The organism is Xanthomonas bonasiae (assembly GCF_017163705.1).
In the GTDB taxonomy this organism is placed as follows: Bacteria; Pseudomonadota; Gammaproteobacteria; order Xanthomonadales; family Xanthomonadaceae; genus Xanthomonas_A; species Xanthomonas_A bonasiae.
Genome location: NZ_JAFIWB010000014.1, coordinates 1 through 56,152, shown reverse-complemented (window position 1 = coordinate 56,152; position 56,152 = coordinate 1). Strand labels below are relative to the sequence as shown.

The 56,152-nt window shown below is 69.3% G+C and carries 53 protein-coding genes (1 of these 53 cut by a window edge); 33 read left to right on the top strand and 20 right to left on the bottom strand.

The genetic code is table 11. The features are described 5' to 3' along the window. The 15 genes from rpsB to JR064_RS13195 all read left to right on the top strand — a co-directional run. On the top strand, window positions 1-782 hold the 3' portion of the coding sequence (gene rpsB / locus JR064_RS13265; protein ID WP_179565872.1) for a 30S ribosomal protein S2. The gene continues 16 nt to the left of window position 1, outside the view; only the last 782 of its 798 coding nucleotides appear in the window; its start codon lies beyond the left edge, outside the window; the stop codon is at window positions 780-782. A 148-nt stretch (window positions 783-930) separates the two neighbouring features. Continuing rightward, window positions 931-1,809 (top strand): translation elongation factor Ts, encoded by an 879-nt coding sequence (gene tsf, locus JR064_RS13260; RefSeq protein ID WP_179565874.1) that lies wholly within the window; start codon window positions 931-933, stop codon window positions 1,807-1,809. Window positions 1,810-1,922: 113 nt separating this feature from the next. Continuing rightward, window positions 1,923-3,428: a sensor domain-containing diguanylate cyclase gene (locus JR064_RS13255; protein WP_206230010.1), complete on the top strand. Its 1,506-nt coding sequence runs from the start codon at window positions 1,923-1,925 to the stop codon at window positions 3,426-3,428. 93 nt (window positions 3,429-3,521) lie between these two features. After that, window positions 3,522-4,244 (top strand): UMP kinase, encoded by a 723-nt coding sequence (pyrH, locus tag JR064_RS13250; protein WP_104558608.1) that lies wholly within the window; start codon window positions 3,522-3,524, stop codon window positions 4,242-4,244. A gap of 173 nt (window positions 4,245-4,417) precedes the next feature. Next, window positions 4,418-4,975 carry a ribosome recycling factor gene (gene frr, locus JR064_RS13245; RefSeq protein ID WP_179565877.1) on the top strand — a complete coding sequence of 186 codons (558 nt, stop codon included), beginning with the start codon at window positions 4,418-4,420 and terminating at the stop codon, window positions 4,973-4,975. A gap of 38 nt (window positions 4,976-5,013) precedes the next feature. Next, complete coding sequence (gene uppS / locus JR064_RS13240) at window positions 5,014-5,751, top strand: polyprenyl diphosphate synthase (RefSeq protein WP_206230009.1); 738 nt, start codon at window positions 5,014-5,016, stop codon at window positions 5,749-5,751. Continuing rightward, window positions 5,748-6,572: a phosphatidate cytidylyltransferase gene (locus JR064_RS13235; protein ID WP_206230008.1), complete on the top strand. Its 825-nt coding sequence runs from the start codon at window positions 5,748-5,750 to the stop codon at window positions 6,570-6,572. The genes uppS and JR064_RS13235 overlap by 4 nt, the downstream gene beginning before the upstream one ends. Window positions 6,573-6,574: 2 nt before the next feature. Continuing rightward, window positions 6,575-7,762 (top strand): 1-deoxy-D-xylulose-5-phosphate reductoisomerase, encoded by a 1,188-nt coding sequence (gene dxr / locus JR064_RS13230; protein WP_179565880.1) that lies wholly within the window; start codon window positions 6,575-6,577, stop codon window positions 7,760-7,762. A gap of 26 nt (window positions 7,763-7,788) precedes the next feature. Continuing rightward, window positions 7,789-9,153: an RIP metalloprotease RseP gene (gene rseP / locus JR064_RS13225; protein ID WP_179565881.1), complete on the top strand. Its 1,365-nt coding sequence runs from the start codon at window positions 7,789-7,791 to the stop codon at window positions 9,151-9,153. An 86-nt stretch (window positions 9,154-9,239) separates the two neighbouring features. Further along, on the top strand, window positions 9,240-11,606 hold the full coding sequence (gene bamA, locus JR064_RS13220) for an outer membrane protein assembly factor BamA (RefSeq protein ID WP_179565882.1): 2,367 nt from the start codon (window positions 9,240-9,242) through the stop codon (window positions 11,604-11,606). Between the two features lie 411 nt (window positions 11,607-12,017). Next, a complete protein-coding gene (gene lpxD, locus JR064_RS13215) occupies window positions 12,018-13,040 on the top strand; it encodes a UDP-3-O-(3-hydroxymyristoyl)glucosamine N-acyltransferase (RefSeq protein ID WP_206230007.1) in 1,023 nt (340 codons plus the stop codon). After that, complete coding sequence (fabZ, locus tag JR064_RS13210) at window positions 13,037-13,492, top strand: 3-hydroxyacyl-ACP dehydratase FabZ (protein ID WP_179565886.1); 456 nt, start codon at window positions 13,037-13,039, stop codon at window positions 13,490-13,492. The genes lpxD and fabZ overlap by 4 nt, the downstream gene beginning before the upstream one ends. Before the next feature lie 19 nt (window positions 13,493-13,511). After that, the gene (lpxA, locus tag JR064_RS13205) at window positions 13,512-14,303 is read left to right on the top strand and encodes an acyl-ACP--UDP-N-acetylglucosamine O-acyltransferase (RefSeq protein ID WP_179565888.1); all 792 of its coding nucleotides are present in this window, start codon (window positions 13,512-13,514) and stop codon (window positions 14,301-14,303) included. After that, window positions 14,300-15,610: a lipid-A-disaccharide synthase gene (gene lpxB / locus JR064_RS13200; RefSeq protein ID WP_241093042.1), complete on the top strand. Its 1,311-nt coding sequence runs from the start codon at window positions 14,300-14,302 to the stop codon at window positions 15,608-15,610. The genes lpxA and lpxB overlap by 4 nt, the downstream gene beginning before the upstream one ends. Continuing rightward, on the top strand, window positions 15,607-16,326 hold the full coding sequence (locus tag JR064_RS13195; RefSeq protein WP_206230006.1) for a ribonuclease HII: 720 nt from the start codon (window positions 15,607-15,609) through the stop codon (window positions 16,324-16,326). The genes lpxB and JR064_RS13195 overlap by 4 nt, the downstream gene beginning before the upstream one ends. Window positions 16,327-16,609: 283 nt before the next feature. On the opposite strand, the gene JR064_RS13190 is transcribed toward JR064_RS13195, so the two are convergent. Beyond that, window positions 16,610-16,792 carry a hypothetical protein gene (locus tag JR064_RS13190; protein ID WP_191825615.1) on the bottom strand — a complete coding sequence of 61 codons (183 nt, stop codon included), beginning with the start codon at window positions 16,790-16,792 and terminating at the stop codon, window positions 16,610-16,612. Between the two features lie 577 nt (window positions 16,793-17,369). Between JR064_RS13190 and dnaE the strand changes: the two genes are divergently transcribed. The 3 genes from dnaE to JR064_RS13175 all read left to right on the top strand — a co-directional run bounded on the left by dnaE (window position 17,370) and on the right by JR064_RS13175 (window position 22,897). Continuing rightward, window positions 17,370-20,960, top strand: a complete 3,591-nt coding sequence (gene dnaE, locus JR064_RS13185; RefSeq protein ID WP_179565894.1) for a DNA polymerase III subunit alpha — start codon at window positions 17,370-17,372, stop codon at window positions 20,958-20,960. 194 nt (window positions 20,961-21,154) lie between these two features. Then, window positions 21,155-22,114 (top strand): acetyl-CoA carboxylase carboxyltransferase subunit alpha, encoded by a 960-nt coding sequence (locus tag JR064_RS13180; RefSeq protein WP_185815907.1) that lies wholly within the window; start codon window positions 21,155-21,157, stop codon window positions 22,112-22,114. A gap of 24 nt (window positions 22,115-22,138) precedes the next feature. Continuing rightward, on the top strand, window positions 22,139-22,897 hold the full coding sequence (locus JR064_RS13175; protein WP_206230005.1) for a tetratricopeptide repeat protein: 759 nt from the start codon (window positions 22,139-22,141) through the stop codon (window positions 22,895-22,897). Between the two features lie 73 nt (window positions 22,898-22,970). Here the strand turns inward: JR064_RS13175 and JR064_RS13170 are convergent, their stop codons facing one another. Next, the gene (locus tag JR064_RS13170; protein ID WP_179565900.1) at window positions 22,971-23,426 is read right to left on the bottom strand and encodes a CopD family protein; all 456 of its coding nucleotides are present in this window, start codon (window positions 23,424-23,426) and stop codon (window positions 22,971-22,973) included. An 81-nt stretch (window positions 23,427-23,507) separates the two neighbouring features. Here JR064_RS13170 and JR064_RS13165 point away from each other — a divergent pair, with 81 nt between their 5' ends. Continuing rightward, window positions 23,508-24,113, top strand: a complete 606-nt coding sequence (locus tag JR064_RS13165) for a class I SAM-dependent DNA methyltransferase (RefSeq protein WP_206230004.1) — start codon at window positions 23,508-23,510, stop codon at window positions 24,111-24,113. A gap of 63 nt (window positions 24,114-24,176) precedes the next feature. Continuing rightward, a complete protein-coding gene (locus JR064_RS13160; RefSeq protein ID WP_191825619.1) occupies window positions 24,177-25,487 on the top strand; it encodes a polyhydroxyalkanoate depolymerase in 1,311 nt (436 codons plus the stop codon). 46 nt (window positions 25,488-25,533) lie between these two features. On the opposite strand, the gene JR064_RS13155 is transcribed toward JR064_RS13160, so the two are convergent. Both JR064_RS13155 and JR064_RS13150 read right to left on the bottom strand, forming a co-directional pair. Then, a complete protein-coding gene (locus JR064_RS13155) occupies window positions 25,534-26,454 on the bottom strand; it encodes a sensor domain-containing protein (protein WP_206230003.1) in 921 nt (306 codons plus the stop codon). After that, on the bottom strand, window positions 26,451-26,816 hold the full coding sequence (locus tag JR064_RS13150) for a PadR family transcriptional regulator (RefSeq protein ID WP_191825621.1): 366 nt from the start codon (window positions 26,814-26,816) through the stop codon (window positions 26,451-26,453). The genes JR064_RS13155 and JR064_RS13150 overlap by 4 nt, the downstream gene beginning before the upstream one ends. A 160-nt stretch (window positions 26,817-26,976) precedes the next feature. Between JR064_RS13150 and JR064_RS13145 the strand changes: the two genes are divergently transcribed. The 3 genes from JR064_RS13145 to JR064_RS13135 all read left to right on the top strand — a co-directional run bounded on the left by JR064_RS13145 (window position 26,977) and on the right by JR064_RS13135 (window position 30,079). Next, window positions 26,977-28,746 (top strand): XVIPCD domain-containing protein, encoded by a 1,770-nt coding sequence (locus tag JR064_RS13145; protein WP_206230002.1) that lies wholly within the window; start codon window positions 26,977-26,979, stop codon window positions 28,744-28,746. A gap of 85 nt (window positions 28,747-28,831) precedes the next feature. Then, window positions 28,832-29,746 carry a peptidylprolyl isomerase gene (locus JR064_RS13140; RefSeq protein ID WP_206230001.1) on the top strand — a complete coding sequence of 305 codons (915 nt, stop codon included), beginning with the start codon at window positions 28,832-28,834 and terminating at the stop codon, window positions 29,744-29,746. A 126-nt stretch (window positions 29,747-29,872) separates the two neighbouring features. Next, window positions 29,873-30,079, top strand: a complete 207-nt coding sequence (locus JR064_RS13135) for a hypothetical protein (RefSeq protein WP_206230000.1) — start codon at window positions 29,873-29,875, stop codon at window positions 30,077-30,079. A 75-nt stretch (window positions 30,080-30,154) separates the two neighbouring features. Here JR064_RS13135 and JR064_RS13130 read toward each other — a convergent pair whose 3' ends face one another. Both JR064_RS13130 and JR064_RS13125 read right to left on the bottom strand, forming a co-directional pair. Further along, window positions 30,155-30,667, bottom strand: a complete 513-nt coding sequence (locus JR064_RS13130) for a DinB family protein (RefSeq protein ID WP_206229999.1) — start codon at window positions 30,665-30,667, stop codon at window positions 30,155-30,157. Window positions 30,668-30,678: 11 nt separating this feature from the next. Continuing rightward, complete coding sequence (locus tag JR064_RS13125) at window positions 30,679-31,587, bottom strand: DMT family transporter (protein WP_179565914.1); 909 nt, start codon at window positions 31,585-31,587, stop codon at window positions 30,679-30,681. Window positions 31,588-31,823: 236 nt separating this feature from the next. Between JR064_RS13125 and JR064_RS13120 the strand changes: the two genes are divergently transcribed. The 4 genes from JR064_RS13120 to JR064_RS13105 all read left to right on the top strand — a co-directional run bounded on the left by JR064_RS13120 (window position 31,824) and on the right by JR064_RS13105 (window position 35,113). After that, window positions 31,824-32,765, top strand: a complete 942-nt coding sequence (locus tag JR064_RS13120) for a LysR substrate-binding domain-containing protein (protein WP_179565916.1) — start codon at window positions 31,824-31,826, stop codon at window positions 32,763-32,765. A gap of 189 nt (window positions 32,766-32,954) precedes the next feature. Beyond that, the gene (locus JR064_RS13115) at window positions 32,955-33,269 is read left to right on the top strand and encodes a metalloregulator ArsR/SmtB family transcription factor (protein ID WP_179565917.1); all 315 of its coding nucleotides are present in this window, start codon (window positions 32,955-32,957) and stop codon (window positions 33,267-33,269) included. Between the two features lie 32 nt (window positions 33,270-33,301). Next, the gene (locus JR064_RS13110; RefSeq protein ID WP_206229998.1) at window positions 33,302-34,753 is read left to right on the top strand and encodes a DUF2867 domain-containing protein; all 1,452 of its coding nucleotides are present in this window, start codon (window positions 33,302-33,304) and stop codon (window positions 34,751-34,753) included. A gap of 66 nt (window positions 34,754-34,819) precedes the next feature. Continuing rightward, window positions 34,820-35,113, top strand: a complete 294-nt coding sequence (locus tag JR064_RS13105) for a hypothetical protein (RefSeq protein WP_179565921.1) — start codon at window positions 34,820-34,822, stop codon at window positions 35,111-35,113. A gap of 126 nt (window positions 35,114-35,239) precedes the next feature. Here the strand turns inward: JR064_RS13105 and JR064_RS13100 are convergent, their stop codons facing one another. Beyond that, window positions 35,240-35,998, bottom strand: coding sequence for a DUF4349 domain-containing protein (locus tag JR064_RS13100; protein ID WP_206229997.1), 759 nt, complete (start codon window positions 35,996-35,998; stop codon window positions 35,240-35,242). A 161-nt stretch (window positions 35,999-36,159) separates the two neighbouring features. Continuing rightward, window positions 36,160-36,516, bottom strand: coding sequence for a GFA family protein (locus tag JR064_RS13095; RefSeq protein WP_179565925.1), 357 nt, complete (start codon window positions 36,514-36,516; stop codon window positions 36,160-36,162). A gap of 103 nt (window positions 36,517-36,619) precedes the next feature. Here JR064_RS13095 and JR064_RS13090 point away from each other — a divergent pair, with 103 nt between their 5' ends. Then, window positions 36,620-38,437, top strand: a complete 1,818-nt coding sequence (locus JR064_RS13090) for a DUF885 domain-containing protein (protein ID WP_206229996.1) — start codon at window positions 36,620-36,622, stop codon at window positions 38,435-38,437. Between the two features lie 210 nt (window positions 38,438-38,647). On the opposite strand, the gene JR064_RS13085 is transcribed toward JR064_RS13090, so the two are convergent. Both JR064_RS13085 and JR064_RS13080 read right to left on the bottom strand, forming a co-directional pair. Then, window positions 38,648-40,477 (bottom strand): ABC transporter ATP-binding protein, encoded by a 1,830-nt coding sequence (locus JR064_RS13085; RefSeq protein ID WP_206229995.1) that lies wholly within the window; start codon window positions 40,475-40,477, stop codon window positions 38,648-38,650. Between the two features lie 100 nt (window positions 40,478-40,577). Next, window positions 40,578-41,540, bottom strand: coding sequence for a helix-turn-helix domain-containing protein (locus tag JR064_RS13080; protein ID WP_179565931.1), 963 nt, complete (start codon window positions 41,538-41,540; stop codon window positions 40,578-40,580). A 91-nt stretch (window positions 41,541-41,631) separates the two neighbouring features. Here JR064_RS13080 and JR064_RS13075 point away from each other — a divergent pair, with 91 nt between their 5' ends. Further along, window positions 41,632-42,048 (top strand): rhodanese-like domain-containing protein, encoded by a 417-nt coding sequence (locus JR064_RS13075; RefSeq protein ID WP_206229993.1) that lies wholly within the window; start codon window positions 41,632-41,634, stop codon window positions 42,046-42,048. Between the two features lie 613 nt (window positions 42,049-42,661). On the opposite strand, the gene JR064_RS13070 is transcribed toward JR064_RS13075, so the two are convergent. The 6 genes from JR064_RS13070 to JR064_RS13045 form a co-directional block, all read right to left on the bottom strand. After that, window positions 42,662-43,072: a VOC family protein gene (locus JR064_RS13070; RefSeq protein ID WP_206229992.1), complete on the bottom strand. Its 411-nt coding sequence runs from the start codon at window positions 43,070-43,072 to the stop codon at window positions 42,662-42,664. Continuing rightward, the gene (locus tag JR064_RS13065) at window positions 43,069-44,661 is read right to left on the bottom strand and encodes a serine hydrolase (RefSeq protein WP_484607060.1); all 1,593 of its coding nucleotides are present in this window, start codon (window positions 44,659-44,661) and stop codon (window positions 43,069-43,071) included. The genes JR064_RS13070 and JR064_RS13065 overlap by 4 nt, the downstream gene beginning before the upstream one ends. Before the next feature lie 273 nt (window positions 44,662-44,934). Then, entirely contained in the window at window positions 44,935-46,188 is a 1,254-nt protein-coding gene (locus JR064_RS13060) for an RNA polymerase sigma factor (protein WP_206229990.1), read from the bottom strand. Between the two features lie 55 nt (window positions 46,189-46,243). Continuing rightward, window positions 46,244-46,651 (bottom strand): VOC family protein, encoded by a 408-nt coding sequence (locus JR064_RS13055; protein WP_241093040.1) that lies wholly within the window; start codon window positions 46,649-46,651, stop codon window positions 46,244-46,246. 42 nt (window positions 46,652-46,693) lie between these two features. Next, on the bottom strand, window positions 46,694-47,116 hold the full coding sequence (locus JR064_RS13050; protein WP_206229989.1) for a VOC family protein: 423 nt from the start codon (window positions 47,114-47,116) through the stop codon (window positions 46,694-46,696). Window positions 47,117-47,155: 39 nt separating this feature from the next. Next, the gene (locus JR064_RS13045; RefSeq protein ID WP_206229988.1) at window positions 47,156-47,572 is read right to left on the bottom strand and encodes a YciI family protein; all 417 of its coding nucleotides are present in this window, start codon (window positions 47,570-47,572) and stop codon (window positions 47,156-47,158) included. Between the two features lie 178 nt (window positions 47,573-47,750). Between JR064_RS13045 and JR064_RS13040 the strand changes: the two genes are divergently transcribed. Next, entirely contained in the window at window positions 47,751-48,152 is a 402-nt protein-coding gene (locus tag JR064_RS13040) for a YciI family protein (protein WP_206229987.1), read from the top strand. 111 nt (window positions 48,153-48,263) lie between these two features. Here the strand turns inward: JR064_RS13040 and rraA are convergent, their stop codons facing one another. Continuing rightward, window positions 48,264-48,746: a ribonuclease E activity regulator RraA gene (rraA, locus tag JR064_RS13035; RefSeq protein ID WP_206229986.1), complete on the bottom strand. Its 483-nt coding sequence runs from the start codon at window positions 48,744-48,746 to the stop codon at window positions 48,264-48,266. 165 nt (window positions 48,747-48,911) lie between these two features. On the opposite strand from rraA, the gene JR064_RS13030 reads away from it, so the two are divergent. From JR064_RS13030 to JR064_RS13020, 3 genes are all read left to right on the top strand, one after another. Next, window positions 48,912-49,742, top strand: a complete 831-nt coding sequence (locus JR064_RS13030) for a DUF72 domain-containing protein (protein WP_206229985.1) — start codon at window positions 48,912-48,914, stop codon at window positions 49,740-49,742. 215 nt (window positions 49,743-49,957) lie between these two features. Continuing rightward, window positions 49,958-50,923 carry a 2-keto-3-deoxygluconate transporter gene (gene kdgT / locus JR064_RS13025; RefSeq protein WP_179565951.1) on the top strand — a complete coding sequence of 322 codons (966 nt, stop codon included), beginning with the start codon at window positions 49,958-49,960 and terminating at the stop codon, window positions 50,921-50,923. Between the two features lie 81 nt (window positions 50,924-51,004). Continuing rightward, window positions 51,005-51,952, top strand: a complete 948-nt coding sequence (locus JR064_RS13020; RefSeq protein WP_179565953.1) for a DMT family transporter — start codon at window positions 51,005-51,007, stop codon at window positions 51,950-51,952. An 18-nt stretch (window positions 51,953-51,970) separates the two neighbouring features. On the opposite strand, the gene JR064_RS13015 is transcribed toward JR064_RS13020, so the two are convergent. From JR064_RS13015 to JR064_RS13005, 3 genes are all read right to left on the bottom strand, one after another. Beyond that, a complete protein-coding gene (locus JR064_RS13015; RefSeq protein ID WP_206229984.1) occupies window positions 51,971-53,038 on the bottom strand; it encodes a diguanylate cyclase in 1,068 nt (355 codons plus the stop codon). A gap of 88 nt (window positions 53,039-53,126) precedes the next feature. Beyond that, entirely contained in the window at window positions 53,127-53,846 is a 720-nt protein-coding gene (locus JR064_RS13010; protein WP_206229983.1) for a pseudouridine synthase, read from the bottom strand. Between the two features lie 131 nt (window positions 53,847-53,977). Continuing rightward, window positions 53,978-55,984, bottom strand: coding sequence for a DEAD/DEAH box helicase (locus tag JR064_RS13005; protein ID WP_206229982.1), 2,007 nt, complete (start codon window positions 55,982-55,984; stop codon window positions 53,978-53,980). Window positions 55,985-56,152 lie beyond the last annotated feature (168 nt).

The following is a 56,152-nucleotide window of genomic DNA, read 5'->3' as shown; positions in this document are numbered from 1 at the left end:
TGCGTCAGATGCTGGAAGCCGGCGTCCACTTCGGCCACCAGACCCGCTACTGGAACCCCAAGATGGCGCCGTACATCTTCGGCGCACGCGGCAAGATCCACATCATCAACCTCGAGAAGACGGTTCCGCTGTTCAACGACGCGATGAACTTCATCTCCAGCGTCGCGCAGAAGCGCGGCACCATCCTGTTCCTGGGCACCAAGCGCAGCGCCCGCGACTCGGTGAAGGAAGAAGCCGAGCGTTGCGGCCAGCCGTTCATGACCCAGCGCTGGCTGGGCGGCACGCTGACCAACTTCCGCACCGTCAAGCAGTCGGTGGCGCGCCTGAAGGAACTGGAATCGGCCGAAACCGACGGCACCTTCGACAAGCTGGTCAAGCACGAAGTGCTGACCCTGCGCCGCGAGCGCGAGAAGCTGCTGGCCTCGCTGGGCGGCATCAAGGAAATGAACCGCCTGCCCGACGCGCTGTTCGTCATCGACATCGGCCATGAAGACATCGCCATCAAGGAAGCCAAGAAGCTCGGCATCCCGGTGATCGCGGTGGTCGACACCAACTACAACCCGGAACTGGTGGACTACGCCATCCCGGGCAACGACGACGCCATCCGCGCCGTGCAGCTGTACGCCCGCGCCGCCGCCGACGCCGTGCTGGAAGGCAAGGCCGCCGCGCCGAACGCCGCCAGCGTGCGCGAGGAAGAGTTCAGCGAAGCCGGCGACGACAAGGGCCGCGGCCCGCGCAAGAACGGCAAGAAGGCCGAAGAAGCCGCTCCCGCCGCCGAGTAACCGGCGCGCCATGCGATTGCGCGAGCATGCGCAGTCGCCACCCGGCGCGCGCTGCGCGCCCGGGTCCGCGGGCGCCGCAAGCGCCCGTTTCCCAGAATTCCCGGCCGGCCGCAAACCGGCCCTTTCCCACCTTTTGTGAGGTCACCCCGTGGAAATCACCGCTTCCCTGGTCAAGGAACTGCGCGAGCGCACCGGCGCCGGCATGATGGAATGCAAGAAGGCGCTCACCGAGAACGCCGGCCATATCGACAACGCCGCCGAGTGGCTGCGCAAGTCGGGCCTGGCCAAGGCCGACAAGAAGGCCGACCGCGTCGCCGCCGAAGGCCGCATCGCGATGGCCCAGGACGGCGGCAAGGCCGTGCTGGTCGAGATCAACTCCGAGACCGACTTCGTCGCCAAGGACAACAACTTCCTGGCCTTCACCGAAGCCGTGGCCCAGGCCGCGCTGAGCTCCGGCGCCGCCGACGCCGAGGCGCTGAAGAGCGCCAAGCTGCCCGGCGGCGAGACCGTCGAGGAAGCCCGCGCCGCGGTCATCGCCAAGGTCGGCGAGAACGTGCAGGTGCGCCGCCTGGCGCGCATCGACAGCGCCAACAACGTCGCCGCCTACGTGCACGGCGGCCGCATCGGCGTGCTGGTCGAGGTCAAGGGCGGCGACATCGAGCTGGCCCGCGGCATCGCCATGCACATCGCGGCGATGAACCCGCCGCACGTGAAGGCGTCCGACGTCCCGGCCGACTTCGTCGCCAAGGAAAAGGAAATCGAGCTGGCCAAGATGTCGGAAAAGGACAAGGCCAAGCCGGCCGACATCCTGGAGAAGATCATCAGCGGCAAGATCGCCAAGATCGTCAACGAAGTCACCCTGTACGGCCAGCCCTACGTGCTGAACACCGACCAGAGCGTGGAGCAGGCGGTCAAGGCCGCCGGCGCCGACGTGGTCGGTTTCCAGCGCCTGGCCGTGGGCGAAGGCATCGAGAAGGTGGTGGAAGACTACGCCGCCGAAGTGATGAAGCAGGCCGGCCTGGCCTGAGTCCGGCCCGTCCGCAGAAAAAAGCCGCGCTTGTCGCGGCTTTTTTTTTGCCGGTGGTACGCTCTGCGGGCAGGGACACATCGCTGTCCCGATCACACTTCTCGCGGAACCGCATGCGCCCTGAACTCGAAGCCATCCTGGCTCACTCCCGAAACCTGCCCTCGCCGCCCGGGATTGCGCTGCGCATCATCGACCTGGCCCAGGATCCGGACGTCGATCTGGCCACCACCGCCGACACCATCGCGATGGACATGGCGCTGAGCGCGCGCATGCTGCGCATCGCCAATTCGCCGCTGTACGCCAGCCGGCGCCGCATCGACAACCTCGGCCAGGCGCTGACCATGCTCGGGCTCAACGCCGCGCTGAGCCTGGCGCTGGGCTTCTCGATGGTGCAGAGCCTGCGCGACGGCGCCGGGGCCGGCGACCTGCAGGAACGGATCTGGCGGCGCAGCGTGCTGTCGGCGCTGGCCAGCCGCCTGCTCGGCCAGGCCATGGGCCTGCGCAAGCAGGAGGAACTAATGCTGGCCGGCCTGCTGCAGGACATGGGCGCGCTGGCCCTGCTGCACATCTGCCACGACGACTACGCGCCGCTGTTGCGCGAAGCCGGCGGCAGCGGCAGCGAGACGCTGGTCGCCATGGAGCGCGAGCGGCTCGGCTGCGACCACGCCGAGGTCGGCGCCTGGCTGGCGCAGAAGTGGAAGCTGCCCGGCTACCTGCAGCGCAGCATCGGCCACAGCGCCGGGACCGAACTGGCGCCGGACACGTTCGGCAAGTGCGTGCTGCTGTCCGGCAGCGTCGCCGACATCTGGCTGAGCAGCGACGTCGACACCGCGCGCGGCCTGGCGATGGAGCGCGCCTATCGCGAACTGCAGCTGGACAGCCGCCGCTTCGACGAGGTGATCGCCGGCATGGCCGAATCCCTGCCGGTCATCGGCCCGATCTTCGACGTGCGCATCGCGCAGCCGGAGCGGATCGACGCGATCATCAGCCATGCCCGCGAACTGATGGTGCTGCGCAACCTGCGCCAGATCCAGGAAGCCACCCTGGCCCGGCACCAGGCCGACGAATCGGAGCACCGCGCGCGGCGCCTGGCCGAGCAGGCCAGCCGCGACGCGCTGACCGGGGTGTACAACCGGCACCAGCTGGACGTCCTGCTCAACCAGCAGTTCGACCTGGCCAGCCGCCACGACTGGCCGCTGTCGGTCGCCTTCATCGACCTGGACGACTTCAAGAAGATCAACGACGCCCATGGCCACCTGATCGGCGACCAGGTGCTGCGCGCGTTCGCGCAGGCGCTGCAGCCGCTGTTGCGCAGCAGCGACACCGTGGCGCGCTTCGGCGGCGAGGAGTTCCTGGTGCTGCTGCCCAACACCAGCGAGGAGGCCGCGCTGAGCGTGATCCAGCGCATCCTCCTCGACATCGCGCAGCGGCCGATGGTCGAATTGCAGAGCGGGCCGCTGCACATCAGCTTCTCCGCCGGCGTCGCCACCCAGGGCGGGCGCGAGCGCTTCGGCACCGCGCAGGAGCTGCTGCAGGCCGCCGACGACATGCTCTACAGCTCCAAGCACGGCGGCCGCAACCGCGTCACCGCGCGCTCGTTCCGCGACACCCTGGCCTGAACCGGGCCACTGCACGCACGCGTGCGCGCGGCAGATTCCGCGCCGCGCTTCGGCTAGAATCGCGTGGTTTGCCCGTCCCCCCACGAGGTCACCATGTCCCAGCTCGCCTATCGCCGTATCCTGTTGAAACTTTCCGGCGAAGCGCTGATGGGGGATGGGGATTACGGCATCGACCCCAAGGTCATCAACCGCCTCGCCCATGAAGTGATCGAGGCGCAGCAGGCCGGCGCGGAAGTGGCGCTGGTGATCGGCGGCGGCAACATCTTCCGCGGCGCCGGCCTGGCCGCCGGCGGCATGGACCGGGTCACCGGCGACCACATGGGCATGCTGGCCACCGTCATCAACGCGCTGGCGATGCAGGACGCGCTGGAGAAGCTCGGCGCCAAGGTGCGGGTGATGAGCGCGATCAAGATCAACGACGTGTGCGAGGACTTCATCCGCCGCCGCGCGATCCGCCACCTGGAGAAGGGCCGCATCGCGATCTTCGCCGCCGGTACCGGCAACCCGTTCTTCACCACCGACTCCGGCGCGGCGCTGCGCGCGATCGAGATCGGCGCCGACCTGCTGCTGAAGGCGACCAAGGTCGATGGCGTGTACGACAAGGACCCGAAGAAGCACGCCGACGCGGTGCGCTTCGACAGCCTGACCTACGACGAAGTGATCGCGCGCAACCTGGAAGTGATGGACACCGCCGCCTTCGCGCTGGCCCGCGACAGCGACCTGCCGCTGCGCATCTTCAACATGGGCCAGCCCGGCGAGCTGCTGAAGATCCTGCACGGCGCGGAGATCGGCACGCTGGTCAAAGGCCGTAGCTGAGAGGCCGGGATTGGGGATTGGGGAATCGCAAGCGCGTTGCGCGCCGCAACATCGCCGCGAGGCCACCTCCCCGCGGCGCGCCGTTGCGTCAATCGTGCCGGGATCTGCCTTTGCCATTCCCCATTCCCAGCAGGCTATAATTGTCCGATTCAGATTCAGCACGGACACCGGCGATGCTCAACGAAATCAAACAAGACGCACAGACCCGCATGGCCAAGAGCATCGATGCGCTGCGCCATACGCTCATCAAGGTGCGTACCGGCCGCGCCTCGACTGCCCTGGTCGAACACCTGAAAGTCAATTACTACGGCTCGGAAATGCCGCTGAGCCAGGTCGCCAGCGTGGCCGTGGCCGATGCCCGCTCGCTGACCATCAGCCCGTGGGAAAAGCAGATGGTCAGCGCGGTCGAGAAGGCGATCCTGGCCTCGGACCTGGGCCTGACCCCGAACACCTCCGGCACCACCATCCGCCTCAACCTGCCCGCGCTGACCGAAGAGCGCCGCCGCGAGCTGTCCAAGGTCGTGCATAGCGAAGGCGAGGACAGCAAGGTCGCGATCCGCAACATCCGCCGCGACGCCAACCAGCAGATCAAGGATCTGCTGAAGGACAAGCAGGTCACCGAGGACGAGGCCCGCGCCGCCGAGGACGACATCCAGAAGCTGACCGACAAGGCGATCAAGGACGTCGACGACGTGGTCAAGGGCAAGGAACAGGAACTGATGGCGGTCTGAGCCTGCGCCTCGCGGCCATGCCTTCCGACCCCCGCCCCATGTCCCTGCCCCGCCACATCGCCATCATCATGGATGGCAACGGCCGCTGGGCGCAGCGCCGCCGCCGGCCGCGCGTGATCGGCCACCGCGCCGGCGCGCGCGCGGTCAACCGCACCATCGACTTCTGCCTGGAACGCGGCATCCCCGCGCTGACCCTGTTCGCCTTCTCCAGCGAGAACTGGGGCCGGCCGCAGGAAGAAGTGGACGCGCTGATGAAGCTGTTCCTGCATGCGCTGGACCGCGAGGTCGAGGAACTGCAGCGGCGCGGCGTGCGCGTGCGCTTCATCGGCGACCGCTCGCGCTTCGCGCCGTCGCTGCGCGAGCGCATGGCCCAGGCCGAAGCCGGCACCCAGCACAACCAGGCCCTGCACCTGTCGATCGCGGCCAGCTACGGCGGCCGCCAGGACATCGCCCAGGCCGCGCGGGCGCTGGCCGAAGAGGTCGCGGCCGGACGCCTGCGCCCCGAGCAGATCGACGAGACCCTGCTGTCGGCGCACATGGCGCTGGCCGACCTGCCGCCGCCGGACCTGTTCATCCGCACCGGCGGCGACGTGCGCATCAGCAATTTCCTGCTGTGGCAGCTGGCCTACACCGAACTGTGGTTCACCGAGACCCTGTGGCCCGAGTTCGGCCCCGAGGTGCTGCAACAAGCCCTGGACGACTACGCCAGCCGCGAGCGGCGTTTCGGCCTGACCAGCGCGCAAGTCGCCCCGGCGACGGAGAACACATCCGCATGACCCGCACCCGTGTCATCGCCGCGCTGATCATGGCCCCACTGGCCATTTGCGCCATCCTGCTGCTGCCCACGCAATGGCTGGCGGCCCTGGCCGCGCTGATCTTCCTGATCGGCCTGTGGGAGTGGCTGAAGCTGGCGGAGGTCGACGACACCTTGCCGCGCACCATCCTGCTGGTGCTGAACCTGCTGCTGATGGTGCTGCTGGTGTGGGCCTCGGCCGGCTCGCTGGTGCTGTTCCAGCTGACCACCCTGGTCGGCGTCGGCTGGTGGTGCGTGGCGCTGCTGTGGCTGCGCTTCTTCCAGTTCGGCTCCGACCACGCCACCTACGCGCGGGTGTTCAAGCTCGCCGCCGGCACCCTGGCGATCGTTCCGGCCTGGGCCGCGCTGGGCCTGATCCATGCCAGCGAGCCGAACGGGCACCGCTGGCTGCTGACCGCGCTGGTCACGGTGTGGGCCGCCGATTCCGGCGCCTATTTCGCCGGGCGCCAGTTCGGCAAGCACAAGCTGGCGCCGCGGATCAGTCCCAACAAGACCGTCGAAGGCCTGCTCGGCGGGCTGCTGGCCGGCCTGGTCTGCGCCGCCGGCTTCGGCTGGCTGGCCGGGGTCACCCTGCCGCAGTTGCCCGGCCTGCTGATCGTGGCCGCGGTCAGCGTGCTGGCCTCGGTGGTCGGCGACCTGTTCGAGAGCCTGCTCAAGCGCCACGTCGGCGCCAAGGACTCGGGCAACGTGATCCCCGGCCATGGCGGCGTGCTGGACCGCGTCGACGGCGTGCTGGCGGCGCTGCCGATCTTCGCGCTGGGCAAAGAGATCTTCGGATTCTGAACATGGCCGATGCCGTCCGCTCCATCGCCGTGCTCGGCGCCACCGGCTCGATCGGCGCCTCCGCGCTGGACGTGATCGCGCGTCACCCGCAGCGGCTGCGCGCCAGCGTGCTGGCCGCAGGCGGCAACGTCGCCGGGCTGCTGGCGCTGTGCGCCGTGCACCGGCCGGCGCACGCGGTGATCGCCGACCCGGCCCTGTACCCGGCGCTGCGCGACGGGCTGCGCGATGCCGGGCTGCGCACCCAGGCGCATGCCGGCGCCGCCGCGCTGGAGCAGTTGGTGGCCAGCGACGCCTGCGACAGCGTGGTCGCCGCCATCGTCGGCGCCGCCGGCCTGGCCTCGACCCTGGCCGCGGCCCGCGCCGGCAAGCGCCTGCTGCTGGCCAACAAGGAATCGCTGGTGCTGGCTGGCGAGCTGGTCACCGCCACGGCCGCCGCGGCGGGCGCCGAGATCATCCCGATCGACAGCGAACACAGCGCGATCTTCCAGTGCCTGCGCTCGCGCCAGACCGGCGCCGAGGTGCGGCGGGTGCTGCTGACCGCGTCCGGCGGCCCGTTCCGCGGCTGGGACCGCAGCCGGCTGCAGGGCGTGACCCCGGCGCAGGCAGTGGCGCATCCGAAGTGGTCGATGGGCCCGAAGATCTCGGTCGACTCGGCCACCCTGATGAACAAGGGCCTGGAAGTGATCGAGGCGCACCACCTGTTCGCGCTGCCGCCGTCGCGCATCGAGGTGCTGGTGCACCCGCAGAGCCTGGTGCACTCGCTGGTGGAGTTCATCGACGGTTCCACCTTGGCGCAGATGGGTTTGCCGGACATGCGCACCACCCTGGCGGTGGGCCTGGGCTGGCCGGAGCGGATCGAATCCGGAGTCGCCGGACTGGACCTGCTGGCCCATGGCCGCCTGGACTTCGAACCCGCGGACCTGGACGCCTTCCCCTGCCTGGGCCTGGCCTGGCGCGCGATGCAGGTCGGCGGCAGCGCGCCGGCGATCCTGAACGCGGCCAACGAAGTGGCTGTTTCAGCTTTTCTTCAGGGCCGTATCGGTTTCCTATCGATTCCTGCGCTGGTCGAGAACGCCCTGACCGTGCTGCCCGCGGGCGCGGCCGACTCCCTGGACGCGCTGCTGGCGGCGGACGCGCAATCGCGCAAGATCACCGAACTCGCCATTGCCCGCCAGCCTGCCCATGTCTGACACGCACGCCCCTATGAGCCACGCGCATGGGTGACTTCATCGGGTCCGTCTGGTGGATGATCGTCAGCCTGGGCGTGCTGGTGACCTTCCACGAGTTCGGCCACTTCTGGGTGGCCCGCCGCTGCGGGGTCAAGGTGCTGCGCTTCTCGGTGGGCTTCGGCAAGCCGCTGTGGTCGTACTACGACCGCCACGGCACGGAGTTCGCGATCGCCGCGATTCCGCTGGGCGGCTACGTGAAGATGCTCGACGAACGCGAGGGCGAGGTCGCCCCGGCCGAGCGCGACCAGGCCTTCAACACCAAGAGCGTGTGGCAGCGCATCGCCATCGTCGCCGCCGGCCCGATCGCCAATCTGGTGCTGTGCGTGGCGCTGCTGTGGGCGATGTTCGTGATCGGCAAGCAGGATTACGCGGCGGTGGTCGGCCGCGCCGAGGGCCTGGCGCTGCAGGCCGGGCTGCAGCCGGGCGAGCGCATCGTGCGCATCGGCGAGCGCGAGGTCTCCAGCTGGAGCGATGCCAGCATGCAGCTGACCGTGGCGGCGATGGATGCCGCGGACGTGCGCATCCAGACCGAGGACACGCGCGACGGCGCCAGCCGCGTGCATACGCTGCGCCTGTCGCAGCTGCCTGCCGGCTTCGACGAACAGCAGGTGCCGCGCCTCGCCGGCCTCACCTGGCGCTTCAGCCTGCAGCCGGCGATCGTCTCCAAGGTCACTCCGGGTTCGGCCGCCGACGGCGTGCTGCGCCCCGGCGACCTGATCCTGGCGGTGGATGGCGCCTCGGTCGCCGGCGCCGACCAGGTCGCACCGCAGGTCCAGGCCCTGGCCAGGAACGGCGGCAGCGGCCTGGTCGAGGTCGAGCGCAACGGCGAACGGCTGGCGCTGGAGGTACGTCTCACCCCCAGCAAGGACCCGCGCCTGAAGGGCCTGTCGCTGGGCGTGGGCCTCGGCCAGGAAGACCGCCCGCCGCCGGCCTTCGACGCCAAGCTGCAGTACGGCCCGCTGGCGGCGATCCCGGTCGCGTTCCGCGAAACCGGCAAGCTGGCCGGGGATACCCTGGGGCTGATCCGGCGCATGCTGACCGGCCAGGCCTCGATCAAGAACGTGTCCGGGCCGATCACCATCGCCAAGGTGGCCAACGTCTCGGCCCAGCAGGGGCCGGACTGGTTCCTGTATTTCCTGGCGCTGCTGTCGCTGAGCCTGGCGATCATGAACCTGCTGCCGATTCCAATCTTGGACGGCGGGCACTTGCTGTATTACCTTATTGAGTTGGTCAAGGGCAGCCCGCTGAGCGAGCGTGCCATGGCTGCGGGGCAGTTCGTCGGTCTGACGATGCTGGCCGGGCTGATGGGGTTGGCGTTCTACAACGACATCTTCGGCCAGGTCCTGCGATGAACCCGATGCTGATCCACTCGACCCCGCTGTCGTCGTCTTACGCCGGCGCCCATGCAACAACGATATCGACCTCTACCGGACGTGACATGACGCGATTTCCCACTCGCCGCCTGCTAGCCCTCGCCCTCGCCGCCAGCCTCAGCTTGCCGGTTCTGGCCCAGGCGACGGAGCCCTTCACCGCCAGCGACATCCGCGTCGACGGGCTGCAACGCATCTCCTCCGGCACCGTGTTCACCTATCTTCCGGTGGAACGCGGCGACACGGTCGACGATGCCAAGGTCGGCGAAGCGATCCGCGCGCTGTACCGCACCGGCTTTTTCGAGGACGTGCAGGTCGATCGCCAGGGCAACATCCTGGTGGTCACGGTCAAGGAACGTCCGGCGATCAACAAGTTGACCGTCACCGGCAACAAGGACATCAAGAGCGAAGAGCTGCTCAAGGGCCTGTCCGACATCGGCCTGACCGAGGGCGGCACCTTCGACCGGCTGAGCCTGGACCGGGTGACCCAGGAACTGACCCGCCAGTACAACAACCGCGGCAAGTACAACGTCGAGATCACTCCGACGGTGAGCCCGCTGGACCGCAACCGGGTCGACGTGGCGATCGCGATCAAGGAAGGCAAGGCCGCCAAGATCCAGCACGTCAACCTGATCGGCACCGAGAAGTTCGCCACCGAGGACATCCTGGAGAACTGGGAGTCGCGCGAGCACAACTGGCTGTCGTGGTACCGCCGCGACGACCAGTACTCCAAGGAAAAGCTGTCCGGCGACCTGGAGAAGCTCAACTCCTGGTACCTGGACCGCGGCTACGTCGATTTCAGCGTCGATTCCACCCAGGTGGCGATCAGCCCCGACAAGCGCGACATGTACCTGACCGCCGGCATCACCGAGGGCGAGCAGTACAAGATCTCCGACATCAAGGTCACCGGCGACACCGTGCTGCCGCAGGAAGAGGTCGAGAAGCTGGTGATCCCGAAGCCGGGCGACACCTTCTCGCGCGCGCTGCTGGAATTCAGCTCCGACGCGATCACCAACACCCTCAGCAACATCGGCTACGCCTTTGCCAAGGTCAACCCGATCCCCACCACCGACCGCGAGAAGCGCACCGTCGCGATCAATCTGCAGGTGGTGCCGGGTCCGCGCGTGTCGGTCCGCCGCATCGTGTTCAAGGGCAACACCCGCACTTCCGACGAAGTGCTGCGCCGCGAGATGCGCCAGTTCGAGAACAGCTGGTACTCGCAGGCCGCGATCGACCGTTCCAAGGTCCGCCTGCAGCGCCTGGGCTATTTCGAGTCGGTGGACGTGGAAACGCCGCCGGTCCCGGGCAGCAACGACAAGGTCGACGTGGTCTACAGCGTCAAGGAAACCACCTCGGGCAGCTTCACCTTCGGCCTGGGCTATTCGCAGACCTACGGCGTGACCACCTCGATCCAGCTGTCGCAGAACAACTTCCTGGGCGGCGGCAACCGCGTCTCGGTGGACGCCTCGCGCAGCAGCTACCAGGAGCGCTACGCGTTCTCCTACACCAACCCGTTCTTCACCGACGACGGCGTGTCGCTGGGCTACAACATCTCCTACCGCAAGCTGGACTACTCCGACTTCGGTACCGCCCAGTACAACAGCAAGAACGGCGCGGCGCAGATGATCTTCGGCGTGCCGATCACCGAGAACGACACCGTCTCGCTGATGTTCGGCATCGACAGCAACCAGATCACCACCTACGCCGGCTACACCCCGCAGGCGATCATCAACTACATCGATGCGATCGGCCAGCGCACCTTCCACGCCTGGCGCAGCGAACTGGGCTGGGCGCGCGACACCCGCAACGACTACTTCATGCCGACCCGCGGCATGTACCAGCGCGTCGGCCTGGAAGCCACCCTGCCCGGCTCCACCGTCGAGTACTGGAAGCTGAACTACCAGATCTCCAAGTACTGGCCGATCATCCCCTCGATCGTGCTCAACACCCGCGCCGAATTCGGCTACGGCGACAGCTACGGCAGCGACGTCAGCCGCACCATCACCAACGCCGACGGCACCACCCGCACGGTCACCGCCTCGGGCCTGCCGTTCTACGAGAACTTCTACGCCGGCGGCACCAACTCGGTGCGCGGCTTCGAGGACAACACCCTCGGTCCGCGTTCGGAAGCCACCGCTTCGTACAGCCGCGGGCAGCCGCTGGGTGGCTCGTTCAAGACCGTGGGCTCGGCGGAACTGTACTTCCCGAAGCTGTTCGACAGCCCCTCGGCGCGCGTCTCCGCGTTCGTCGACGTCGGCAACGTGTTCAACGGCGTGGACAACTACAAGACCAACGAACTGCGCGCCTCCACCGGCGTGGCGTTGCTGTGGCGCGCACCGGTCGGTCCGATCTCGATCAGCTACGCGCTCCCGCTGAAGAAGGAAGACAACGACGAGATCGAGCGTCTGCAGTTCACCTTTGGTGGGCAGTTCTGACGAACTGCCCGCTCCGGGCTCCCGCTTCGCGGGAGCCCGGAGCTCGGGGCTTGGCAACCAAATCCCCGCGCCTTCGGCGCGCCCCCTTTACTAAAGGGGTGAGCGCGTCATCGCGTTCGCGCTGACGCCCCACGATTCGCTGCGCGAACCGCGGGCCCCGGCTTGTCTTCTCCCAAATCCCCGCGCCTGTCGGCGCGCCCCCTTTACTAAAGGGGGCTTTTGTCAGAATTGGATGACCGCGATCTGACCGAAGCAGAAGGTTTTCTGCTTGGTTGATCGTGGCATGGCCCTCAAGCGGGGGCTTTTCTGGCGTTGGTTGATGGCGGCCTTGAGCATTGGCCGATCCTGGCCTGTGCGGCCTGCGCGCAGGGGCAGCATGACCGTGCCGATGGCACACGGTAGAATCCCGGCGTGAATACTCCTTCCCATACCGCACACGAGATCGCCGAGCGCTTCGGCCTGCAGCTGCATGGCGACGGCGCCGTCGCCGTGCATGGCGTCGCCACGCTGGCGCATGCCGGTCCCGGCCAGCTCAGTTTCCTCGCCAATCCGCGCTATCGCGCGCAGCTCGCCGACAGCGCCGCGGCGGTGGTAGTGCTACGTGCCGACGATGCCGACGCGGCGCCCGGTACCGCGCTGATCGCGCGCGATCCGTATGTCGCCTTCGCCAAGATCGCCGCGCTGTTCGACGTGGCGCCGGCGCGTCCGCCCGGCATCCATCCCAGCGCCAGCATCGACCCCAGCGCGCAGATCGCCGCCGGTGCGCACATCGGCGCCTTCGTCAGCATCGGCGCGCGCAGCGTGGTCGGCGACGGCTGCGTGATCGGCCCGGGCAGCGTGATCGGCGACGATTGCCAGGTCGGCGACGGCTGCGAACTGATCGCCCGCGTCACCCTGGTCACCCGCGTGCGCCTGGGCAAGCGCGTGCGCATCCATCCCGGCGCGGTGCTCGGCGCCGATGGCTTCGGCCTGGCGATGGACGCCGGCCACTGGATCAAGGTGCCGCAGCTCGGCGGCGTGACGATCGGCGACGATTGCGAGATCGGCGCCAACGCCTGCGTCGACCGCGGCGCACTGGAAGACACCACGCTCGAGGAAGACGTGCGCCTGGACAACCTGGTGCAGGTCGCGCACAACGTGCACATCGGCGCGCACAGCGCGATCGCCGGCTGCACCGGCATCGCCGGCAGCGCCAAGATCGGCCGCTACTGCATGCTCGGCGGCGCGGTCGGCGTGGTCGGCCACCTGGAAATCTGCGACAAGGTGGTGATCACCGGCAAGTCGGTGGTGCGCAACTCCATCCATGAGCCGGGCGAGTATTCCTCCGGCACCCCGTTGACCGACAACCGCACGTGGCGCAAGAACGCCGCGCGCTTCAAGCAGCTCGATGCCCTGGCCCGTCGCATCCTGTCTGTAAGCAAGGAGAAGCAATGAGCCACGACCAGACCCTGCCGGACATCCAGCAGATCCAGAAGTTGATCCCGCACCGCTACCCGTTCCTGCTGGTGGACAAGGTGGTGTCGCTCGACTTCGAGAATCGCAAGATCGTCGCGCACAAGAACGTCAGCGTGAACGAGCCGTTCTTCCAGGGCCATTTCCCCGGCCAGCCGATCATGCCCGGCGTGCTGATCATCGAGGCGCTGGCCCAGGCCGGCGGCGTGCTGACCCAGCTCGCGCTGGGCCGCGATGCGCAGTCCAAGCTGTTCTACATGGTCAAGGTCGACAAGGCCCGCTTCAGCAGCCAGGTCGTGCCCGGCGACGTGCTGGAGCTGCATGTGGAAATCAAGCGGGTGATCCGCAACATGGCCGTGTACTACGGCGAAGCCAAGGTGGACGGCAAGGTCGTCGCCTGCGCCGAGGTGCTGTGCGCCGGCACCCGCGAATGAGCCAGGCAGGAGACCTGCAATGAGCGACAACGCCCCTCTCATCCATCCCACCGCGGTGATCGATCCGTCGGCGACGCTGGCGGCGGACGTGCGCGTCGGCGCCTTCACCCTGATCGGCGCCGAAGTCGAGATCGGCGAAGGCAGCGTGATCGGCCCGCATTGCAGCATCGTCGGCCCGACCCGCATCGGCCGCGGCAACCACCTGGTCGGCCACGTCGCGCTCGGCGGCGATCCGCAGGACAAGAAGTTCGCCGGCGAACGCACCGAACTGGTGGTCGGCGACCGCAACGTGATCCGCGAGTTCGTGACCGTCAGCCGCGGCACCGGCAACGGCGGCGGCATCACCCGGGTCGGCAGCGACAACTGGTTCCTGGCCTACACCCACGTCGCCCACGACTGCGTGGTCGGCGACCATTGCGTGTTTTCCAACAACACCACCCTGGCCGGGCATGTCGAAGTCGGCGACCACGTGATCATCAGCGGCTTCGCCGGCGCGCACCAGTTCTGCCGCATCGGCGATCACGCCTTCCTCGGCATGGGCGCGCTGATCAATGGCGACGTGCCGCCGTTCACCATGGTCGGCGGCAATTCGCTGGGACGCCCGCGCGGCATCAACAGCGAAGGCCTCAAGCGCCGCGGTTTCGATACCGAGCGCCTGGCCGCGATCAAGCGCGCCTACCGTGCGCTGTACGTGGCCGGCCTGCCGCTGGCCGAGGCCAAGCAGCAGCTGGCGGTGCTGGCCGAAAGCAGCGAGGACGTGCGCGCGATGCTGGAATTCATCGAAGCCAGCGAGCGGCCGTTGTTGCGATGAAAGCCGGGAGTCGGGAATCGGGATTGGGGATTGGCAACGGCGGCACCACGGCCGCCGGCGACCTCGCTCCTGCCTCGACGAATCCCCAATCCCCAATCCCCAATCCCGGCGCAGCAACGCTGCGCATCGCCCTCGTCGCCGGCGAAGCCTCCGGCGACCAGCTTGGCGCCGGGTTGATCGAGGCGCTGCGCGCGCGCCATCCGGATGCCGAATTCGCCGGCATCGGCGGCGATGCGATGCGCAACGCCGGTTGCCAGACCTGGTTCGATGCCAGCGAACTGGCGGTGATGGGCCTGATGGAGGTGCTGCGGCACCTGCCGCGGCTGCTGAAACTGCGCCGCGAGCTGCGCCAGCGCCTGCTGGACTGGCGCCCGGATGTGTTCGTCGGCATCGATGCGCCCGACTTCAACCTCGGCGTGGAGCGCTGGCTCAAGCAGCGCGGCATCCGCACCGTGCATTACGTGAGCCCGTCGGTATGGGCCTGGCGCGAGCGGCGCGCGGCCAAGATCGGCGCCAGCGCCGACCGGGTGCTGTGCCTGTTCCCGATGGAACCGCCGATCTACGCCAGGCACGGCGTGGATGCGCGCTTCGTCGGCCACCCGATGGCCGACGCGATCGCACTGCACGAAGACCGCGATGCGGCGCGCGCCGAACTCGGCCTGCCGACCGGCGCGACCGTGCTGGCGGTGCTGCCGGGCAGCCGCCTGGGCGAGATCGGCCGGCTCGGCGATACCTTCTTCGCCGCCGCCTGGCAGGTGCTGCAGCAGACGCCCGGCGCGCACGTGGTGGTGCCGGCCGCCAATCCCGCGTGCAGGGCCTTGCTGGCCGAGCAACTGTCGCGCTCGGCGTTGCCGGTGGTGTATTCGCACCTGCTCGACGGCCAGGCTCGCACCGCCCTGCTCGCCGCCGACGTGGTGCTGCTTGCGTCCGGGACGGCGACGCTGGAGGCGATGCTGGTGAAGCGGCCGATGGTGGTCGGCTACAAGGTCGCGCCGCTGACCTACCGCATCGTCAAGGCGCTGGGCCTGCTGAAGGTCGACCGTTACGCACTGCCCAACATCCTTGCCGGGCGCGACCTGGCGCCGGAACTGATGCAGGACGCCTGCACCCCGGACGCGCTCGCCGCCGCGCTGCTGCACTGGCTGCGCGACCCGCAGGCGGTGGCCGCGCTGCAGCCCGAGTACGCGCGCCTGCACCAGTTGCTGCGCCAGGACGCCTCCGCGCGTGCGGCCGATGCGGTGCTCGAATTGCTGGAAGGCCGGGATTCGGGAGTGGGGATTCGGGATTCGGGAAAAGCAACGGCATGAAGCGCTCCGATCCCACAGCGCCGCAGCGGGAACTGCTCTGCGAATCCCCAATCCCGAATGCCGAATCCCGGCGGCTTTACGCCGGCGTCGACGAAGCCGGGCGCGGGCCGCTGGCCGGGCCGGTCGCGGTGGCCGCGGTGGTGTTCGATCCGGCGCGCCCCCGCATCAACGGCCTGGACGACTCCAAGCAGCTGACCGCCGCGCGCCGCGAGACGCTGTACGCGCGCATCGTCGAGCGCGCGCTGGCCTGGCAGGTGGTGCTGATCGAGGCCGAGGAGATCGACCGGCTGAACATCTACCAGGCCACCATGCTGGGCATGCGCCGCGCGGTCGAGGGCGTGGCGCACGTGGCCGGTTTCGCGCGCATCGACGGCAACCGCGTGCCCAAGGGCCTGCCCTGCGCCGCCGAGGCGCTGGTCGGCGGCGACGGCCTGGACCGCGCGATCATGGCCGCCTCGATCGTGGCCAAGGTCACCCGCGACCGCTTCATGCAGCGCCTGCACGAACACCATCCGCACTACGGCTTCGACCTGCACAAGGGCTACGCCACCCCGGCGCACCTGGCCGCGCTGGCCGCGCATGGCCCGTGCCCGCAGCACCGGCGCAGCTTCGCGCCGGTACGGCGCGCGCTGGGCCTGGCCGAGGCCCCGAGCGCCTGGGACGTGCCCTGTACCGCGGACGCGGACCGGCTGGCGGCGGATCCGCAGCCGGCCTGAGCGCCGCCGCGGCCATGGCCGCGCCGCGCGCCGCCCCCCATCGCCAGGTGCGGCCCGCTGCCGGCGCAGGATCCATGGCCGGAAACGAACGCGCAGGAGCCGGCCTCGCACAGGGCAGCCGCGCCGCCGGCACTCCCGAAGATAATCGAATGAATATCGCGCAATGCGACCCGGAACTTTCCGGGATAATATAAAAATACAGAATCGAACATATTTCAGCCGCGGCCGCGCATTCCGGTCGCGCGGGCAAAGCGGCGACCCGAAACGGGTCGCCGCGGCTCGCTCAGTTGAAGTAGTCGGAGATGACGTCGGACCAGGTGTCCAGGTAGCACTGCACGGAATCGCCGCCGCTCAGCTGCTGGCACGGCGCGAAGCGGTCGCTCACGTCGCTCAGGCTCTGCGCGGATGCGCTGGACACGGCGCCGAACAGCATCAGCGCACCCATCACCGGAATCAACTTCTTCATGGAGTTTCTCCTGATCACGCCGTGGGGGTTCACGGCGAGCGAGACGCTATCACCTGATATTCGAATGCGTGGCCAGGTCGAGCGCGTTGACCGCCGAAGATAATAATTTTTCAGAATGGATTCATTTCCGCAGCGCGGCCCCATTTCGCCCCCGACCCACGTAACGCATTGAAAGCAGAACGCATCCGCGCACCCTACGCAGCGGTACTGATAACTGTACCGACATGTACTGTTTAGGCAGGCGCAGTCAACTTGCGTTCAGAAATTCAACCCGCCCTAACGGCCCGCGCTCCGGTTTTGCGCAGCTTTGGCGCATCGACCGGTGGCGAGGCACGCGGCGGCCGCGCGCTCCGGTAATCGACCGCTGGCGGAGGACGGCACATCGGCCACCCCTGCCTCTTCGCCCGCGCAGACCCACGCCGTTCAGCCGCGGCCTGCGCCCGCAGCTGAACGGGCGCCCCGCCCAATCGCCTCGCCAGGCCCGTCGCATCGGACTCCGGACCCGGCAACGGCCCTGTCAAGCCTTGCCCGTCCCCGCCCCCGCCGCTAACCTGCCCGGGCATCGTTCTGGTTCCGCATGTCCACTTCCCGCTTCGCTCATCTGCACGTCCACACCGAGTTCTCGCTGGCGGATTCGACCATCCGTGTGCCCGAGAAACCGGATCAGGCCGACCCGAAGAAAGCCAAGCAGGCCAACCTGCTCAGCCGTGCGGTCGAACTGGAGTTGCCCGCGCTCGCGGTCACCGACCTCAACAACCTGTTCGCGCTGGTCAAGTTCTACAAGGCGGCCGAAGGCGTGGGCATCAAGCCGATCGCCGGTGCCGACCTGCTGATCGCCGACAGCGCCGGCGAGACGCCGTGGCGGCTCACCGTGCTGTGCCGCAACCGCGACGGCTACCTGAGCCTGTCGCGCCTGCTGACCCGGGCCTGGCTGGAAGGCCACCGCAACGAAGGCGGCGTGGCGATCCGCCCGGAGTGGCTGCAGACCGGCAGCGACAATCTGTTCGCGCTGGCCGGGCGCGACAGCCTGGCCGGACGCCTGGCCAGCGAAGGCCGCCACGATCTGGCCGAGCAGCAACTGGCCGACTGGCAACGCATCTTCGGCGACGGCCTGCACCTGGAACTGACCCGTACCGGCCGCGACGGCGAGGAAGCGTTCAACCAGTTCGCGCTGCATGCCGCCGGCACCCGCGGCTTGCCGGTAGTGGCCAGCAACGACGTGCGCTTCCTGTACGCCAGCGATTTCGCCGCGCACGAGGCGCGCGTGTGCATTTCCTCCGGCCGCGTGCTCGACGACCCCAAGCGCCCGCGCGACTACAGCGACCAGCAATACCTGAAATCGTCGGAGGAGATGGCCGCGCTGTTCGCCGACATTCCCGACGCGCTGGACAACACGCTGGCGCTGGCGCAGCGCTGCAACATCGAGATGCAGTTGGGCACCTACTTCCTGCCCGCGTATCCGGTGCCCGACAACGAGACGCTGGACAGCTGGATCCGCAGCCAGTCGCGCGACGGCCTGGCCGCGCGCCTGGAGAAGAATCCGCTGGCGCCGGGCAAGACTCGCCAGGACTACGTCGACCGGCTCGAGTTCGAGCTGGACACGATCATCAAGATGGGCTTCCCCGGCTACTTCCTGATCGTGGCCGACTTCATCCAGTGGGGCAAGAACCAGGGCATCCCGATCGGCCCGGGCCGCGGCTCCGGCGCCGGCTCGCTGGTGGCGTGGGCGCTGCAGATCACCGACCTGGATCCGCTGCCCTACAACCTGCTGTTCGAGCGCTTCCTCAATCCCGAACGCGTGTCGATGCCCGACTTCGACATCGACTTCTGCATGGACCGCCGCGACGAGGTCATCGACTACGTCGCGCGCAAGTACGGGCGCGACCGGGTCAGCCAGATCATCACCTACGGCACCATGGCGGCCAAGGCGGTGGTGCGCGACTGCGGCCGCGTGCTCGGCTTCCCGTACGGCCTGGTCGACGGCGTGGCCAAGCTGATCCCCAACATCCTCGGCATCACGCTGAAGGACGCGATGGGCGAAGGCAAGGACAGCGAGATGGCCTCGCCGGAGCTGATCCAGCGCTACCAGAGCGAGGACGACGTCCGCGACCTGATGGACCTGGCGCGGCAGCTGGAGGACCTGACCCGCAACGCCGGCAAGCACGCCGGCGGCGTGGTCATCGCGCCGACGCCGCTGTCCGACTTCTGCCCGCTGTTCGCCGAACACGACGTCGACAACCTGGGCAAGAACCCGGTCACCCAGTTCGACAAGGACGACGTCGAGCAGGTCGGCCTGGTCAAGTTCGACTTCCTCGGCCTGCGCACGCTGACCATCATCGACTGGGCGGTGAAGGCGATCAACGTGCGCCACGCGCGCGCCGGCATCCCGCCGGTGGACATCACCGCGATCCCGCTCGACGACGCGCCCACCTACAAGGGCATCTTCGCCTCGGGCAACACCGGCGCGGTGTTCCAGTTCGAATCCTCGGGCATGCGCCGGCTGCTGAAGGACGCCAAGCCCGACCGCTTCGAAGACCTGATCGCGCTGGTGTCGCTGTACCGCCCCGGCCCGATGGACCTGATCCCGGACTTCAACGCGCGCAAGCACGGCCAGCAGGAGATCATCTACCCCGATCCGCGCACCGAAGCGATCCTGAAGGACACCTACGGCATCATGGTGTACCAGGAGCAGGTGATGCAGATGGCGCAGATCGTCGGCGCCTACTCGCTGGGCGGCGCCGACCTGTTGCGCCGCGCGATGGGCAAGAAGGTGCCGGCCGAGATGGCCAAGCACCGCGAGATCTTCCGCGAGGGCGCGGCCAAGGGCGGCGTCGGCGAGGCCAAGGCCGACGAAATCTTCGACCTGATGGAGAAGTTCGCCGGCTACGGCTTCAACAAGTCGCACGCCGCCGCCTACGCGCTGGTCAGCTACCAGACCGCATGGCTGAAACGGCACTACCCGGCCGAGTTCATGGCCGCGACGCTGTCCTCGGACATGGACAACACCGACAAGGTGGTCGGCTTCCTCGACGAGGTGCGCAACCTCGGCCTGACCGTGCTGCCGCCGCGGCTCAACGCCTCGGCCTACATGTTCGAAGCGGCCACCCCGGACACCATCCAGTACGGCCTGGGCGCGATCAAGGGCGTGGGCCGCGGCGCCTGCGAGGCGATCGTGGCCGAGCGCGAGCGCGGCGGCGAATACGCCTCGCTGCTGGATTTCTGCACCCGCGTGGAATCGGCCAAGCTCAACAAGCGCACCCTGGAAGCGCTGATCAACGCCGGCGCGATGGACGGGCTGGGCAGCAACCGCGCCACCCTGATGCTGCAGCTGCCGGAGGTGATGAAGGCCACCGAGCAGATGGCGCGCGAGCGCGCCTCCGGGCAGAACTCGCTGTTCGGCGGCGCCGACACCAGCGCCCCGGCGCTGCGCCTGGACCTGCCGGAAAGCAAGGAATGGCCGCTGGGCCAGCTGCTGACCGGCGAGCGCGAGACGCTGGGCTTCTACCTCAGCGGCCACCCGTTCGATCCCTACCGCGAGGAAGTGCGCGAGCTGGTCGGTTGCGACCTGAGCGCGCTGGAAAAGATCTGCGCGCAATCCGGCGGCGGACGCGGCGGCGGCGGCGACGGCGAGAAACGCGCCTGGCGCCCGGAAACCAGCGCGATCCTCGCCGGCCAGGTGGTCGGCGTGCGGCGCAAGGGCGACAGCCAGGTGTTCGTGCAACTCGAGGACGGCCGCGGCCGGGTCGAATGCAGCGCGTTCACCGACGCCATCGCCGAGTTCGGCCACCTGCTCACCCGCGACCGCATCCTGATCGTCAAGGGCGGCGTGCGCGAGGACGAATTCAACGGCGGCTATGCGATGCGCATCCGCCAGTGCTGGGACTACGAACAGATCTGCACCCACCACGCGCAGCGCCTGTCGCTGCGCCTGGACCTGCGCCAGCGCAGCACCTGGCCGCGCATCGACGCCTTGCTGGCGCGCCACCGCCCCGGCAAGACGCCGCTGCGCCTGGACCTGCTGCTGCAGTCCGAACAGGGCGCGGTGGCCGGCATGCTCGACCTCAACGGCAGCCACGCGGTGCGCGTGGATCCGCAACTGCTGGACACCCTGCGCGCCGATCCGGGCGTGCGCGCGGTGAAGGTGAAGTACAGCCCGCCGTGGGCGTGAGAAGCCGGGATTCGGGATTGGGGATTGGGGATTCGTAGGAGCGGGATCCGCGCTGTCCGCAGCGGCAGGAGCGCCGGCTTTTTCGAATCCCGAATCCCCAATCCCGAATCCCGGCCCCCAAACCGCACGGCCCCGTACGGGTGACCGACATCGGTTCGGCTAAACTGCATCCCTTACGTTCACGACGGCCTCCAATGAATCCGAACTACCTCGACTTCGAGCAACCCATCGCCGATCTGGAAGCCAAGATCCAGGAACTGCGCAACGCCAGCACCGGCCCGGCGGTCAACGTCGAGACCGAGGTGCGCGCGCTGCAGGACAAGCTGCGGGTGCGCACCGCGCAGATCTTCCGCGACCTGTCGTCGTGGCAGATCTCGCAGCTGGCGCGGCATCCGCAGCGTCCGTACACGCTGGACTACATCAACGTGTTCTGCGACGAATTCCAGGAACTGGCCGGCGACCGCGCGTTCGCCGACGACAAGGCGATCGTCGGCGGCCTGGGCCGCATCGACGGGCGCCCGGTGGTCATCATCGGCCACCAGAAGGGCCGCGACACCAAGACCAAGGTCGCGCGCAACTTCGGCATGCCGCGTCCGGAGGGCTACCGCAAGGCGCTGCGGCTGATGAAGCTGGCCGAGCGCTTCAAGCTGCCGCTGCTGACCTTCATCGACACCCCCGGCGCCTATCCGGGCATCGGCGCGGAAGAACGCGGGCAGAGCGAGGCGATCGCGCGCAATCTGCTGGAGATGGCCGAACTGAAAGTGCCGGTGATCTGCACCGTGATCGGCGAAGGCGGCTCCGGCGGCGCGCTGGCGATCGGCGTCGGCGACCGCACGCTGATGCTGGAGTACGGCACCTATTCGGTGATCTCGCCGGAAGGCTGCGCCTCGATTCTGTGGAAGGACGCCGGCAAGGCCAAGGACGCCGCCGAGCAACTGGGCCTGACCGCCAAGCGCCTGTCCGCGCTGGGCCTGGTCGACAAGGTCGTGCGCGAGCCGATCGGCGGCGCGCACCGCAACCCCACGCAGATGGCCAAGCGCCTGAAGGCGGTGCTGCTCAACGAACTGGACGCGCTGGAAAAGCTGCCGGTCGAGCAGTTGCTGCAGAAGCGCTACGAGCGCCTGCGCGGCTACGGGGCGTACGAAGCGGCCTGATCGCGACACAAGGAAGCGTTGTCCATGAATCCCATCGTCCTGCTGTCGCTGGCCTTGCAGCTGGCCTGCTGCGTGCACGTGGTGCGCAGCGGCCGCCCGCTGTACTGGATCTTCATCCTGCTGATCTTTTCGTATCTGGGGATCCTGATCTACGTGATCGCCGAACTGCTGCCGGAATGGCGCAACGATCCGCGCGCGCGCCGCCACCTGCGCAAGGTCGGCGCCACGCTCGATCCGAACCGCGACAAGCGCACCGCCGGCAATCGCCTGGAACTGGCCGACACCGTGGACAACCGCCGGCAACTGGCCGAGGTGCACCTGGACAACGGCGAATACACGCAGGCGGCCGAGGTGTTCGAGAGCGGCTTGCGCGGCATCCACCGCGACGACCCCGGGCTGCTGCTGGGACTGGCCAAGGCGCAGTTCGGCCTGGACCAGCCGGCCGCGGTGAAAGCCACGCTGGACCGGCTGATCGCCGCCAACCCGCAGTTCCGCTCGCACGACGGCCACCTGCTCTACGCGCGCGCCACCGAGGCGCTGGGCCAGACCGACGCGGCGCTGGAAGAATACGCCGCGCTCGCCGACGGCTACCCCGGCGAAGAAGCGCGCGTGCGCTACGCGCAACTGCTGCAACGCGCGGGCCAGCCGCAGCGCGCGCGCGAAGTGTTCAACGAAGTGCTGAAGCGCTCCAGCCTGGCCCCGCGCTACTATCAGCGCGACCAACGCCAGTGGATCGACCTGGCCCGCAGTGAACTGAAGCAACTCGACAACGGCAGCACTTAGCTGCTGACGCAAACCCGGAAAGGGTCGGAAACGGGGACGTTCGAATCCCCAATCCCAAATCCCCAATCCCGGCTCAAAACGGCTTCGCCAACACCAACCAGATCACCACCAGCAGCGCCAGCACCGGCAGTTCGTTGAACAGCCGCAGCGCGCGCGAGGACGGCAGCGCGCGCGCCTGGCCCACGCCCTTGAGCCAGCGCCCGCTGAAGATGTAGTAGCCGAGCATCAGCGCCACCAGGCCCAGCTTGGCGTGCAGCCAGCCGCTGTGGCCGGGCGCGACCATGGTCGGGAAGTCGGGCAACACCTTGTAGCCCAGCCACAGGGTCAGCCCCAGCAGCAAGGCCAGGCCGAACATCATGTGGCCGAAGCGGTACAGGCGCCGCCCCATCAGCACCAGCCGCGCCTGCACGTCCGGCTGCCCCGCGCTCTCGGCGATGTTGACCAGGATCCGCGGCAGGTAGAACACCGCCGCCATCCATGCGACCACGAACAGCAGGTGCAGGGACTTGATCCACAGATAGAGTTGCATGCGCTGGCTCCGGGTCGCTGGCGTAGGATGTCACGCCATTTTCGCCGATTCGCATCGCGCCCGCACGGACCACGACCCCGCATGGACAAACAGTACGACGCCGACTACTTCCAGCGCTGGTATCGCCGCGACGATATCGGCGGCAACGCGCGCCTGGCGCGCAAGGTCGCGCTCGCCGTCGCCCAGGCCGAGTACTACCTGGAACGGCCGATCCGCAGCGTGCTCGACATCGGCTGCGGCGAAGGCGCCTGGCGCGCGCCGCTGCTGAAGCTGCGGCCGAAACTGAGTTACCTGGGCTTCGACAGCAGCGAGTACGCGGTGGCGCGCTACGGCCGCCACCGCAATCTGCGCCCGGCGCGGTTCGGCGATTTCGCCTGGCTGCGGCCGTGCGCGCCGGTGGACCTGCTGGTGTGTTCGGACGTGCTGCACTACGTGCCCAACCGCGAATTGCGCCAGGGCCTGCCGGGCCTGGCCGACCTGTGCGGCGGGGTCGCGTTCCTGGAGACCTTCGCCGTGGAGGACGCCTTCGACGGCGACCATGCCGGCTTCCAGCCACGTCCGGCGCGCTGGTACCGGCGCCAGTTTGGTGCACTCGGACTGCGCCCGGTCGGCAGTCATTGCTGGCTATCGCCAGCGCTGGCGGGGGATGCGGCGGCACTGGAAACGATTGGTCTGGTGCCCCATTAAGGTGCAACCACCCCGGATAGGATATGCTGCACGGCAGCATACGCTCAGGATGGAAACACCGGCATGCTCTACCAGTGGCACGAACTGACCCGCAACCTGCTCGCCCCCTGGGTCCACCAGGCAGCGGCCAACGCCAAGATCTTCTCCGACGCCAATAGCCTGTGGGCCACGCTCCCGGGCGCCGAGCGTCTGGCCGCCACCAACGAACTGCTGCACCGGCTCGGCAAGGACTACGAGAAGCCGGCCTGGGCGCTGGACCACGTCGAGGTCGACGGCCACCCGCTGCCGATCGTCGAGCAGGAAGTGCTGCGCAAGCCGTTCTGCCGCCTGTTGCGCTTCAAGCGTTTCAGCGACGACGCCAAGGTCGTGGCCGGGCTCAAGCAGCAGCCGGCGGTGCTGGTGGTGGCGCCGCTGTCCGGGCACCACGCCACACTGCTGCGCGACACCGTGCGCACCCTGCTGCGCGACCACAAGGTCTACGTCACCGACTGGATCGACGCGCGCATGGTGCCGCAGAGCGACGGCGACTTCGGCCTGGACGACTACGTCAACTACGTGCAGGACTTCATCCGCCACATCGGCGCCGACAAGCTGCACGTGATCAGCGTGTGCCAGCCGACGGTGCCGGTGCTGGCCGCGGTGTCGCTGATGGCCGGACGCGGCGAAGCCACGCCGCGCTCGCTGGTGATGATGGGCGGGCCGATCGACGCGCGCCGCAGCCCAACCCAGGTCAACAACCTGGCCACGCGCAATCCGCTGTCGTGGTTCGAGCACAACGTCATCCACACCGTGCCGCAGACGTATCCGGGACATGGCCGCGCGGTGTATCCGGGCTTCCTGCAGCACACCGGATTCCTGGCGATGAACCCCAGCCGGCACTTCATGTCGCACTGGGATTTCTACGCCAACCTGGTCAAGGGCGACCTGCAGGACGCCGAGGCGCACCGCCGCTTCTACGACGAGTACAACGCGGTGCTGGACATGCCGGCGACCTACTACCTGGACACGATCCGGGTGGTGTTCCAGGAATTCCTGCTGCCGCGCGGCGAATGGGTGATCGGCGGCGAGCGCGTGGATCCCTCCGCGATCCGCGACACCGCGCTGCTCAGCATCGAAGGCGAACTGGACGACATCTCCGGCCTGGGCCAGACCGCCGCCGCGCAGGACCTGTGCACCGGCATCGCCGCGCACCGCCGCCAGCATCTGGAAGTGGAAGGCGCCGGCCACTACGGCATCTTCAGCGGCCGCCGCTGGCGCGACATCGTCTATCCGCAGGTGCGTGCGTTCATCGCCGCCAATGCGTCGGCCACGGCGCAGGCGCCGAGCGGCAACGTCACCCCGCTCAAGCGCCGCGGCAGCCGCAAGGCCGGCTGAGCGGCGTACCGCGCGCGGCCGGCGCCTGCCGGCCGCCGCGTCAATGTCATTGCGCCGAGCTGTGCACCAACAGGTGCTTGGCCAGCATGCCGTGCAGCTTGCCGATGCCACGCGCCAGGTGCAGCATGGCGAACAGCAGCACGATGCCCAGCGCACTCCACAGCGGCAGCAGCCACGGCGCGCTTTCGGTGACGTTCCAGTCGACGAACATGACGTTGAACTGCTGCGGGAAGAAAAATCCCAGCGGTGCCGCCGCGAGCGCCAATCCCGTACTCAGCAGAGTAACGAACACGCTGAAATAGAAGATCCCCAGCGGCAGCATCAGCACGAAGTACAGCATCGTGGTCCAGGTCCGCGCGTCGGTGAACATCTGCCCGATGCGCCGCAGCCATGGCTGTTCGCGCGCGCTGTACAGCGGGCGCCGCGGCATGCGCTCGCCGAGCAGCACCTCGACGATGCGCCCTTCCACCAGCGACAGCAGCCGCACCGAACCGAAGAACAGCACCAGCAACGGCACGCCGATGATCAGCACCAGCATGCCCAGCGAGACGCTGGCCCCGGTGACCACCCAGGTGAAGTAGAAGATGCCGGTGACCAGCGACAGCAGCATGTAGAAGAACGCGCCATAGGCGCGCGGATCGGCGGCCACGCCGAAGAAGCGGCCGAGCAGCGACTTGCGCCTGGGCGGTGCCGGCGGCTTCAGCGCGCGGTTCACCGTGACCTCGGTGTCGCGGTAGATCGCGGCCACCTCTTCCGGCGCGCCGTAGCTGCCGGCGACCTCGGCGATGACCTCGGCCTCGCTCTTGCCGGCCTGCTCGGCCAGCTCGGCACGCAGGTATTCCTCCGCGTCGTACAGGGCGTCCTGGACCAGCGCCGGATCGGCGCCGGCCAGCGCCACGCGCAATTGCGCCAGATAGTCGGGAATGGTGGCCGGCAACGGCCGCGCCTGGAGTTGTTCGCTGCTCATTCTGAAATCCCCTTCAGGACGGAATCGACGGAATCGCGGGTGGCGCGCCACGCTGCGGCCCACTGCTGCAAGGTGGCGTGGCCGGGGTCGGTGATGCGGTAGTAGCGCCGCGGCGGCCCGGCCACCGACGGCTCGACATGGCTGGACAGCAGCCCGGCCGCTTCCAGGTTGCGCAGCACCGGATACAGCGCGCTCTGCTTGCCGCTGAGCACGCCCTCGCCCACTTTTTCCAGGCGCTTGGCGATCAGGTAGCCGTACAGGGGTTCCTGGGCCTCGGCCAGCACCGCCAGCAGCGCGAGCGACACGGTGCCCGCACTCAGCTCCTTCTGGAACTTCTTCAGCTGTGCATCCGGTTCGACCATGACCGCCCCCACTAGGTTGGAATGCATACTAGTGTTGAGTTTGGTATAGCGAATGTGCCGGTAGTCATAGCAGGCATAACGAACGCCTGACGCACCGGCAACATCGGCCTGGCTATCCTGCGCGCCGCTCGCGCCGGCAGGCGCCATCCAGGAGGAATGCATGAGTTCGACGACGCCCGCCGACGACGCCCAGGCCAACGATCCCACCTTCGCCAGCGCTGGCAGCAGCCGCAGCGCCGGTCCATTGAAATGGAATCCGGCCGACGGCAGCGCCAGCGTGGAGCACACGCAGTCCCATACGCTGGGACGCAGCGGGCCGCTCGCGCACCAGTTCGTCTCCACCCAGAGCGTGGGCGCCAGCCGGCGCACCGCCGACGGCAAGACCGAGTTCGGCCTGGAGATGGAATTCCGCCAGGGCCACCAGCTCGACGCCGCCATCACCGGCCGCAACGCCGCGAGCCTCAGCAGCACGACCCAGCTCGGCGAGCGCGCGCGCTACAACGTCACCCTGCCCGGCGACGCCACCGCCGAGGCCGCGCGCAGCGTCAATCCATTCGATCCACTGAGCATCCCGGTCGGCGGCAGTGTCAGGCTCGACGGCCAGGCCTTCGTTCGCACCTCGCTGGAAGCCTCGTTCCGCAGTTTCGCCAGCAGCAGCGAACACACCGACGCGGCAGGCGTGAGCTACACCGCGCAACGCCTGGATCCGGACCACGTGCGCGTGGCGACAGGACCGACCGCGGCGATCGAACGCCTGGACATGATCGGGCTGAAGACGCCCGTCGCGCAGGCCATGCTGGGCCGCCAGGACGCGCTGGGCCAGGCCAGCATGCACACCGCAACCTTCGACCTGCGCGACCCGCAGGCGCAGGCCGCCTATCGCGATTTCCTCGGCAGCGGCCAGTTGCCGGCGCAGGCGGCACCCGGGGTCAGCGACGTGCAGCGGATCGACACCCTGAGCGCGAGCTCGCAGACCCGCGCCAAACTCGGGGTGGGGTCGCTGAGCCTGGACCTGGCCGGGCAGCGCAACAGCGGCGAGAACGTACGCGCCACCCATGCCGACGGCAGCAGCACCGTCACCAGCAAGCTGCAGTACGCCGACAACGTGCCGCTCACCGTGACCCGCCAGTTCGATGCCGCCGGCAGCGAACACGCCGAGGCGCGCCGCTACCAGCTCGGCTTCGGCAAGGTCGACGGCAACCAGGCGCAGCTGCTCAATGCCGCGCTGGCCAGGAAGGACACCGCGGCCGACGCCATCGCCGCCGGCCAGGACGTGACCCTGAATTTCTCGGAGGCGCAGATGGGCGCGCTGCGCCAGCAGTACGCGCAGGCCGCGCAGGCGCGTCCGTTCGATCGCGAGCAGGCCGGCGCCTACGCCCGCATGAGCAACGAGGAATTCGCGATCGGGCTGGCGCGCAATCTCGGCAATTCCCCGTACGGCCTGAGCGAACGCCTGTTCCGCGTCGCCGCCGATGCCGACGGCGCGCTGAGCGGCGCGCTGACCCGCATCGACGCCGGCGTCGACAATGTCGATCCGAAGGTCGCGGCCACAGCGCGGGCGACACCCGCGAGCACGCCGGCCGATCCCCGCGATCCGGCGCATCCGGACCACGCGATGCAGCGCATGATCGACGCCCGGTTGACGCCGGCCGATCCGCAACTGGCCACGCACCTGCTGCTGGCGGCCAAGCGCGAAGGCCTGACTCAGGTCGACCATGTGCTGCGCAACGACGCCGGCCGCGTGTTCGCCGTGCAGGGCGACCCGATGGGGGGCGACAAGCGCACCGCCTACGTGGACGCGCAGGTCGCCGCGGCCACGCCGCTGCAGGACAGCCTGCGCCAGCTCGATGCATTGAATGCGACTGCGCAGCCCGCGGTGGCCGCCCCGCAGGAGACGCAGGACGCCCCGCAACGCGCACCGGCGCGCTGAGCACAGCGGCCGGCAACGCAACGGCGGCATTGGCGCAGCGACGGTGGCTGGGTAAGAATCGGCTACCGTCCTCCAGGCTGCCGCCATGCCCTTGCGTCCCACCCTGCTCGCCCTCGCGTTGCTGTCGTCCGCCGCCTGCGCACTGGCCGCCGCGCCTGCCGCACCGTACCGCAGTCCGCAGCAGATCCTGGACGCGTCCAAGCCCGGCGACTGGCGCACGCTGGACCCGGCCAACACGCTGTATCTGGACCTGGACGCCGGCCGCGTGGTCATCGAGCTGGCGCCGGCGTTCGCGCCGCAGCACGTCGGCAATATCCGCACCCTGGCCCACGAGCACTTCTGGGACGGCCTGAGCATCTACCGCTCGCAGGACAATTTCGTGGTGCAGTTCGGCGATCCCGACGGCGAGGAGGCGGACAAGGCCAAGTCGCTGGGGTCGGCCACGCGGCACCTGCCTGCCGAGTTCCAGCGCCCGGCCGCGGGCCTGGCGTTCCAGGCGCTGCCGGACCGCGACGGCTGGGCGCCGCAAGTGGGCTTCGTCGACGGCTTTCCGGCCGCGCGCGACCCCAAGGACGGCAAGGCGTGGCTGGCGCACTGCTACGGCACCCTCGGCGCCGGCCGCAACAACGACGAGGACAGCAGCATCGGTGCCGAGCTGTACGTGGTCACCGGGCAATCGCCGCGGCAGCTGGACCGCAACATCACCGTGGTCGGGCGCGTGGTCAAGGGCATGGAACTGCTCAGCGTGATCCCGCGCGGACCGGACCCGATGGGGTTCTACGCCAAGCCCGAACAGCGCACCCCGATCCGCGCGATCAAGCTCGCCAGCGACCTGCCCGAGGCCGAACGTACGCCGCTGCAGTTGCTGCGCACCGACACCCAGACCTTCCGCGACGTGGCCGAAGCGCGGCGCAACCGCCGGGACGATTTCTACAAGCGCCCGGCCGGGCACATCGACCTGTGCAACGTGCCGCTGCCGGTACGTACGCCGCCGCAGTAGTAGTAGTTAGCTGCCATGAAAACTCTGCGAACAGCTAGTCGACAAAGCAATCACTGCTTGCGCGCGTACTTTGGGTAACGCGCGCTCCGGTTGCCGCTCACTTGCATCTCAGGCGCCCCAACAAACATGACCGACCTCTCCAAGCAGCCTTACCAAGAGACCGTTGACTGCGAGGCGCGTCAGGACGAGGGCCTCATCTTCATCAAAGTCGTCGCAATGCCCTACGAAGATGCAGTGGAGTTCGACGTGACGCAGGCTCGCGCTTTTGCGCAGAGAATCTTGTCTGCTGTCGAGATCGTTGAGGCAGGTTGGCTAGGCAAATCCAGTAGCTAGCCAAAAATGATTGCGTCTCATATTCAGCGCATGCACTGCAGCGCGGTTTAGCGTTGGCGATGTGGCGCCCAGCGTCTAACCAGGCGCCGCGCCGCGGCGCTCGGGTTCGCGTGCGTGCAGGAAGCGGGTGTACAGCTCGCGCGGTTGTTCCACCCCGCAATCGCTGAGCAGCATGGCGATGTTGCCGCGGTGATAGGCGCCGTGCGCGAGGACGTGGAACAGCATTTCCTCGCGGGTCATGCGACCGGCATCGCCGTCGGTGAAGCGGAATGCGCGCGATTGTTGCAATGCGGTCGCATCGAGCTGGACGACGTAGCCGGCATACCATCGGTCGGATTCGGCGACGGCTGCGTGCAACGCCTCCAGCGCCGGCGTCTCCGGTGTATTGCTGCCCGTGAACGCATGGGTGCCGCCGTCCAGGTGCGCGGCGAAGATCAGGTCCACGACGTAGGTGTGGTTCAACAGCCGGATCGCGCGCTGCCGTTGCGCCGGATACGCGGCCGCGTCGATCTGCGCCAGCGCCTGCAGCAACTCGGCGTTGGCCCATGCTTTGTAGGCGAATTGCGATGCGAGCAGGGAAGCGGTCATCGGCAGGTCCCTCAACGCGCGCGCTGGCTGAAGGCGACGCTGCCCAGGATCAGCGCGCCGGCCAGCAGCATGCTCCAGGTCAACGGCTCGCCGAGGATCGACCAGGACAGCAGCGCGCCGAACACCGGGACCAGGTAAGTCACCGTCGACGCGCGCGCCGGGCCGATGCGCTGGATCAGCCGGTAGTACATCAGGAAGGCGAGCCCGGTGCAGACCACACCCAGCGCGCCGGCGCAGGCCCAGGCCACCGCCGGCACCGGCGCGGCCGGCCAATGCGTCCATGCCAGCGGCGCCAGCAGCACTGCGCTGCAGCCCAGCGTGGAGGCGGCCGACGCCGCCGGCGGCAGGTCGCTCATGTAGCGCTTCACCAGGCTGTAGCCGATGCCGTACAGCAGCGAGGCGGTGGCGCCGGCGAACGCCGCCGGCCCCACGCTCAGCCCGGCCGACTTGCCGGTGGCCAGGACCACAATGCCGACGAAGCCGATCAGCAGCGCCACCGCGCGGCGCACGCCGATCTTCTCGCCGAAGAACAGGAACGCGATCAGCGCGGTGAACAGCACGGTCATCGCGTTGCAGATCGCGCCGATCGCCGCCGGCGCATGCTGCGCGCCCCAGGCGAACAGCAGGAACGGCAACGCGGAGTTGAGCAGCCCGATCGCCGCCAGCGTCGGCCAGCGCCGCAGCGGAAAGCGCGCGCGCGCCATCCACAGGAACGGCAGCAGCACCGTCGCCCCCAGCGCCAGGCGCAGTTCCACCAGCGCATAGGCGCCGAACTGCGGCGCCGCCACGCGCATGAACAGGAACGAGCAGCCCCAGACGATGCCCAGGAACAGCAGCTCCAGGGGCGTGCGCCAGTCGCGCACCGCGGGTGCCGGAAGGACGTCGGCTGGATCGCCGGACGCGGGATGGGCTGCATTCACCGTGTTGTCTCCTGGATTCATCTTGTGTCCGCTGCCGTCGATCGTGCGGTCGCCGCGGACGCGGCTGCCACCTGCCACCAGGCAAAGCGCGCGAACAGCGACAGAAGCGGGGCCGCGCGCCAACGCGGCCCGTACCGGCCCCGCATCTTGCGCATGGCTGCCAGGATCGCGCGCCGTCGCAACGCCCACAAGCGCGTAGTATCGTCGCGAGCCACAAATCTGCCGCGTGTCTAGCCATGCAACTGCGCCCTGCCCTGCTGCCCGCGCTCGGCGTGTTCGCCGCCGCGGCGCGCCACCAGAATTTCGCCCACGCCGCGGAGGAACTGCACCTCACCGCCAGCGCGGTCAGCCACCACGTGCGCAAGCTGGAAGCGCTGCTCGGCGCGACGCTGTTCCAGCGCCATGCGCGCGGGGTCAAGCTGACCGCCGAGGGCCGGCAGCTGGCCGATGCGGCCAGCGCGGCGCTGGCCGACATCGCCGCGGTGGCCGGCAACCTGCACCCGCAGGCCGATACCGCGCCGCTGCGCATCACCACGCTGCGCTCGCTGTCCTACTGCTGGCTGCTGCCGCGGCTGCCGCGCTTCTGCCAGGCGCATCCGCACGTGCGCCTGGACATCCAGACCGACGCGGCGTTCTCGCGCTTTGAGGACGGCGGCCCCGAGCTGGGCATCCGCTACGGCCAGGGCGCGTGGCCGGGGCTGACCTCGCACCACCTGATGGACGACGAACTGTTCCCGGTCGCCTCGCCGGCACTGCCGCAGCTGGCCACGCTGCGCCATCCCGAGCAGATCGCGCAGCTGCCGCTGCTCAGCGACATGTCGCCGCAGGGCTGGCGCGACTGGTTCCGCGCCGCCGCGGTGCGCGGCGTGGAACTGCCGCCGATGCACACCTTCAACGACAGCACCGATGCGATGCGCGCGGCGGTGTACGGCGTCGGCGCGGTGCTGGCGCGCAAGCACATCGCCCAGCCGTACCTGCAGCGCTACGAACTGGTGCGCCTGCCCGGCCCGGCGCTGAAGGCGCGCTATTCGTACTACATCGTGCATCCCGGCCACCGCCTGCCCAGCCCGGCGGCCAGCCAGTTCATCGACTGGCTCAAGCGCGAGGCGCTGGACGAACGCACGCCGATGCCGGCGCTGCCGGCGGAACTGCTGGGGCTGCCGCCGAGGGCGGGTTAGGCGTTCGCCTGGTTGCGCGCTTTTGTAGGAGCGGCTTCAGCCGCGACAGACATTGCCGGTAACGCGTGTCGGGGCTGAAGCCGCTCCTACAAGATCCGATCGCCTGAAACAGAAATACGCCGCACGACGCTTGACACACGGCCATCGATGCGTCATTAATTAGCTAATTCGTTAATTATCTAATCCCTGATGTCCATCGACCGTGTCTTCGAAGCCCTCGCCTCCCGCCCGCGCCGCGAGATCCTGGCCTACCTGTCGGCGCAGGAACTCACTGCCGGGCAGATCGGGCAGCGTTTCGCGATGAGCGCGCCGGCGATCTCGCGGCATCTGTCGGTGCTGGAAGCGGCCGGGCTGGTGTCGAGCGAGCGCCGCGGCCAGTTCGTGGTGTACCGGCTGACCCCCGACAACCTGGTCAATACGCTCAGCGGCTTCGCCTTCGAGGTCTGCCCCAGCGCCGGCCCGCTCAAGCGCGAAGCGCGCAAGCTGGCGAAGAAGAACGCCTGATCCGTCCCGCCCCGGCCAAAAGGAACCCGCCGATGTCCACCGCCCCGCTCCGCGAAACCGCTGCCGCCCAGGCAGGTTTTCCCTCCGTGCGCCTGGCCTCGTACAGCGGCGGGCTGCCGGTGGAAGTGACCCTGATCGCGCAGCTCGGCGCCGGCGCCGGCGATCCGTTGATCGCCCAGGCCTGCGTGCGCCAGCGCGCGCACCCGAGCTTCCACGATGCGCTGGACGAACCGTCGGCACGGCTGGCCGACACCGATTTCGCCAATGGCGAATCGACCGCGCTGTTCTCCTTCGCGGTCGGCGCCAACGGGCATCCCTTCCATCGCCACGCCGGGCACCGCATGTTCACCGCGATCACCGGCAGCGGCGGCGCGCAGTTGCGCTTCTGCACCGCATCGATGGCGCAGCTCGAACAGGACCCGCAGCATTTCCTGGCCGCGTTGCGCCACGTCGACCTGCCGGCCGACTGCCTGTTCACCGTGCGCTTCGGCGGCGGCACCTGGCACCAGTTCGCGCCGCTGCGCGCGAACGCGGCGCATCCGGCGTTCTTCGCGCTGTCCTGCCACAGCGACGAGGCCGGCGGCGATCTGAGCCCACAGGTGCGCGAACGGGTCATGGCCGGCACCGCCGACATCGCCACGCTGACCGAATTGCTGCCGGAGGCGGTGTGCGCACTGCTGGCGTCGCCGCAGGCGCAGGCGGTGCAGGTGCCGACCGTGCGCCTGTCGCTGTCCGCTTCGCCCGGCAGCCGGCGCCTGGCCTGGTGCGCGGACCTGCGCGCGCGCAGCGGGCGCCTGCGCCAGGCGCTGGGCAGGTGGCGGCATCCGCCCGGCTTCGTCGCGCTGGCGCCGCGCCTGGCGGCCGTGCGCTCGCTGCCGCAGCCGGTGCCCGGCTCGCTGCTGTGGGACGAGCTGCAGGCGCACGACCACCAGGACAGCGTGCGCCTGCGCCTGCAGCCGCATCAGTTGCGCCAGCGCGGTGCGCACGCGCTGATGGTGGCGCTGCTGGAAGGCTTCATGCAGCGTCGGCCGCTCGGCGTGACCTGGCTGATGCGGATCCGCAATGCGCTGGTCGCGCCGCTGCGGCTGCGCACCTCGCCGCTCGGGTGCCCGGTGTCCTCGCTGCTGTCGCCGCAGCGCGAACGCCTGTTCGCCGGCCGCTTCCCGGTGCTGGGCCAGGCGCACGCCGCGCACGACCGGCGCGCGCAGGTGCTGCTCGGCGCCGACGACCGGCACCTGGTGTTCCGCAGCTGCGTGGGCGTGGACGTCGCCGAGGACGGCAGCGTGGAACTGAGCCTGGACACGCGCGTGGCCTGCCGCAACTGGTTCGGCCGCCTGTACATGGCCTTGATCGCGCGCGGCCATCGCCACTACATCGCCCCGGCGATGCTGCGCGCCGCGGCCGAGGCGCTGCTGGCGCCGGTGTTCGACGAGACCACGGTGGACCAGGCCGCGCTCGGCAGCGCCGCGTCGCAACCGCGCTGAGCCGTCATCACTTCGTCTTAGCCGGCGCCTGCCTAGCCTTGCCTTCCCCTACCCAGAGGAACACGCATGCCCCTGCTCCGTATCCGCATCACCGGCAGCGAAGACGACGCCCGCGCCATCATCAACCTGCTCGGCAGCCTGGAAGGCATCGAGCACGTCGAGGAAATCGACGATCTGATGAGCCATATGGACGACGACGATTCCAGCTCGGCCGGACTGCCCGACGACCAGGGTCCAGGCACCCACGAGGTCGAGATCGAGGCCGGCAACCTCGCCACCGCGCAGAAGGTGCGCGAAGCGGTGGAGGCGCTGGCTTTCGACCTGGAAGTGATCGTGGAGTTCGAGCAGGACGAAGGCTAGCGCCTTCTCTCTCCTCGACTGACGAAGCACTGTAGGAGCGGCTTCAGCCGCGACGGGCTTTACCGGTAAAGCCCGTCGCGGCTGAAGCCGCTCCTACACAAGTTGCACCTGGCGAGCGCCAGCTTTCTAAGCGCGCCTGCGTCGCCGACGCAGCCAGGCGACCAGCCACCACAGCACCACCCCGAGCAGCACGAACGGGGTCAGCGCCGCGATCGTACGGATCGCCCAGGCGGTGGCGGAGGCGAAGATCGCGCCCGTGTCGGCGAAGGCTTCGCCGATCTCGCTGCGGCTGCGTTCGCCGTCGAGCGCAGCGAACTGCAGGGTCAACCGCTGCGTCTCGATACGCCGGCGCTGCTGCGCCGCCTCCTGGCTGGCGGCCAGCAATTGCGTATCGAGTTCGGCCAATTTCGCCGACAGGCTGATCATGTCGGCGACGCTGAGGTCGCGGCGCTGCTGGAATTCCTGCAGGCGGCGCTGCTCGGCCTGCAGGCGCTGCTGCAACGCGGCGTTGTCCTGCACCGCCTGCGCCAGGTCCTCGGCATGGGTGCTGCGGCTGCCGATCTCGCCACCGTTGCCGGCCTGCGCGATCAGCGATTCCACCCCTGCCGGCACGATGCGCACGCTCAGCGTGGCCTGCGGAGACTCGCCGCCGCGCTGCTGCATCGACAGTACGTTGCAGGCGCCGAAGCGCCCGCTCAGGCAGCTGTCCTGGGCCTGCTTGAGCCGCGCCTCGATCTGCGCCGCCGGCAGTTGCACGTTCACCTCGTGCTCGTAGGCCAGCATCGCCGCGCGTCCGTCCGCGGTCGGTGCCGCGGCCGGCCCGGCAGCGGGCGCCTCGGCCGCGCTTTCCGCGCTGTGCTTGGAGCAGGCGGCGAGCGCCAGCATCAGCACCAAGGGCGCACAGACGATGCGGATGGTGCTTCTTGCGGGAGCGACTCCGGGTGGACTCGGGCCATCCGTCGCGACAGGCCTTCCCGGTGCAGCCCGTCGCGACTGAACTCGCTCCCACACCATGGTAGGTAGCCACCAGTACCGCGAGCGCGCCGTCACAGGCTCGCTCCGTCCACCGCGTGCACCTGCAACGCGCGCAGGTCCAGCTCGGGCAGGCAGCGCACGTTGACCGCCACCGTCGCCTCGCCGGTCTTGGGATGGGTGCCTTCGCTGAACGGGGCGATGCCGCAGTCCGGGCAATGGTGATGGTCGATGTGCTGGCGATGGAACCGATACGTGCCCAAGGCCTGCGGCGCGCTGCGCAGCGACAGCGCCGCGCGCGCGCCGAACCACAGCAGCCCGCCGCGGCGGCGGCACATGGAGCAGTTGCAGTCGTAGACCTCGGCGATCGGCGCCTCCGTTTCCAGTTCGAATGCGATGCGGCCGCAATGGCAACTGCCCGTGTAGTTCATCCCTGCGCTCCCGTCCAAGAAGAGGCGCCAGAATAGTCCACGACAGGTGCGCGCGCCGCCGCGGCCGCCTATGCTTGGGAATCGACCCACCACAGGAAACCCGATGCGCAAGCACCTGCTCGCTGCCGCCCTGCTCGCCGCCCTCGCCGGCTGCCAGAAACCCGCCGACGCGCCGACCGCGGCGTCCGCCGCCACGCCCGGCGCGGCCGCCGATGCGGCCGACCCGGCCGCCGACGCCGCCTTCGCCGCGCTGTCCAAGCGTGCCGTGGACACCTGGATGCAGCTGTCCCCGGTCGGCGCCACCCAGACCGGCGATCACCGCTACGACAGCGAGCTGGACGATCTCAGCGCCGCCGGCCGGCAGAAGAGCCTGGAGGCGAGCAAGCAGCTGCTGGCGGACCTGGACAAGCTGCAGGTGACCAAGCTCTCGCGCGAGAACCAGGTGGATGCGGCGATCCTGCGCAACCAGTTGCAGTCGGACATCTGGAGCAGCGAAGTGTCGCAGAGCTGGGCCTGGGATCCGCAGGTCTACAACGGCCTGGCCGGCGGCGCGATCTACGGCTTGATGGCGCGCGAATTCGCGCCGCTGCCGGAGCGGCTGAAGTCCGCCACCGCGCGCATGGAGAAGATCCCGGCGCTGTTCGCGCAGGCGCGCGCGAACCTGGACCCGGCGCGGGTGCCGCAGATCAACGCGCAGACCGTGGCCAAGCAGAACCAGGGCATCCTCAGCATCGTCGATACGTTCATCGCTCCGCACGTGAAGGAACTGCCGGATGCCGACGCGCAGCGCCTGCAGGCGGCGATCGACGGGCTGAAGAAAGCGGTGGCCGAACAGCAGACCTGGCTGGACAAGACCCTGGTGCCCAACGCCAAGGGCGATTTCCGCATCGGCGCGGAGAAATACGACCAGAAGCTGAAATTCGCGCTCAACTCCTCGCTGTCGCGCGCCGAGATCAAGCAGCGCGCCGAGGCCGAGCTCAAGCGCGTGCGCGAGGAGATGTACGGCATCGCCCGCACCGTGCTCAAGGACCGCCCGAACGCGCCGGCGCTGGCCGATGCGCCGAGCGACGCGCAGCAGCAGGCCGCGATCGAGGCGGCGCTGGAGCTGGCCTACGCGCAGCACCCGGCGCGCGACAAGGTGGTCGAGGACGCCAAGGCGTCGCTGGCTTCCTCCACCGAATTCGTCCGCAGCAAGAACCTGCTGACCCTGCCCGACGCGCCGGTGGACATCATCCTGATGCCCGAGTTCCAGCGTGGCGTGGCGGTGGCGTACTGCGACTCGCCCGGCCCGCTGGACAAGAACCTGAAGACCTTCTACGCGGTGTCGCCGATTCCCGACGACTGGAGCGCGCAACAGGCCGAATCGTTCCTGCGCGAATACAACGGCCGCATGATCCACCTGCTGAGCATCCACGAAGGCGTGCCCGGCCATTACGTCGAAGGCTGGCACTCGGCCAAGTTCCCCTCGACCCTGCGCGGCGTGCTGCGCTCCGGCACCTTCGCCGAGGGCTGGGCCGTGTACACCGAACGGATGATGCAGGAGCAGGGCTACCTGGACAACGATCCGCTGTTCCATCTGGTGCAGCTGAAGTTCTACCTGCGCACCCTCGCCAACGCGCTGCTCGACCAGGGCGTGCACGTGGACAACTGGAGCAAGGAACAGGCCATGCGGCTGATGGTGCACGACACCTTCCAGCAGCAGAGCGAAGCCGAAGGCAAGTGGGTGCGCGCGCAGCTCACCTCCGCGCAGCTGCCGACCTACTTCGTCGGCGTGCAGGAACACCTGGACCTGCGCAAGGCGATGCAGGCCAAGCTCGGCGACAAGTTCGACCTGAAGGCCTACCACGACCAGGTGCTGTCCTACGGCGCGCCGCCGGTGCGCTTCGTGCGCGAGCTGATGCTGGACGAGCCGATCCAGTGAGAAGCCGGGATTCGGGATTCGGGAGTGGGGATTCGTAGAAGCAGCCCCTCGCACCTCATGCCTTCACGCAATCTGTCTGGAGAACAGCCCCCCTTGAGTCAAGGGGGGCCGCGCCGATAGGCGCGGGGGATCTGGAAGGTGATGAGCCGGGGCCCGCGGTTTGCGCAGCAAACTGTGGGGGCGTTAGCGCGAATGCGGTAACGCCGCGCGCTAGCGCGCTCCGACGAATCCGCCGGTCTGCCGCGCCCACAGCCGTGCGTACAGGCCGCCGCGCGCGACCAGTTCGGCATGGGTGCCGGTTTCGACGATCGCGCCCTGGTCCATGACCACCAGCCGGTCCATGCGCGCGATGGTCGAGAGCCGGTGCGCGATCGCGATCACCGTCTTGCCCGCCATCAGTTCGTCCAGGCTGTCCTGGATCGCCGCCTCCACTTCCGAATCCAGCGCCGAGGTGGCTTCGTCCAGCACCAGGATCGGCGCGTCCTTCAGCAGCACCCGGGCGATGGCGATGCGCTGGCGCTGGCCGCCGGACAGCTTGACCCCGCGTTCGCCCACGTGCGCGTCGTAGCCGCTGCGGCCTTCGCCGTCGCGCAGCGCGTCGATGAAGCCGTCGGCGCGCGCCTTGCGCACGGCTGCCAGCAGTTGCGCCTCGCTGGCGTCGGGGCGGCCGTACAGCAGGTTGTCGCGGATCGAGCGGTGCAGCAGCGAGGTGTCCTGGGTGACCAGGCCGATCTGCCCGCGCAGGCTTTCCTGGGTCACCGTGGCGATGTCCTGGCCGTCGATCAGGATGCGTCCGCTCTCCAGGTCGTACAGCCGCAGCAGCACGTTGACCAGGGTCGATTTGCCGGCGCCGGACGGCCCCACCAGGCCGATCTTCTCGCCCGGGCGCACCTGCAGGTCGAGCCCGGCGATGACCCCGCCGCGTTTGCCGTAGTGGAAATGGATGTGCTCGAAGCGCACCTCGCCGCGGCTGACCTGCAGCGCCTGCGCATCGGCGCGATCCTGCACCTGGATCGGCTGGGCCACGCTTTCCATGCCGTCCTGCACGGTGCCGATGTCTTCGAAGATGCCGTTGACCACCCACATGATCCAGCCGGACATGTTGTGGATGCGGATCACCAGCCCGGTGGCCAGGGTGATCGCGCCGACGCTGATCCGGCCCTGGCTCCACAGCCACAGCGCCAGCGCGCAGGTGCCGACGATCAGGAAGCCGTTCAGCGCCGCGATCGAGAAATCCATGGCAGTGGTCATCCGGGTCTGCCCGCGGTGCTTGACCGCCAGTTCCTGGATCGACTCGCGCACGTAGGCCTCTTCGCGCCTGGCATGCGCGAACAGCTTCAGCGTGGCGATGTTGGTGTAGCCGTCGACGATGCGGCCCATCGCCTTGGAGCGCGCCTCCGAGGCGATCCACGCGCGCTGCTGCATGCGCGGCACGAAGTACGCCATCAGCGCCACGTACGCGACCAGCCAGCCGATCAGCGGCAGCATCAGCCGCGCGTCGGCCTGCGCGAACAGGTACAGCGCGGTGCCGGTGTAGACCAGGATGTACCACAGCGCATCGACCATCTGCACCGCCGATTCGCGCAGCGAGGTGCCGGTCTGCATGACCCGGTTGGCGATGCGCCCGGCGAAATCGTTCTGGAAGAAATTCAGGCTCTGCCGCACCACGTAGTTGTGCATCAGCCAGCGCGTGCGGTTGCTCAGCCCGGGCATGATCGCCTGGTTGACCAGCAGGTTGTGCAGCCCGGTCAGCAGCGGCCGCGCGACCAGGGTGATGGCGGCCATCCACAGCAGTTCGTCGCGGTGGCGCGCGAAGAAGTCCGGCCCCGGCGCCTCGGCGACCAGATCGACGATGCGGGCGAGGAAATCGAACATCGCCACTTCGACCAGCGCCAGCAGCAGCCCGGCCACTAGCGTGGCGGCGAACACCGGCCATACCGGGCGCAGGTAGAACGCGTAGAAGCGCCACACTCCGCGCGGCGGCGTGCGCGGATCGATCTCGGGGAATACGGGAATCAGCGACTCGAACCAGCGGAACATTGCGGACCATCCTCTTGCAAGACGCGCAGCGTAGCCGATGCCGGTGTCCTCGCCATGTGCGTTCGCGCCGGGCGGCGCGGCCTGCGCACGCGTTCAGGCCTCAGGCGAACTGCCCGAAGCCGCTGCGGTACACCGAAGGCGCCACGCCCACATGGCGCCGGAACGCGGCCCGGAACGCCTCCAGCGTCTCGAAACCGCAGGCCGCGGCTACCCGCTCCAGATCCAGCCGTCCGTCCTCCAGCAAGGCTTTCGCCGCGCGCACTCGCTCCTGCTGCAGCCAATGCGCGGGGGTGGTACCGATCGCGGCCTTGAAGCGGCGGTAGAAGTTGCGTTCGCTCATCGCCGCCGCCCGGGCCAGGTCCGCGGCGCCGATACCGGCGTGCAACTGCTGCCGCGCCCAGTCGAACACGCCGTCGAACGGATGGCTGCGCGGCGCGGCGACCGGGCTGGCGACGAACTGGCGTTGCCCGCCCTCGCGGTGCGGCAGCATCACCAGGCGCTGCGCCACGCGGTTGGCCACGGCGGTGCCGAAGTCGCTGCGGATCAGATGCAGGCCGGCATCGATGCCCGCGGCGCTGCCGGCCGAGGTCACGATACGGCCGTCTTCCACGTACAGCGCATCGCAGACCAGCGTGCTGGCCGGAAAGCGGTCCTGGAACTGCTGCGCGTAACGCCAATGCGTGGTCGCCCTGCGCCCGTCGAGCAACCCGCAATGGCCGAGCAGGAACGCGCCCGAGCAGATCGACAGCAACCGCGCGCCGCGGGCATGCGCCGCGCACAGGGCCGCCTTCAAGGCGGCGCCGGGCAACACCGCCGGCCCGCTCCAGCCCGGCACCACGATCGTATGCGCCTTGCGCAACAGTTCCAGACCGCCGTCGGCGGCGACCCGCAGCCCACCGATGCCGCTGTGCACCTTGCGCGCGGTCATCGCCACGCCGAAGCGGTACCAGGGCAGGTCCAGTTCCGGCCGCTGCAGGCCGAACAGCTCGGCGGCGATGCCGAACTCGAACAGGCACAGGTTCGGATAGGCCAGCGCGACCACGTAGGGCGGCGTTTTCGTCATGGCAGAAAATGACCGATGTTCGTCAATCCTGCCAGTGTAGCCGCGGTGGCGCCGGCGGCACACTGTCCGCTCCCACCGCGAGGACACGCCCATGCCGAACCCCGTGCTGCAGACACCTGCCGCCTCCAGCGCCGACGCGCTGCGCCATTTCGCCGCCAAGCGCTCGCTGGAGACCGACTGCTGGGACGTGCACGCCGCGATGTCCGGCGCCGACGCCGGCTTCGTCCTGCTCGACGTTCGTTCCCCCGCGCTGTACGCACAGGGCCACCTGCCGGGCGCGCGCAACCTGTCGCACGCCAAGATCGTGCAGGGCAAGCTGTCCGCCTATCCGGCCGACACCCTGTTCGTGGTGTATTGCGCCGGCCCGCACTGCAACGGTGCCGACAAGGCGGCCTTGCGCCTGGCCGCGCTGCAACGCCCGGTGAAGCTGATGATCGGCGGCGTCACCGGCTGGCTGGACGAGGGTTTCGCGCTGGTGCGCGGCGATACCGGTACCGACGCGGCATGATCGATCGCGGTCACCTGGCGCTGCACGAGTAACTGTGGGAACGGTGCTGCCGCTATATGGTTTCTTGCAGGAAGGACTTCCGTCCCGATTGCTGCCGGAGCCACAGGCGCTCTGGCTTCGATGTCGCGGCTGAAGCCGCTCCTACAAAAAGCTGTGCGTGTCGGAGGCTATCCGCACGTCCGGCCAGGCTTCTTGTGGGAGGGACTTCCGTCCCGACTGCTGCCGGAGCCGCAGGCCTTCCGGTTTCGAGGTCGCGGCTGAAGCCGCTCCTACAAAAAAGCGGTGCGCGTCGAAGGCTATCCGCACGCCGACCTGCTTCTTGTGGGAGAGGCTTCAGTCCCGACTGCTGCCGGGGCCGCAGGCCTTCCGGCTTCAAAGTCGCGGCTGAAGCCGCTCCTACAAAAAAGCGGTGCGTGGCGAAGGCTATCCGCACGCCGACCTGCCTCTTGTGGGAGGGACTTCAGTCCCGACTACTGACGGAGCCTCAGGTCTTCCGGTTTCCAGGTCGCGGCTGAAGCCGCTCCTACAGCTGGCCTGGCGATCGGCACTTGTTTCCTGCGCCGCGCACCTGCACCGGGGACGGCGGCCCGCGGCATCGTCGCAGCCACGGTGCTCATTCCGTGCCATGGCAGCACACGCACAGCTTGTTGCCGTCCAGGTCGCGGAAGTACGCGCCGTAATAGTGCGGGTGGTAGTGCGTGCGCAGTGCGGGCGCGCCTTCGCAGCGTCCGCCCTGTGACAACGCCAGCGCATGGCAACGATCCACCAGCGCCCGGTTCGCCGCCTGCAATGCGAGCATCTGCCCGTTGCCCGGGGTCGCCGGCTGGCCGTCGAAGGCACGGCCGATCAGCAGCAGCGGCCGCGGCGCGTCCGCCGCGGTCCAGCCGGCCCAGCCGCGCGCGTCGTCGCGGAATTTCAGCTGCAGCCCCAACGCCTGCAACAGCGGCGCATAGAACGCGAACGCGGCCGGGAAGTCGTTCACCCCGAGATGCACGTGCGAGAGTATCGCCACGGCCTCGTTCACGACGCGGCGGCCACCGGGGTCAACAACAGGTCCTGGAAATCGAAGCTGAAATCGGTCAGCGGCGAGATCGCTTCCATGCGCACCTCGCGCACCTTGCCGTCGGGGGTCAGCGCGAAATTGACGAAGGCGTCGGCATTGAGCGAACGGTCGCGCCAGCGCACGATGAAGGTGTCGTGCTGCCAGTGCTCCAGCGTGCCGACCAGTTGCGCGGTCTTGCTGAAACGCAGTTCAAGCTGCTTGCCGCGCTGCACGATCGCCACCTCGCCGTACCACGGATCGCGATAGGTCCCTGCATAGCCGGCCAGCGGCAGCGACGGCTTGGAGGTGGCATCGCGCGCAGCCTGGTGCTTGTGCCAGTCCTCGTCGGCCTTCGCGTCGGCCTTGGCCACCGCGGCGGCATAGGCGGCGGTCCAGTCGGTCGCCGGCGCGCCCAGGTAGGCGTCAAGCACCTGCAGGGTGAGCGCGTTGAAAGCCGCGCCCACTTCCTGGTTGGTCAGCACGATCACGCCCAGCTTCTGCTCCGGCAGCAGGGTCAGCCGCGACACCATGCCCGGCCAGCCGCCGGTGTGCCAGACCAGCTTGTGCCCGCGGTAGTCGCTCAGGCTCCAGCCCTCGCCGTAGCCGGCGAAGTTGGGCTTGGCCGGCAGCAGTTGCGGCACGCTCGGTTCGGCGATGGCGATCGGGGTGATCACCTGCCACATCTCCTGCTGCCGCTGCGCGCTGAACAGGCGCCGCTCCTGGCCGTCGGCCGACGGCAGGCGACCGCCGTCGAGCTGCACCTGCATCCACTTGGCCATGTCGTGCACGCTGGCGTAGATGCCGCCGGCGCCGGAATTGTTCGACCAGGTCAGCGGCGGCACCGGGCGCAGGTCGCGGAAATCGAACTTGGCATGGCCGACCGCCGCGCGGTCGCCCGGCTGCAGATGGTCGCTGTTGATGCGCGCGCCGCTCATGCCCACCGGCACGAAGATGCGCTGGCGCACGAACTCGGCGTAGGACTGCCCGGAAACCTGCTCGATCACCTTCTGCGCCACTGCGTAGAGGATGTTGTCGTAGGCATAGCGGTCGCGGAAGCCGCCCTTCAGCGGCACCTGCGCCAGGCGCCGCACCACCTCCTCGTTGCTGTAGCTGGTCGCCGGCCAGAACAACAGGTCGCCGGCGCCCAGGCTCAGTCCGCTGCGGTGGCTGAGCAGGTCGCGCACGCGCATCTCGCGGGTCACGTAGGGATCGGCCATCTGGAACCACGGCAGGTGCTCGATCACCCGGTCGTCGAGCGCGAGCTTGCCCTCGTCGGCCAGGATCGACAGCGACGCGGCGGTGAACGCCTTGGTGTTGGAGGCGATCGCGAACAGGGTCTGCGCGTCCACCGGCTCGGGCTTGCCGAGTTCGCGCACGCCGTAGCCGCGCTCCAGCACCACCTGCCCGTCCTTGACGATGGCGATGGCGATGCCGGGCACGTCGAACTGCTTGCGCACGCGCTCGACCCGCGTATCCAGGTCCTGCAGCGCAGGCGGCAATGCGGCGTCCACCTGAGCGGGCGCCTGCGCCTGCGCGGTGGCGGTCATCGCCAACAACAGGCCGCAGCCCATCGACATCGTCTTCAAATCCGTCGCTCCTCGCAGAAAAAACCGAAAAAGAACCAAGCCGGCGCAGTACCGCGGCTTACGTCCGCGGCGCGGCGCAGGCCGCATCGCCAACCACCATGCCAGCCGTCAAACCGCAGGGCGATCCGGCAGTGAGGCGAGGCGGCACCCCTGCGGCGGACCTCGTCCGCAGCGCAGCGATGCCGCATGCGCCGCCCCACCCCGCGCCAGCGCAGCACGGAGTGTAGGACAGCCGGCGGCATGCGCGGCAGTGCCGCGCTACAGTGCCGCCGCCCGCGCCAGCAGCGCCTGCCGCTCACGCGTGTTGGCGGTGAGCGCGGCGGCCTGCGCGAAGGCCGCGCGCGCCTCGTCGGTGCGGCCCAGGCGCTGCAGCACATCGCCGCAGGCCGCTGCCAGCGGCGCGTAGTCGCGCAGCCGCGGATCCTCGCGCAAGGGCTGCAGCAAGGCCCAGGCCGCAGCCGCGCCCTCGGCACGCGCCACCGCCACCGCGCGGTTGAGCTCCACCACCGGCGAGGGATGCCGTTGCGCCAGCCGCGCGTACAGCGCCGCCAGCCGCGTCCAGTCGGTGTCCTCGGCGCGGCGCGCGCAGGCATGGCATTCGGCGATGGCCGCCTGCAGCACGTAGGCGTCGTCGCCGCCGCCCAGCGCCTGCGCGCGCCGCAGCGCGTCCTGGCCGCGCGCGATCTGCAGCCAGTCCCAGCGCGCCCGGTCCTGCTCCGGCAACAGCACCGGGCTGCCGTCGGCGCGCACCCGCGCAGCGCTGCGCGAGGCCTGCAGTTCCATCAGCGCCAGCAGCCCATGCACCTGCGGCCACGCCGGCAACCGATGCGCCAGCACCCGGCCCAGCCGCAGCGCCTCCTCGCACAGCGCCGGACGCATCCAGTCGTCGCCGGCGCTGGCCGCATAGCCTTCGTTGAACACCAGGTAGACCACTTCCAGCACCGATGCCAGGCGCTGTCGCAGCGCCGCCTGCCGCGGCACCTCGAACGGCACCCGCTTCTGCGCCAGGGTGCGCTTGGCGCGGACGATGCGCTGCGCGATGGTCGGCTCCGGCAGCAGGAACGCGCGCGCGATCTCCTCGGTGGTCAGGCCGCCGAGCAGGCGCAGGGTCAGCGCCACCCGCGCGTCGGCCGGCAGCAGCGGATGGCAGGCCACGAACATCAGCCGCAGCAGGTCGTCGCCGATGTCGTCCTGCAACGCGTCGCTGTCGTCCGGCGCGGGCAGCGCCTGCGGCTGCAGCGCCTCGCCCCACTGCGCGTGCTGACCGGCGATGCGCTGGTGCTGGCGCAGCACGTCGATGGCGCGATTGCGCGCGGTGGTCATCAGCCACGCTCCGGGGTTGTCGGGAATGCCCTGCGCGGGCCAGCGCTCCAGCGCGGCCAGCCAGGTGTCCTGGACCAGTTCCTCGGCACGGCCGACGTCGCCGCCGAGCAGCCGGGACAGGCGCGCGATCAGGCCCGGCGCCTCCATGCGCCAGACCGTCTCCAGGCGTTGCGCGAACGCGGTCTCCATGCACGGAATCAGAGCACCGGATGCGCCGCGGCACAAGCTGCGGCGGCCGCCGCGCTCAGCCCGGCGCGGCGCTCATGTGCGCGATCTCCCACAGGTGGCCATCGGGATCCTCGAAGCCGCGCTGGTACATGAAACCGTAGTCGCGCGGCGGCTGCGGCTCGCGCGCGCCGGCGGCCAGCGCTTTTCCCAGCAACGCATCGACCGCGGCGCGGCTGGGTGCCGACAAGGCGGTGATGACCTCGGTGCGCACACGCGCATCGCTGATCGGCTTGCTGGTGAAGCCGGCGAAGAACGGCTCGGTCAGCAGCATCACGAAGATGCTGTCGCTGACGATCATGCAGGCCGCATTCTGGTCGGTGAAGGTCGGATTGAAGGCGTAGCCCAACGCAGCGAAGAAGGCCTTGGAGGCCTCCAGATCGCGGACCGGGAGGTTGACGAAGATCATCTGCGGCACATCGGACATGGCGGCGTTTCTCGATCGAGGGCATACAGGAATGCGTGGGAATCACGGCTGTTTCATGCAGTTGACCATCCACGGCTTGCCGTAGCGATCGACCAGCATGCCCCAGCGCTGCGCCCAGAACGTCTCGGCGAGCGGCATGCCGACCTGGCCGCCGGCGCCCAGCGCGGCGAACACCCGTTCGGCCTCCTCCACCGAATCCACCTCGACGTTGATGGTGGTGGTGCCGGCGCCCTGCGCGGCGTGGCTGTCGGCCGCCATCAGCACCGCGCCGCCGGCTTCGAGCTGGCTGTGCGCGACCTGGTCCAGCGTGTCCGGGGGCATCTCGCCGCAGCCGTCCATGTTGTCGCTGGGCGGCATGTCGCGATAGGTCATTTCCGACACGACGCTGCCGCCCAGGGCCTGCGCGTAGAACGCCATCGCCTCGTGGGTGCAGCCGTCGAAGCTCAGGAACGGAATCAGTTTCATCGGGATTTCTCCTTGCGGTGGTGGCAGTGGTGGTGTCGCTCAGCCGGGGGTGCACGCGCGCAGGCGGCGCTGCCGGGCCTGCAGCAGATCGGGAGGGAGGGCCTCGCCCAGTTCCTGCAGGTCCATCAACGGGCGCACTTCGACCTCGGTGCCGGCCTCGAACGGGGCGCGCTTGAGCCACTCGGTGGCCTCGTCCAGCGAGCGCACCTGCCACAGCCAGAACCCGGCCACCAAGTCGCCCGTCGCGGCGAACGGACCGTCGACCGCCTGCCGCCGCTGCGGCTCGAAACGCACACGGCGGCCGCGCGAACTGGGCTGCAGGCCTTCGGCGGCGAGCAGGATCCCGGCCTCGGCCAACTGATCGTTGTAGGCGCCCATCGCCCGCCACGCGTCCTCGCTGGGCAAGCGCCCGGCCTCCGAGTCGGCGGTCGCCTTGACCAATACCATCACTTTCATCGCGTTCTCCCTGGGTGCGGCCGCTGGCGGGCCGTGCATTGGGTACGACGCGCGGGGAAGACGGAAATCGACAGGCCTGCGCAAAAAGTTTTCGAGGAGCTCGGATGCGGCGCCGCAACACGCGGCCGCGCCGCGCTGAGCGATCATGGGCTTCCCGTTGCCGCCGGCCGCTCGCCCCATGCAATTCCTGCTGCTGATCTACATCGACGCGTCCTTGCTGCAGGCCCTGCCCGCCGAGGAATACGACCGCCTGATGCGCGATTGCCTGCAGCACGCCGATGCGCTGCAGGCCGAAGGCACCCTGGTGCTGGCGCAGCAACTGCAGCCGGTGGCCAGCGCCCGCACCCTGCGTTCGCGCCAGGGCCAGCTGCGCATCACCGACGGCCCCTTCGCCGAGACCCGCGAACTGCTCGCCGGGTTCAACCTGATCAATGCGCGCGACCACGACGAGGCGGTGCGCATCGCCAAGCACTTCCCGTGGTCGCGCTTCGGCAGCATCGAGGTGCGGCCGCTGGCCGACATGGACGCCGAGCGCGCCCGGGTCGGCGCGACGGCGGCGAGCCGGATCTCCGCTGCATAGCCGCACCGCGTCCGCCAGGCGCAGCGTGCCGGGGAGCACCGCGGCGTCGCGGGTGCCGCGCTCGTGGCGCAACCGCTGGGGCAGCGCTTCAGTCCTGCCGAGAAGACACGCTCACGCCGCGGGCAACGCCTGCGCGGCGACCAGCACGCCGTTGCGATCGGCGTACAGCCAGTGCCCGGGCACGAACGCCACGCCGGCGAACTGCAGCGGCACATCGACCTCGCCCAGGCCGCGTTTTTCGGTCTTGCGCGGGCACGCGGCCAGCGCCTGCACGCCGAGCGGCAGCGCCGCCAACGCCTCCACGTCGCGTACGCAGCCGTGGAGCAACAGCCCGGCCCAACCGTTGCGCACCGCGTTCTCGGCGATCTGGTCGCCGAGCAGCGCGCAGCGCAGCGAACCCTGCCCGTCGACGACGATGACGCGGCCGGCACCGGGCGTGGCCGCCAGTTCGCGCACCCGCGAGTTGTCCTCGAAGCAGCGCACGGTGACGATCCGCCCGCAGAACGCGGCGTGGCCGCCGTAGCTGCGGAACAGCGGTTCGGCGACCTGCACCTCGGGATGGGCGTCGCACAGATCGGGCGTGGTCCAGGGCATGGTCGGTCGCGGCAGCGGGCAGAGCCTGGATGGTAGCGCGCCGCATGCAGCGGCGGCAGCGTCCGTCGCAGGCAGGCGTGCCGCCGTTATCGCGCGCATCATGCACACGGCAGCGGCGCGGGCTGCGGCACAATTCGCCTCCCTGTCCGCGCCGACATCCATGCCATGAACGATCTCTTCGACTCCGCCCCGTCCGCGCCGGACGGCATCCGCGTCGGCATCGGCGGCTGGACCTATGCGCCATGGCGCGGCGGCATGTTCTACCCGCAGGGACTGGTGCAACGCCGCGAGCTGGAATACGCCAGCCGCCACGTCAACAGCATCGAGATCAACGGCACCTACTACGGCACGCAGAAGCCGGACACCTATGCGCGTTGGCGCGACGAGGCGCCGGCCGATTTCCTGTTCTCGGCCAAGGCGCCCAAGCGCATCACCGGCATGCGCACGCTGGCCGCGGCCGGCGCGCAGATCGAGGATTTCGTCGGCGGCATCGCCACGCTCGGCGACAAGCTCGGCCCGTTGGTCTGGCAGTTCGAGCACGGCCGCACGCTCGACCTCGACGACCTGGCCGCGTTCCTGGACCTGCTGCCGCCGCAGGCCGGCGGCCGGCGCCTGCGGCATGTGCTGGAAGTGCGCGACCCGGCCTGCGTCGGCCCGCGCCTGCTGGAGCTGGTGCGCCGCCACGGCGTGGCCACGGTGTTCACCGATTCGCCCGACTTCCCCTCCTTCGCCGATCTCAGCGCCGACTTCGTCTACGCGCGGCTGATGCGCAGCCGCGCCGAACTGGCGCACGGCTATGCGCCCAAGGAATTGCGCGCCTGGGCGGCGCAGGCGCAGGCCTGGCGCCGCGGCGAGGATCCGGACGCGCTGCCGCACGCCGGCACGCCGACCGCCAGGGCCAAGCCGCGCGAGGTCTTCGTCTATTTCATCAGCGCGGCCAAGGAACGCAATCCGGCCGCAGCGATGGCGCTGCTGGCCGAACTCGGCAAGCGCTGAGCACACGGCAGCGGCGCGAGCGAGCGCGGGCAGGCGCAGGCGCAGGCGACCGACCGCACAGTACCGCTGCGACGTGCGGCTGAACCGGGCACAGACGGCACCGCGCCGCGACACCCTTCGCGCAATGCAGTTGCAGTACAAGCGGGAACGCAGAACGACACCGGCGCATGCCGGCGCCGGACGCGCCTTTTTTCCCGAGCGGACATCCAATCCCGATGCAGATCAAGCGCACGCTCGAACGCGTTCCAGGCGGCATGATGCTGGTGCCGCTGCTGCTCGGCGCCGCCTGCCATAGCGCATGGCCGCAGGCCGGCGCCTTCCTCGGCTCGTTCAGCCAGGGCCTGATCGGCGGCGTGGTGCCGATCCTGGCGGTGTGGTTCCTGTGCATGGGCGCCTCGATCCGGCTGCGCGCCAGCGGCCGGATCCTGCGCCAATCGGGCGTGCTGCTGCTGACCAAGCTCGGCGTGGCCTGGCTGGTGGCGGTGCTCGCGGCACGGCTGCTGCCGCCGGCGGGGATCGCGCAGGGCTGCTGGAAAGGCGTCTCGGTGCTGGCCCTGGTCGCGGCGATGGACATGACCAACGGCGGGCTGTTCGCCTCGCTCATGCAGCAGTACGGCAAGCCCGGCGAAGCCGGTGCGGTGGTGCTGATGTCGCTGGAATCGGGCCCGTTGATGACCATGCTGATCCTCGGCAGCGCCGGCATCGCGGTGTTCGAGCCGCGCCTGTTCCTTGGCGCGGTGTTGCCGCTGCTGGTGGGGTTCGCGCTCGGCAACCTGGATCCGCAGCTGCGCGCGCTGTTCGCCGCAGCGGTGCCCGCGCTGATCCCGTTCTTCGCCTTCGCGCTGGGCAATACGCTGGACCTGCATGTGATCGCCAGCGCCGGCGTGCCCGGCGTGCTGCTCGGCGTGCTGGTCGTGGTCGTCACCGGGATCCCGTTGCTGTTCGCCGATCGGCTGCTCGGCGGCGGCAGCGGCAGCGCCGGCATCGCCGCCTCCAGCACCGCCGGCGCCGCGGTGGCCACGCCGGCGCTGATCGCGGCGATGGCGCCGCAGTTCCGTGCGGCGGCCCCGGCCGCCACCGCGCTGGTGGCGACCTCGGTGATCGTGACCTCGCTGCTGGTGCCGCTGCTGACCGCGCTGCACGCGCGTGCGCGCGCCAAGCGCGCTCCACCCGGCGATTGACGCGGCACCGGCGACGCGATTGCAGGGCCCCCGGCGAAAACGCCGTCCGCCGCGCCGGCGGTTTACGCGACAATGGGCGCCATGCCCCTGCACCCCACCACCAAAGCCCAACTGCAAATCCACTTCTGCGTGCTGCTGTGGGGAATCACCGCGATCCTCGGCAAGCTGATCACCCTGCCGGCGCTGCCGCTGGTGTGGTGGCGGATGCTGATGGTGGTGGCGGCGCTGGCGCTGCTGCCGCGGGTGTGGCGCGGGCTGGCCGCACTGACCCCGAAGCTGGCGCTCGGCTACGCCGTGGTCGGCGCCCTGGTCGGCCTGCACTGGCTGACCTTCTACGGCGCGATCAAATTGGCCAACGCCTCGGTGGCGGCGACCTGCATCGCGCTGGCGCCGGTGTTCACCGCGGTGATCGAACCGTGGGTGGCCAAGCGCCCGTTCCGCCCCAGCGAACTGGTGTTCGGCCTGGCGGTGCTGCCGGGCGTGGCGCTGGTGGTCGGCGGCGTGCCCGACGGGATGCGCGCCGGCGTCGTGGTCGGTGCGGTCTCGGCGCTGTTCGTCGCCGCATTCGGCTCGCTCAACAAGCGCCTGGTCGACCATGCCGACCCGCTGACCGTGACCGCGCTGGAACTGGGCGCCGGCACCCTGACCCTGACCCTGCTGGCGCCGCTGCTGCCGTTCGTGCTGCCGGCGCTGAGCGGCCCGTTGCTGGTGCTGCCGAGCCTGCACGACACCTTGCTGCTGCTCGCCCTGGCGCTGCTGTGCACACTGCTGCCGTTCGCCCTGGCGCTGGTCGCGCTGCGCCGCCTCAGCGCCTACGCGGTGCAGCTGGTGACCAACCTGGAGCCGGTCTACGCGATCGTGTTCGCGATCCTGCTGCTGGACGAGCAGAAGGAGCTCACCGCGCTGTTCTACCTCGGCGTGGCGGTGATCCTGGGCGCGGTGTTCCTGCATCCGTTGCTGACCCGCGACAAGCCGCTGCGGCACCCGGAACTGCTGGCGACCTCCGAAGCGAAGAACGCGCTGGACTGAACCCGCCGCCGGCGCGGTTCACTGCGCCAGCGAGACGCAATCGCGGCCGGCGCGCTTGGCCCGGTACAGGGCCTGGTCGGCGCGCTTGAGCAACTGATCGGCGTTTTCGCCCGGCTGCTGGGTGGCCACGCCGAAGCTGGCGGTCAACGGTACGCCCAGCTGCAGCAGAGAGACTTCCTGGCGCAGCGTCTCGCATTCGTGCATGGCCTGGCGCGCGTCCAGCCCCGGCAGCAGGATCGCGAATTCCTCGCCGCCGTAGCGCGCCACCAGGCTGCCCGCCGGCGCCTGCGCGCGCAGCATGTCGGCCAGCGCCAGCAGCACCGCGTCGCCCTTGTCGTGGCCGTGCAGATCGTTGATGTGCTTGAAATAGTCCAGGTCGAGCAAGGCCACGCTGAGCGGCACGGCGCCGAACTGCGCGGTCTCCGCATTGACCATCAACGCGGTGGCGAAGGCGCGGCGGTTGAACAGCCCGGTCAACGGATCGGTGCGCGATTGCTCGAGCAGGTCGGCGTTGAGCGATTCCAGCGAAGCCTGGTACCGGGCCAGCTGCTGCTCATAGCGTTCGCGTTCGCGCAGTTGCAGCGCCAGCGCGTGGCTGGTGCGGCGCAGCTCGATCAATTGCATCACCTGCCGCGACAGCGCCTGCAGCGCCACCACCTGCTCCGGCTCGAGCGTGCGCGGGCGGTGGTCGAGCACGCACAGCGCGCCCACCGCCAGCCCCTCGCGGTTCAACAGCGGTGCGCCCGCATAGAAGCGGACGCCGACCTCGGTGACCAGCGGGTTGAACGCGAACCGCGGATCCGCGGCCGCGTCGGCGACCACCAGCACGTCCTGCGGGGCGAGAATGGTGTGGCCGCAGAACGAGTCGTCGCGCGAGGTGCTGAGCAGGGTGACGTTGCGCTGCGACTTCAGCCACTGCCGCTCGTCATCGACCAGCGAGATCAGCGCCGACGGCGTATCGCACAGGCTGGCGGCGATGCCGACCAGGTCGTCGTAGGACGCTTCCGGCTCGGTATCCAGGATCTGCAGCGCATGCAGCGCGCGCAGGCGGTCGGCTTCGTTGTCGGGCTTGCGTGGCTTGATCACGGGAGCGAGCGGCAGGGCAGCGGGATGCGCCGCGGAGTATCGCCAATTTCGGCACAACTGCCAGTGAAAAGCCGCGCCGCGGCCGGCCTTACCAGTCCTGGCGCTGCGGCAGCAGGCCGCGCAGTTCCTGCTCGGTGAGGTTGCGCCACTGCCCCGGCTTCAGCGCGCCGAGCTTGATGTTGTCGATGCGTACCCGGCGCAGCTGGGTGACGCGGTAGTCGAACGCGGCGGCCATCAGCCGGATCTGCCGGTTCAGGCCCTGCTCGAGCACGATGCGGAAGCCGAACTTGGCGATCCGCGCGGTGCGGCACGGCAACGTGGTCTCGTTGTGCACGCGCACCCCGCGCGCCATGCCGCGCAGGAACTCGTCGCTGACCGGCTTGTTCACCGCCACCAGGTATTCCTTCTGGTGGCGGTTCTCGGCGCGCAGGATCTCGTTGACGATGTCGCCGTTGCTGGTCATCAGGATCAGGCCCTCGGACTCCTTGTCCAGGCGCCCGATCGGGAAGATGCGCTGCTCGTGGCCGACGAAATCGACGATGTTGCCCTTGACCTCGCTCTCGGTGGTGCAGGTCACCCCGACCGGCTTGTTCAGCGCGATGTAGACGTGGCGGCGGCCGGATTTCTGCTTGGCGCGCGCGCGCAATGGCTGGCCGTCGACCTGCACCTCGTCGCCCTCGCCCACCACCGCACCGACCCCGCCGGGCCGGCCGTTGACGGTGACGCGGCGCGCGGCGATCAGCCGGTCGGCCTCGCGGCGCGAACAGTAGCCGGTCTCGGCGATGTGCTTGTTGAGGCGGACTGACATTGAGCGGGGATTCGGGAGTCGGGATTCGGGATTGGCAAAAGCGGGCTACCGCCATCGGAAGCGGCACGAAGGATCGAGGGGACCAGGGAGCCGATACGAATCCCGAATCCCCAATCCCCAATCCCGGCCCCTCAGCGCTTCGGCGGACCCTTGCGCGGCGGGCGTTCGCCGGCGCGGTCGGCGATGCGGGTGGCGGCGCCGGCCGGGCGCGGACCGGCCGCGTTCGGGCGGCCGCCGGGCTTGCCGGCGGCGCGCGCGAACTTCGGCTTGAACGGCGCGCTGGCGCCGGCGTCGTCGCCGTCGAGCTTGCGCATCTGCAGTTGCTGGCCGGAGACCCAGACCTTCTTCAGGTGGGTCAGCAGTTCGCGCGGCATGTCCGCCGGCAGGTCCAGCACCGAATGGTCGTCGTGGATGTCGATGCGGCCGATGTACTTGCTCTCCAGGCCGGCCTCGTTGGCGATCGCGCCGACGATGTTGGCCGGCTTGACCCCGTGCTGGTGGCCGACCTCGATGCGGTAGGTCTCCATGCCCACTTCCGGCTCGCCGCGCGGCGCCTTGGGCGCCTTGTCGCGGCGCGGCGCCTCGAAGCTGCCGACATCGCGCTGGTAGTCGTAGTCGGGGCCGTGCCCGGCCGGCGCGGGACGCGGCGCACGCGGCGCGCGCTCGCCTTCGTCGCGGCGCGGCGGGCGCGCCTCGCGGTCGAACTTGGGCTCGAACTTGGGACGTTCGCTGCGCTCGCCGCGGTCGGCGCGCTCGCGGCGCTCGGCGCCCGGGCGCTCGAAGCGCTCGCCCTGCGGCGGACGCGCCCGCTCCGGCGCCAGCAGCAGCGGCGTGTCGCCCTGCAGCAGGCGCGCCAGCGCGGCGGCCACTTCGACCATCGGCACGTTCTTCTCGGTCTCGAAGCGCTGCAGCAGATCGCGGTAGGTGTCGATGCCGCCGCTGGCGATGGTCTCGCTGATCTTTTCCATGAAGCGGGTCACACGCTGGTCGTTGACCGCGTCGACGCTGGGCAGCTGCATCTCTTCGATCGGCTGCCGGGTGGCGCGTTCGATCGCGCGCAGCATGCCCTTCTCGCGCGGGCTGACGAACAGGATCGCCTCGCCGCTGCGGCCGGCGCGGCCGGTGCGGCCAATGCGGTGCACGTAGCTTTCGGTGTCGTACGGGATGTCGTAGTTCAGCACGTGGCTGATCCGCTCCACGTCCAGGCCGCGCGCGGCCACGTCGGTGGCGACCAGAATGTCGAGCTTGCCGTCCTTGAGCTGCTGGATCACCCGCTCGCGCTGCGACTGCTGGATGTCGCCGTTGATCGCCGCGGCGGCCAGGCCGCGCGCCTGCAGCTTCTGCGCCAGTTCGTCGGTGGCGGCCTTGGTGCGCGCGAACACGATCATCGCGTCGAACGGTTCCACTTCCAGGATGCGGGTCAGCGCGTCGAGCTTGTGCAGGCCGCTGACCGCCCAGTAACGCTGGCGGATGTTCGCCGACGTGGTGGTCTTGGAGGCGATGATGACTTCGGCCGGATCGTTCAGATAGGTCTGCGCGATGCGCTTGATCGCGGTCGGCATGGTCGCCGAGAACAGCGCCACCTGGCGCGAGGCCGGCAGCTTCTTCAGCACCGCCTCGACGTCGTCGATGAAGCCCATGCGCAGCATCTCGTCGGCCTCGTCCAGCACCAGCGTCTTCAGCTCCGACAGATCCAGGGTGCCGCGCTCGAGATGGTCGATGACCCGTCCCGGGGTGCCCACCACCACGTGCACGCCGCGCTTGAGCGCCGACAGCTGCTGCACGTAGGGCTGGCCGCCGTACACCGGCAGCACCTGGAAGCCGGGGATCGCGCCGGCGTAGCGATGGAACGCCTCGGCGACCTGGATCGCCAGCTCGCGGGTCGGCGCCAGCACCAGCGCCTGCGGCTTGCGCTGGTTGAAGTCCAGCCGCGACAGGATCGGCAGCGCGAACGCGGCGGTCTTGCCGGTGCCGGTCTGGGCCTGGCCGAGCAGGTCGCGGCCGGTCAGCAGCGCGGGAATGGTGGCGGCCTGGATCGGCGACGGCGACTCGTAGCCGACATCGGCGACGGCCTTCATCACAGCAGGCGAGAGGCCGAGATCTGCGAACAGCAGCGGCGCGGGGGTATCTTGGGACATGGGAGACTCCGGAGGCGCCGCAGAGAACCGGCAGGCGCAAAGAAGCACATTGTGCGCCTTGGCGGGCCGCATGTCGAAACCGGGTGAACGAAGCCGTTCAGGCGTGAGAAACCTCGGCCTGCCGCGAACCACCTTGCAGACCTTTCCGCGACCCGCCCCATGCCCGAC

Coding starts and splice junctions, on each gene's coding strand:
- JR064_RS13255 (WP_206230010.1), top strand. CDS start 1,923: ATGCGCCCTGAACTCGAAGCCATCCTGGCTCACTCCCGAAACCTGCCC.
- pyrH (WP_104558608.1), top strand. CDS start 3,522: ATGTCCCAGCTCGCCTATCGCCGTATCCTGTTGAAACTTTCCGGCGAA.
- frr (WP_179565877.1), top strand. CDS start 4,418: ATGCTCAACGAAATCAAACAAGACGCACAGACCCGCATGGCCAAGAGC.
- uppS (WP_206230009.1), top strand. CDS start 5,014: ATGTCCCTGCCCCGCCACATCGCCATCATCATGGATGGCAACGGCCGC.
- JR064_RS13235 (WP_206230008.1), top strand. CDS start 5,748: ATGACCCGCACCCGTGTCATCGCCGCGCTGATCATGGCCCCACTGGCC.
- dxr (WP_179565880.1), top strand. CDS start 6,575: ATGGCCGATGCCGTCCGCTCCATCGCCGTGCTCGGCGCCACCGGCTCG.
- rseP (WP_179565881.1), top strand. CDS start 7,789: ATGGGTGACTTCATCGGGTCCGTCTGGTGGATGATCGTCAGCCTGGGC.
- bamA (WP_179565882.1), top strand. CDS start 9,240: ATGACGCGATTTCCCACTCGCCGCCTGCTAGCCCTCGCCCTCGCCGCC.
- fabZ (WP_179565886.1), top strand. CDS start 13,037: ATGAGCCACGACCAGACCCTGCCGGACATCCAGCAGATCCAGAAGTTG.
- lpxA (WP_179565888.1), top strand. CDS start 13,512: ATGAGCGACAACGCCCCTCTCATCCATCCCACCGCGGTGATCGATCCG.
- lpxB (WP_241093042.1), top strand. CDS start 14,300: ATGAAAGCCGGGAGTCGGGAATCGGGATTGGGGATTGGCAACGGCGGC.
- JR064_RS13195 (WP_206230006.1), top strand. CDS start 15,607: ATGAAGCGCTCCGATCCCACAGCGCCGCAGCGGGAACTGCTCTGCGAA.
- JR064_RS13190 (WP_191825615.1), bottom strand. CDS start 16,792: ATGAAGAAGTTGATTCCGGTGATGGGTGCGCTGATGCTGTTCGGCGCC.
- dnaE (WP_179565894.1), top strand. CDS start 17,370: ATGTCCACTTCCCGCTTCGCTCATCTGCACGTCCACACCGAGTTCTCG.
- JR064_RS13180 (WP_185815907.1), top strand. CDS start 21,155: ATGAATCCGAACTACCTCGACTTCGAGCAACCCATCGCCGATCTGGAA.
- JR064_RS13175 (WP_206230005.1), top strand. CDS start 22,139: ATGAATCCCATCGTCCTGCTGTCGCTGGCCTTGCAGCTGGCCTGCTGC.
- JR064_RS13170 (WP_179565900.1), bottom strand. CDS start 23,426: ATGCAACTCTATCTGTGGATCAAGTCCCTGCACCTGCTGTTCGTGGTC.
- JR064_RS13165 (WP_206230004.1), top strand. CDS start 23,508: ATGGACAAACAGTACGACGCCGACTACTTCCAGCGCTGGTATCGCCGC.
- JR064_RS13160 (WP_191825619.1), top strand. CDS start 24,177: ATGCTCTACCAGTGGCACGAACTGACCCGCAACCTGCTCGCCCCCTGG.
- JR064_RS13155 (WP_206230003.1), bottom strand. CDS start 26,454: ATGAGCAGCGAACAACTCCAGGCGCGGCCGTTGCCGGCCACCATTCCC.
- JR064_RS13150 (WP_191825621.1), bottom strand. CDS start 26,816: ATGGTCGAACCGGATGCACAGCTGAAGAAGTTCCAGAAGGAGCTGAGT.
- JR064_RS13145 (WP_206230002.1), top strand. CDS start 26,977: ATGAGTTCGACGACGCCCGCCGACGACGCCCAGGCCAACGATCCCACC.
- JR064_RS13140 (WP_206230001.1), top strand. CDS start 28,832: ATGCCCTTGCGTCCCACCCTGCTCGCCCTCGCGTTGCTGTCGTCCGCC.
- JR064_RS13135 (WP_206230000.1), top strand. CDS start 29,873: ATGACCGACCTCTCCAAGCAGCCTTACCAAGAGACCGTTGACTGCGAG.
- JR064_RS13130 (WP_206229999.1), bottom strand. CDS start 30,667: ATGACCGCTTCCCTGCTCGCATCGCAATTCGCCTACAAAGCATGGGCC.
- JR064_RS13120 (WP_179565916.1), top strand. CDS start 31,824: ATGCAACTGCGCCCTGCCCTGCTGCCCGCGCTCGGCGTGTTCGCCGCC.
- JR064_RS13115 (WP_179565917.1), top strand. CDS start 32,955: ATGTCCATCGACCGTGTCTTCGAAGCCCTCGCCTCCCGCCCGCGCCGC.
- JR064_RS13110 (WP_206229998.1), top strand. CDS start 33,302: ATGTCCACCGCCCCGCTCCGCGAAACCGCTGCCGCCCAGGCAGGTTTT.
- JR064_RS13105 (WP_179565921.1), top strand. CDS start 34,820: ATGCCCCTGCTCCGTATCCGCATCACCGGCAGCGAAGACGACGCCCGC.
- JR064_RS13100 (WP_206229997.1), bottom strand. CDS start 35,998: ATGCTGGCGCTCGCCGCCTGCTCCAAGCACAGCGCGGAAAGCGCGGCC.
- JR064_RS13095 (WP_179565925.1), bottom strand. CDS start 36,516: ATGAACTACACGGGCAGTTGCCATTGCGGCCGCATCGCATTCGAACTG.
- JR064_RS13090 (WP_206229996.1), top strand. CDS start 36,620: ATGCGCAAGCACCTGCTCGCTGCCGCCCTGCTCGCCGCCCTCGCCGGC.
- JR064_RS13085 (WP_206229995.1), bottom strand. CDS start 40,477: ATGTTCCGCTGGTTCGAGTCGCTGATTCCCGTATTCCCCGAGATCGAT.
- JR064_RS13080 (WP_179565931.1), bottom strand. CDS start 41,540: ATGACGAAAACGCCGCCCTACGTGGTCGCGCTGGCCTATCCGAACCTG.
- JR064_RS13075 (WP_206229993.1), top strand. CDS start 41,632: ATGCCGAACCCCGTGCTGCAGACACCTGCCGCCTCCAGCGCCGACGCG.
- JR064_RS13065 (WP_484607060.1), bottom strand. CDS start 44,661: ATGGGCTGCGGCCTGTTGTTGGCGATGACCGCCACCGCGCAGGCGCAG.
- JR064_RS13060 (WP_206229990.1), bottom strand. CDS start 46,188: ATGGAGACCGCGTTCGCGCAACGCCTGGAGACGGTCTGGCGCATGGAG.
- JR064_RS13055 (WP_241093040.1), bottom strand. CDS start 46,651: ATGTCCGATGTGCCGCAGATGATCTTCGTCAACCTCCCGGTCCGCGAT.
- JR064_RS13050 (WP_206229989.1), bottom strand. CDS start 47,116: ATGAAACTGATTCCGTTCCTGAGCTTCGACGGCTGCACCCACGAGGCG.
- JR064_RS13045 (WP_206229988.1), bottom strand. CDS start 47,572: ATGAAAGTGATGGTATTGGTCAAGGCGACCGCCGACTCGGAGGCCGGG.
- JR064_RS13040 (WP_206229987.1), top strand. CDS start 47,751: ATGCAATTCCTGCTGCTGATCTACATCGACGCGTCCTTGCTGCAGGCC.
- rraA (WP_206229986.1), bottom strand. CDS start 48,746: ATGCCCTGGACCACGCCCGATCTGTGCGACGCCCATCCCGAGGTGCAG.
- JR064_RS13030 (WP_206229985.1), top strand. CDS start 48,912: ATGAACGATCTCTTCGACTCCGCCCCGTCCGCGCCGGACGGCATCCGC.
- kdgT (WP_179565951.1), top strand. CDS start 49,958: ATGCAGATCAAGCGCACGCTCGAACGCGTTCCAGGCGGCATGATGCTG.
- JR064_RS13020 (WP_179565953.1), top strand. CDS start 51,005: ATGCCCCTGCACCCCACCACCAAAGCCCAACTGCAAATCCACTTCTGC.
- JR064_RS13010 (WP_206229983.1), bottom strand. CDS start 53,846: ATGTCAGTCCGCCTCAACAAGCACATCGCCGAGACCGGCTACTGTTCG.
- JR064_RS13005 (WP_206229982.1), bottom strand. CDS start 55,984: ATGTCCCAAGATACCCCCGCGCCGCTGCTGTTCGCAGATCTCGGCCTC.